This is a genomic window from Arthrobacter sp. MDT2-16, from assembly GCF_054510925.1.
Window position 1 is genome coordinate 56,477 of sequence record NZ_JBTNDP010000008.1, and the last position, 57,299, is coordinate 113,775.

The following is a 57,299-nucleotide window of genomic DNA, read 5'->3' on the forward strand; positions in this document are numbered from 1 at the left end:
CCGATGTGCACCTCGGCCGCGACCTCCGTCTGGGCCGGTCGGTGGCCATCAAGGTCCTGCGGCAGGATCTGGCACGGGATCCGCTCTTCCAGTCGCGCTTCCGCAGGGAGGCGCAGGCCGTGGCGGGGCTCAACAACCCCACCATCGTCGCCGTGTACGACACGGGCGAGGAGGAGATCCCCGACCGTCCGCAGCACGAGGTCCGGGTGCCCTTCATCGTGATGGAGTACGTCGCCGGGCGCACCCTCCGCGACCACGTCAAGTCCGGCGATCTGACGCCGGGTGACAGCATCACCTACCTCGCCGGGGTGCTGGGCGCCCTCGAATACAGCCACAAGGCCGGCATCGTCCACCGGGACATCAAACCGGCCAACGTCATGATCACACCCGACGGCGCCGTGAAGGTCATGGACTTCGGGATCGCCCGCGCGATCGCCGATTCGCAGGCCACGATGACGCAGACCCAGGCCGTGCTCGGCACGGCGCAGTACCTGTCCCCGGAACAGGCCCGCGGCGAGACGGTGGACGCGCGCAGCGACCTGTACTCGGCGGGCTGCCTGCTCTTCGAGCTGCTCACCGGCCGGCCGCCGTTCATCGGGGACAGCCCCGTCTCCGTGGCCTACCAGCACGTGCGGGAGGACCCGCCCGTCGCAAGCAGCCTCGAACCCGCGGTGACGCCGGCGCTCGACTCCGTGCTCGCCAAGGCGCTGCAGAAGAATCGCGACCACCGCTTCCAGGACGCCGCGTCCTTCCGTCGGGCGCTGCTCGACGCCGCCCACGGCATCTCCGTGGCCGGCGGAGCAGGGATGCCCACCGAAGCGCTGGATGTGCATGCACCGCGCGCACGCGGCGCCAGGACCGGAGCCACGGCCGCCGTCCCGCTCGCCGTCGTGCCGCAGACGCGTGCCATCGACAGGGTCTCGACGGAACGTCCCGTGCCGCACCACGCGGAGGACGACGACCGGCTCGACCTCCTGCGGTCGAGCGGTACGGCGGACGAGCTGCAGGACCGGCGACGGAGGTCGTCGAGGATCGCCTGGATCACCGTCTTCTTCGTGGCGGTCCTGCTCGTGCTCGCGGGAGGATACGTCCTCCTGAACAACATCTCGGACACCCGGCCCTCCCAGGAGGTGGTCACGGTCGCCGTACCCGACCTCGTCGGCATGAGCGAGGCGGACGCCACCGACGCCGTGGTGGATGCCGGACTGGTGCCCTCCACCGACGACGAGTACAACGCGACGGTGGACGCCGGTGACGTCATCGCCTCCGATCCTGCGGCAGGGACGTCGGTGGAGAGGGAATCGCGCGTCAACATCACGGTCTCGCTGGGTCCTGCCAACGTGGTGCTCCCGGACACTCTCGCCGGACTCACGGAGTCCTCCGCGCGCGACGCGCTCGAGGACCTCGGTCTGAGGGGCGGCACGATCACGGAGGAGACGAGCGCTGAGGTCACGGAAGGCAGGGTCATCACCACGAACCCACAGGCCGGCCAGACGGTGCCGGTCGGGAGCGCCGTGAACCTGGTGCTGTCCAACGGCAAGGTGACCGTCCCCCTGCTCACGGACCTGACGGTCGACCAGGCCCGGGCCTTGCTGGCCGATCCTGCGGTACGGTTGCCGTCCTCCGTCCGGGAGGTCGAGAACAGCGTCGTCACCCCGGGGATCGTCACGGCGCAGTCGGCGCCGGCACGCTCGCAGGTGGACCAGGACACGGAGATCGTCCTGACCGTCGCGAAGGCACCCCCGGCGGAGCCCGCCCCTGAGCCGGTGGAGCCCACCCCCGGGCCGTCGGAGACGTCGGGCGGTCAACCGACCGAGGGCCCGGACGAGCCGACGGAGACGCGGCCCACGGAGGGCGACGACTGACAGGCGGCGTCGGGACAGGCGGACCGCCGGTACGTGCCCTGGTGGGAAAGGGCTGCTAGCGCGCGATGAGCGGGCTGAGGCCCGCCGCCTTCGCTGCCGCGCCCTCGAGTCCCAGGGACTCCAGCCAGTTGCCCAGCATCTGGTAGCCGCCCTCGGTGAGGACCGACTCTGGATGGAACTGGACGCCGCACAGGGGAGCCGTCCTGTGTTCGAGGCCCATGATGATGCCGCTGGCCGTGCGCGCGGTGACGGTCAGATCCGCCGGGACGTCGTCGCTGACCGCAGCGAGGGAGTGGTAGCGCGTCGCAGTGACCGGGGACGGCAGGCCGGCGAAGACACTCGTCGCATCGTGTTCCACGAGGGAGGTCTTGCCGTGCATGAGTTCGGGGGCATGCGTCACGGTTCCGCCGTACGCCTCCGCCAGCGCCTGGTGTCCGAGGCAGACCCCCAGCATCGGCTTGGCGTGCTCGCCGCACCACCGGATCAGCTCCACGCAGACACCGGCTTCGGCGGGTGTGCCCGGGCCGGGGGAGATCAGCACGCCGTCTCGGGAAGCGGCCATCTCCTGCGCCTCGGCGAGGGTGACGTCGTCGTTCCTCACCACCGTGGTCTCGGCGCCCAGTTCCTGGAGGTAGCCCACCAGGGTGTAGACGAAGCTGTCGTAGTTGTCGACGACGAGGATGCGGGCGGTGTCAGCCATGAGCTAGGGGGAACCAATCGTTGAATCTGTGAGCGGGTTGAACTGGGAGACCCAGGGGAACACGGCGACCATCAGCACCGTGACCGCTGCGAGGACCAGCAGCACGGAGAGGACGATGCGCATCCAGAGCGGCCCGGGCAGGGACCGGAAGATCCATCCGTACATCGCGGCTACCCCTGTCCTGCGGCGCGTGCCACGTGCTCGGCGATCTCGGGCGGCGGGCCGGCGTCGGCGGGACGCCAGGACTCGAGCACCGAGTACGCAATGATACGCTCCTGCGCTCCGAAACGCGGATTGCAGCTGGTCAGCGTCAGGATCCTGTCCACCGGCTCGGCGGCGGGGTCGGTGGGGACCGGTGCGATCACATCCGCGCGGTCCGGCAGGACGATCTCGGTGTTCCGGAACACGTAGGTGTAGTAGCCGTCGCGTGTCTGGACGTAGAGCCGGTCCCCGGGGACGAGCGTGTGGATCTGGTCGAGTACCTGGCCGTGGGTCTGGCGGTGGCCAGCGAGCGCGAAGTTCCCCACCGCTCCTGGAGCCCCCGTGCCGGGGTAGTGACCGAGGCCGAGGTTGTCGAGGACGTCGGTGCCGACACCGGCGGTGACGGGGCGTGAGTAGTCGTCCCCGAAGCGCGGGATGTAGACCACCGCGAAGGTGCCCGCGAGGTCCCCCTGCGGCAGGACGGCAGGGTCACCGAAATCCTCGGGTGCGGGGGCGTCGGGGCCTGCGCCGGCAGGTGCGGGACCGGCCGCGGGCGGCACATCGGCGAAGAACTCCTCGAGCGCCTGCTCCTGCTTGATGCCGGAATCGATGTTGGTCCACCAGAGCTCCCAGCCGACGAAGAGCAGCAGGACCACTCCGGCGGTGATCAGGAGTTCGCCCAGGACCTGCGCTACCAGCTGGCCGGGAGTACGACGACGGCGTGCCCGATCCGGACGCCTCACCCGTGGTTCGGGTGGGGCGTCGATGGTCGACCTCGCCACTGCCGCTCCTGCCACTCGGGATGCACGGGTATCCGAACGATCTTGGCTAGAATCGTTTCCGAGAACCGGGCCGCCGGATGAAGTTCTTCCCACAGGATAACCTGCGGGCCCGAACGCACCGGCGCTGCCCTGCGAGACAACCGGCGCCGCTGATCCGCAGCGGCACCCCGTCGAGGAGAATCCGTGCCCGAGTCGAAGCCCCGCAAGAGAGCCAGCACCGCCGCGTCCGCCGTGGGGTCGTCGCAGCCCAAGCCGAACCCGGTCTGGTACAAGCCGGTGATGTTCGGGCTCATGATCATCGGTCTGCTGTGGATCATCACGTTCTACATCTCCGAGGCAACCCTGCCGGTGGCGGCCTGGGGATCCTGGAACATCCTCGCCGGCTTCGGCATCGCGATCGTGGGCTTCCTCATGACCACGCGCTGGCGGTAGCCACAGCACCCGACGCCGGGCTCGGCGTTCGCTGCAGCGCCGAGAAGGTACCAGGGCTCCGGTCCTGCCGTTCACCCCGCCCTCGACGGTGCGTGCACCGTCGGTGGTCGAGGTGGACGGGTCGACCGGCGTACTGGAGGGCAGCAGGGAATCGGGACCGAGGGGATTTCCCGCTGTACACACGCTGTGTATGAAGTTATCCACAGTTGTGCATGAGACTGTTGATCCTCCTAGGATCGGCCCGAAATTCCGGGCCACGCTTATCCACAGGTGTGGAATTACATGTGTGTAAGTTATCCCCCATGTGGATAAGGGGTGTGGAAAACTCCGAAGGGGCCGGTGCACAGTGCACCGGCCCCTTCCTGCGACGTGCTCCTAGAGCGGGAGGAGGGAGACTCCCACGAAGGTCAGGAGGGCGAGTAGCACCACGACGCCCCCCAGTCCCAGCAGCTGGGTCGTCGCCTGCCGCGCCCCACGCGGAGCGTAGGCGATCGCAGCGGCGCATGCTGCACCGGCGATCAGACCCCCGAGGTGCGCCTGCCATGCGATCCCTGCCACCACGAAGCCGATCACCGCATTGATCGCGATCAGCACCACGATCTGGCGGACATCACCGCCGCGCTTGCGCTGCACGATGAAGAGCGCCCCGAACAGCCCGAACACCGCACCGGATGCACCGACGACCGGCTGCAGCGGGTTGTCGCTGAGCAGCAGTACCCCGATCGATCCGCCGAGGGCCGAGATCAGGTACAGCGCCAGGAATCTGGCCCTGCCCATCGCCGGTTCCAGGACCTTCCCGAGGATGTACAGCGCGTACATGTTGAACGCGATGTGGAGGAAGGAACTCGGCGAGTGGAGGAAGGCCGCGGTGAGCATGCGCCAGGGCTCTGCCGGGATCACACCTCCCGCTCCCGCCGTGTACACGGGTGCATAGGCGAAGGAGCGGATGATCCCCGGCACCACGAGCTGCAGCAGGTACACCACCACACAGAGACCGATCAGGGTGTAGGTGACCACCGGGGTGTCCCCGCGGACCGCACCCCCGAACGCGTTCCGGCGAGCCGGGATACTCGCGGCCTGCTCGCGGACGCAGTCCACGCACTGGAAACCCACCGCGGCCGGACGCTGGCATTCGGGACAGGCCGGACGGCCGCACCGCTGGCACCGCACGTAGCTGACGCGGTCGGGGTGTCGCGGGCAGACCGGTGCCTCCTGGCTGCCGGCATCGGGCGCGGGGACACCATAGGACATACGGCTAGAGCTGTTCCACGGTGATGCTGTCGATGACGACGTCGTCGAGGGGCTTGTCCCTCATGTCGGTGGCGATGGCGTTCAGCTTGTCGACCACCTTGCGGGATTCCGGGTCGGTGACGTCACCGAAGATGGTGTGCTTGCCCTGGAGCCAGGTGGTGGGCACGGAGGTGATGAAGAACTGCGACCCGTTGGTGCCGCGCCCTCCCTGGAGGCCCGCATTGGCCATGGCCAGCTTGTAGGGCTCGTTGAAGGTCAGGTCCGGGTTGATCTCGTCGTCGAACTTGTAACCGGGGCCGCCGATGCCCTGGCCCAGGGGATCGCCGCCCTGGATCATGAAGTCCTTGATGATGCGGTGGAAGACGGTGCCGCTGTAGAGGGGGGCGTTGCTCTCCTCGCCGGTCTGCGGGTGGGTCCAGGTGATCTCGCCCGTGGCGAGACCGACGAAGTTCTTCACGGTCTTCGGGGCGTGATTGCCGAAGAGGTTGACCTCGATATCGCCCTGGTTGGTGTGGATGGTCGCTTTTGCTGTCGGAATAGCAGTCATTGGCCCATTCTTCCACGCGGCTCCTGACAATAAGCTGGAGTGGTCCCATTCCGCGCACAGTGAAACGCCGCCCTCCTGGCGCGGCCGGGACCCATACGGATAGCACCCCCTGCCCATGCAACGTAGGCTGATCAAAACGAACAACCACCCCTGGAGGTTTTTGTGAAGAAGAACGTACGCGACACCCACGAGCTGGAGGAAGGCGTCGCTCTCGGACTGGCAGCAGCAGCCGGACTGGCTGCAGCGCGGGATTGGGCGGCGCCCCATGTCGACGCTGCCTACGGCTGGGTGAAGCCCCGATGGGAGAAGGGCGTCGAGACCGCGACCCCGGCCCTGCAGGACACCGTCCGCAAGGCGACCGAGGGGATCGCCGGCGGAGTCGCCGCAGTCCAGGGCAGTGTCGACAAGGTCGGCCCCCGGATCACACAGGTGATCGATGGCACCACCCCGAAGATCCAGGAGACGCTCGGCAAGGCGGCTCCGGCACTGGACTCCGCCAAGGGCAGGGTTGTGGAGGAGTACCTGCCTGCGCTCTCGACCAGGCTCGGTGAGGCGGCCGAGACCGCGTCCCGTTCGCTGGCAGCCACGACCATGCCACCCGCGGTCGAGAAGGCAGTCACCCGGATCACCGGGGACAAGAAGGCTGCGAAGAACGCCCAGAAGCGGCTCGTCGTCGCGGCCATGCAGGCCTCGAAGGACCTGAAGAGGAGCAAGGCCCGCAAGTCGGGCAAGGGCTGGCTCGTCCTCGGGATCATCGCATCGGCGATCATCGCCGGTGTGGCCGCCTGGCGGGCATCCAAGCCCGTCGAGGATCCGTGGAAGACACCTGCCCCCATCAAGGCCACGGCCGGCCCTGCGTCACCCCAGAAGTCGAAGGATTCCAAGGACGCCGTCATCAGCATCAAGGAGGCAGCCGACCGTGCCGCCGCGGCGTCCGGCGAGGTTCCTGCGGCCACCGCGAACACGAACCCCGACGCAGCGCCGTCCGCTTCGGACACGGCGAAGGGCACCGACGGCGCCAAGCACGCCGCTGAGCCCACGGACGATCCCAAGGTCTGACATCCGCTCGATCTCCTGAAACAGGAAGGGACCCCGGCCTCGTGCCGGGGTCCCTTCTCGTTCCGAGACATATACCATCCAGCATATATTCCTCGGCGCGACTACTCTCCGCCGAGTACTGGCGGGGGTGTGGGCTCTCTCTCCTCCGCGAGGGATCGACGGCGTCGGCTCAGGCGTTGCTGTCCCCGGATCACGACGACGAGACCCACGATGATCAGCCCCAGTCCGCCGTACGTCCCGGCAGGCAGCGTCTCGCCGAGGAACACTGCGGCGAGGATGGCCGCCCCCGGGATCTCCAGCAGGATGATCATCGAGACCACGAGCGGGCTCATCACGGCCAGCAGGTGGTTGAACACCGAATGCCCCATGATCTGCGCCATGAGGGTCACCGCCAGGATGCCTGCCCAGGCAGCGGGGGGAAAACCGACTACCGGCTGGCCCGTGACGGCGCAGAGCACCAGGAGGATCACGGCGCAGGCACCGTAGCAGAGGGTCGTGTACGTCCCTGTCGACATGGTCCGGCGGGCCGTCGCCCCCACCATCTGATAGACACCCGCCAGCGCTCCTCCTGCCAGGGCGAGGAGATCGCCGAGCAATGCATCGCGCGAGAGCGAGAGATCGAACCCGGTGATGACGACCACGCCGAGGAACGCCACCCCCAGCCCCGCCACCGTGGCGCGAGGGGGCCGGGAGCCGAGCAGCGCATCGAACAGAGCGATCCAGGCCACCTGGAGGCAGACGAGGGCCGTTGCCGCCGCCACGGAGGTGAGCTTCAGCGCCGTGATGAAGCAGGCGAAATGCAGGGCGAGGGCTACCGCGGCGAGGGCCGTCCTCCGGTAGTCGACGGCGCGGAGCGCCATGAACTCCGATCGCTTCGACAGCGCGGCGGGCCCTCCCATGAGGAAGGCTCCGAGCAGGTTCCGCCAGAAGGCGATGGCCAGGACCGGGGCGGCGGTCGCTGCCATGATCGGCCCGGACGCCGAAACCCCGATGACGCCGAGGATCGAGAGGAAGATGGTCACGCGGCAACCCTATGGCACTCCGTACGCACCCCAGCACCACGGCCCTCAACGCAGGAAGTCCCGGTCGATGACCGGGACTTCCTTTCGGTGGAGGCACGGGGACTCGAACCCCGAACCCCCTGCTTGCAAAGCAGGTGCGCTACCAATTGCGCCATGCCCCCGAATGAACCCTGTCCGGTGTACCTTCGCCGGATCGGGCCTTTTGCTACGCTACGTCGTCCGTCGCGTTGCTCCAGACGCTCTTGCTCTTCTCTGAATCCTGCCACCGCTTGTACACGAGGACACCTGCTGCAGCCGCTGCCGCGATGAGCAACTTCTTCACAACTGTCTCCTTGCAGTCACCTGCCGGTGGTGGATCCGTGGGCGTACCAGGACTTGAACCTGGGACCTCTTCGTTATCAGCGAAGCGCTCTAACCGCCTGAGCTATACGCCCCGATACCTCTTCGGGCCGAGATACGACTTTACAGTAGTGGCTCGGCTTTCTTCAAATCGCCGTGGGGCGCCGAAGAGACCCGGTCTCCTAGTCGTCGGTGAGCGTGACGCCGATGCCGCCGACGAGGGTGGACGAGATGTTGTAGAGCACAGCCGAGAGCATGGCCAGAGCGGTCAGGAGCACCACGTTGACCACGGCGATGATCGTCGCGAAGGAGACGACCTGCGGGAGCGAGGCGAACTGACGGAGGTCGAATCCGCCGCTCTCCGATCCTGCGATCTCGCCCAAGAGCGCATTCACGCCGTCGAAGATGCCCGTGAGGTCCAGGACGGTCCAGATGACGATCGCCGCCACAACGGTGACGATGCCCAGGGCGACCGACAGCAGGAACGCCATCTTGAGGACGGACCAGGGGTCCACCTTGCTCACGAGCAGGCGGGCCTTGCGGGCTTTCGCCTTCGGGGCGGGCTTCACGAGGCCCGGCCGCTGCCCGGCCTGCCCTCCGGCCGAGGCCGGGCGCTGGGCGGGTCGCGCGGGGGCGTTCACGCGCGGAGGGGTCCCCGGCGTTCGCACTTGTCCGCTGGCGGACCGCGGGTTGGTGTTGGCCGAGCTCACTCAGTACCTCCGTGTTCCGGCGACTCAGCGTCAGGCTCAGCCGTTTCCTCTGTCGACAACCGTACTTCATCGGCTGTGAACTGCGCAGGATCGTCCTCCGGGGTGACCGTCCCGAGGACGTCCACGTCCGGGCTGGCCTCGGAGGGATCCTCGATGAGGCCCTCCTCGACGGCGACGCTGCGCTCGCTGTTGCGGGCCACCGCGATGATGCGGTCCGACTTGTCGGGCTTGGCGAAGATCACGCCCATCGTGTCGCGTCCCTTCGCGGGCACGCCGGCCACGGCGGAGCGCACCACCTTGCCGCCGCCCATGACCACGAGCACCTCGTCCTCCTCCTGCACCACGAGCGCTCCCACGAGGTCACCGCGTTCCTCGGCCAGCTTCGCGACCTTGATGCCGAGCCCGCCCCTGCCCTGGACCCGGTAGTCGTCGACCTTCGTCCGCTTCGCGAAACCACCCTCGGTCACGATGAAGACGTACGAGTCGTCCGTGACCACATTGGCTGCCAGCAGGTCGTCGTCATCACGGAACTTCATGCCGGTCACGCCCGAGGTCGCGCGTCCCATGGGCCGCAGGGCGTCGTCGTCGGCCGTGAAGCGCAGCGACTGTCCCTTGCGGGAGACGAGCATGATGTCGTCCTCGCTGGAGACGAGCTGTGCGGAGACGAGTTCGTCGTTGTCGCGGAGGTTGATAGCGATCACGCCGGCCGTCCGGTTGGTGTCGTAGTCCTCGAGCCGCGTCTTCTTGACCAGGCCGCGCTTCGTGGCGAGCACGAGGAACGGCGACTGCTGGTAGTCGCGCAGGTCCAGGACCTGCGCGATCGTCTCGTCGGGCTGGAAGGCGAGCAGGTTCGCGACGTGCTGGCCCTTGGCGTCGCGCGCCGCCTCGACCAGCTCGTACGCCTTCGCGCGGTACACCCTGCCGAGGTTCGTGAAGAACAGGAGCCAGTGGTGCGTCGTGGTCACGAAGAAGTGTTCGACGACGTCGTCGCCGCGCAGCTGCGCCCCCTTGATGCCCTTGCCACCCCGCGCCTGCTGGCGGTAGTTGTCGCTGCGGGTCCGCTTGACATATCCGCCGCGGGTGATGGTGACGACCATCTCCTCCTCGGGGATCAGGTCCTCCATGCTCATGTCGCCGTCGTAGCCCATGAGGATCTCGGTGCGGCGTTCGTCGCCGAACTTCGCGACGATGTCGGCGAGCTCGGTGCTGACGATGCCGCGCTGCACGTCCTCGGAGGCGAGGATGCGGTTGAACTCCGTGATCATGGACTCGAGTTCCGCATGGCGGTCCTGGATCTTCTGCCGCTCCAGGGCGGCGAGGCGCCGCAGCTGCATGTTCAGGATGGCCGTGGCCTGCAGCTCGTCGATGGACAGCAGCCCCATGAGCCCGTCACGGGCCTGCTCGGTCGTCGAGGACGCGCGGATCAGGGCGATCACCTCGTCCAGGGCGTCGAGGGCCTTCAGCAGACCCCGGAGGATGTGTGCCTCCTCCTCCGCCTTGCGCAGCCGGTACCGCGTCCGGCGGACGATGACCTCGAGCTGGTGGGTGACCCAGTGGCGGATGAACGCATCCAGGCTCAGCGTGCGGGGGACGTCGTCGACGATGGCCAGCATGTTCGCGCTGAAGTTGTCCTGCAGCTGCGTGTGCTTGTAGAGGTTGTTCAGCACCACCTTGGCGACGGCATCCCGCTTGAGCACGATCACGAGCCGCTGGCCCGTGCGACCGGACGTCTCGTCGCGCAGGTCGGCGATGCCGCTGATCTTGCCGTCCTTGACCAGTTCGGCGATCTTGATCGCCAGGTTGTCCGGGTTGGCCTGATAGGGCAGCTCGGTGACGACGAGGCACGTGCGGTTCTGGATCTCCTCGACGTTGACGACGGCGCGCATCGTGATGGAGCCGCGACCGGTCCGGTAGGCGTCCTCGATGCCCTTGTGTCCGAGGATCTGGGCGCCGGTCGGGAAATCGGGGCCCTTGATGCGGGCGATCAGGGCCTCGAGCAGCTCCTCCCTGGTGGCCTCGGGGTTCTCGAGGTACCACTGGACGCCGTCGGCCACCTCGCGCAGGTTGTGCGGCGGGATGTTGGTGGCCATGCCGACAGCGATGCCGGAGGACCCGTTGACGAGCAGGTTCGGGAAACGCGACGGCAGGATGGTGGGTTCCTGGTTCTTGCCGTCGTAGTTGTCCTGGAAGTCGACGGTCTCCTCGTCGATGTCCCGCACCATCTCCATGGCGAGCGGCGCCATCTTCGTCTCGGTGTACCGGGGGGCCGCCGCGCCGTCGTTGCCGGGCGAACCGAAGTTCCCCTGGCCGAGCGCGAGCGGGTAGCGCATCGTCCAGTCCTGGATCAGGCGGACCAGGGCGTCGTAGATCGCCGAATCGCCGTGCGGGTGGTACTGGCCCATGACCTCGCCGACCACGCGCGCACACTTGTTGAACGAGCGGTCGGGCCGGTAGCCGCCGTCGAACATCGCGTACAGGACACGGCGGTGGACGGGCTTCAGTCCGTCGCGGACGTCGGGCAGGGCCCGGCCGACGATCACGGCCATCGCGTAGTCCAGGTAGGACCGCTGCATCTCCGTCTGCAGGTCCACCTGCTCGACGCGGTCCGTCAGGACCTCGCCCTCGATGGGCTCGTCCGGTCCGTTGCCGGTGATGTCGTCACTCATGAATCAGTTCCGTTCGTGAAGGGTTCTCAGCCACAAGGGTGAGTCGACCGCGAGCCGGTGCCCGACATCTTGTGTAGGCGCTTTAATATTCGCGAGGAACGAGCGAATTTCGTTGCGCCGGCAAGATGCCGGGTATCGGCACTCAGATGTCGAGGAAACGCACGTCCTTGGCGTTCTGCTGGATGAAGTTGCGGCGGGACTCGACGTCCTCGCCCATGAGCACCGAGAAGACCTGGTCCGCAGCGGCGGCGTCGTCCATGGTCACCTGGAGCAGCGTGCGGTGGTCCGGATCCATGGTGGTCTCCCACAGTTCCGTGTAGTCCATCTCACCGAGGCCCTTGTAACGCTGGATCCCGTTGTCCTTGGGCAGGCGCTGGTTGTTGGCGAGGCCCATCTTGATGACCTCGTCGCGTTCGCGGTCGCTGAACACGTAATCGTGCTTGGCGTTGGACCACTTGATCCGGTACAGCGGCGGCTGCGCCAGGTAGACGAACCCGTTCTCGATCAGCGGCCGCATGTAGCGGAAGAGCAGGGTGAGCAGCAGCGTGGTGATGTGCTGGCCGTCCACGTCCGCATCGGCCATGAGCACGATCTTGTGGTATCGGGCCTTGTCCACGTTGAAGTCCTCGCCGATCCCCGCGCCGAACGCTGTGATCATGGCCTGGACCTCGCTGTTGCCGAGGGCGCGGTCGAGGCGGGCGCGCTCCACGTTCAGGATCTTCCCGCGCAGGGGGAGGATGGCCTGCGTCTCGGGATTGCGTCCCCGGACCGCCGAACCGCCGGCGGAGTCGCCCTCCACGATGTAGATCTCGGAGCGGGCGGGGTCCTTGGACTGGCAGTCCTTGAGCTTGCCGGGCATGCCGCCCGATTCCAGCAGTCCCTTGCGGCGCGTGGACTCGCGCGCCTTGCGGGCCGCGAGACGGGCCTGCGACGCCTGGATGGACTTGCGGATGACGTCGCGTGCGGGTCCGGGGTTGCGCTCGAGCCAGTCGCCGAGCTGGTCGGTGACCACGCGCTGGACGAACCCCTTCGCCTCGGAGTTGCCCAGTTTGGTCTTCGTCTGGCCCTCGAACTGCGGCTCCGACAGTTTGACCGAGATGACGGCGGTGAGGCCTTCACGGATGTCGTCACCCGTGAGGTTGTCGTCCTTCTCCTTGATGATGTTCTTCTCGCGCGCGTACTTGTTGATCAGCGTGGTCATGGCCGCACGGAAACCCTCTTCGTGGGTGCCGCCCTCGTGCGTGTTGATCGTGTTCGCGTAGGTGTGCACGCTCTCGGAGTACGCCGACGTCCACTGCAGAGCTACCTCCACGGCCATCCTGCGATCCGTGTCCTCGGTCTCGAACGCGATCACGTCCGCGTGGATGACATCCACGCGCTTGGAGGAGTTGAGGTGGTGGACGTAGTCCAGCAGTCCGTTCTCGTAGAGGTAGACCACCGACCGGTGCTTCGGTTCTCCGTCGGACTCCTGCGCACTGTCCACCTCCGCGACCTCGTCCGTCTCCACCGCGTCCGCCCGCTCGTCCGTCAGCGTGATGCGCAGTCCCTTGTTGAGGAAGGCCATCTGCTGGAAGCGCGCGCGGAGCGTCTCGAAGTCGAACTCGGTGCTCTCGAAGATGGTGTCGTCAGGGTAGAACGTCTGCGTGGTGCCCGTCTCCGAGGTCTCCTCGCCCTTCCTCAGTTCACCGAACGGCTTGCCGCCGTCCGCGAAGGACTGCCGCCAGACGTGCCCCTGGCGGCGCACCTCGGTCTCGACGCGCTTGGACAGGGCGTTGACCACGGAGATACCCACGCCGTGGAGGCCACCCGACACCGCGTAGCCACCACCGCCGAACTTGCCGCCCGCGTGCAGGATGGTCATGACCACCTCCACGGTGGGACGCCCCTCGGTGGGGTGCATGTCCACGGGGATGCCTCGGCCGTTGTCCACGACCTTGACGCCGCCGTCGGCCTGGAGCGTGATCTCGATGTGGTCGCAGTACCCGGCCAGCGCCTCGTCCACCGAGTTGTCCACGACTTCGTAGACCAGGTGGTGGAGGCCGCGCGGTCCGGTCGACCCGATGTACATGCCCGGCCGTTTCCGGACCGCTTCCAGTCCTTCGAGGACGGTGATCTCACTGGCGCCGTATGCGTGCTCGGTGGCGGCCTCCAGAATCGGGGACTCACCCTCGCCGATCAACACATCACTTGCGTTCAACTCGTTCTCGTGTGCCACAGGCGTAGAAGGCTCCTCAGCTGGATAGACCACATCAGTCTCGTCCATTCTACCCTGCGCATGGTTGCGGCAGCGCACCAACCACCCCTCACCGGCCAAGAAACCGGGGTCAGAGACAGTAGCGGGTCCTTCCATGAGGACGGATACGACGGACGGCCCTCTGATTGCGCTACAGGCCGCTCAGCGGATGCGGCCTTCCGCTCCCGGCTCACCCGTAGGTGTCGCGCGGACCGCGTCCCTTGACGGAGCGGCCGCCCTTGCGCCAGCTCGGCGCGGCGGGTCCGACGACGGACAGCCGCTTCACGACACCGGCGCCGAGCTCGGCCTCGAACCGCTGCAGCACCTGCGGGGTCATCAGCCGCAGCTGGGTGGCCCAGGTTGTCGAATCGCACCGGACGAGGACGGTGTCGGCGTCGAAACTCTCCGGGACGCAGTGTGCCGCGATGTCAGCTCCGACGATCTCGTCCCAGCGGGACAGCACCGACCCGATGGCCACGGGCGATTTCCAGCCGCGTTCCGCGAGCATCCTCGAGAAGACGTTGCCCACGCCCTCCGGATCCCGCCCGCCGTAGGTGGGTTCGGGCGAATACCGGCGCCGCGGTGCCTTGCTCTGCTGCTTCGGAGCCGGACCGCGCGGCGTCCCCCTGGCCTGGGAGGCGCTGCGAAGCCGGTTCAAGAGGGCCTGCGGGGCGTCCTGTTCCGGAGGATCGGGCGTCCGTGACGGGTCCGGTCCGCGATCGGGGATCTCTTCCCGGTCGGGGACCGCGGGAGACGCCGGATCCTCCCCGTGTCGCTCCTCAGGCATCAGGCTCTCCGGCGGAAGGGACGGCTGCGGGCTCGTCGCGGTCCTCCGCGACAGATCTGGGGCCGTCCGTGGTCTCTGCCAGTCCTCCCGGGACCACGCGGATCTGCCGGCCGAGGAGTGCCGCGGGGATGTCGTCGCTCACGGCCGCCGTGACCAGCACCTGTTCGGCCGGCGCCACGATCGCGGCGAGGCGGGTACGCCGCTGGGCGTCGAGTTCGGCGAAGACGTCGTCGAGGATCAGGACTGGATCGCCGCCCGGCGTGTGGTCCTCCTCGAGCAGCAGGTAGTAGGAGGCCAGCCGCAGGGCCAGGGCCATCGACCACGTCTCCCCGTGGGACGCGTACCCCTTCACCGGTGCCTGGCCCAGGAGGAGGCCGAGCTCGTCGCGGTGCGGACCCACGAGGGAGATGCCGCGGTCCAGTTCCTTCCTGCGGTGGCGCAGGAGGTTCTCCACGAACAGATCGGTGAGCGCCGGCAGCTCGAGGTCCCCGAGCCGCTCCCGCTCACCGTCGTGCAGGGCGTCCGCGCCGTCGTCGTCCATGGCGAGGTCCGCAGACGACGAGACGCTCGGGAGGTAGACGATGTCCGCGACCTTCGACCCGTCCGTGAGCTCCTTGTAGGCACGCTGGACGTGGGGGCGGAGGTGGTCGACGAGCAGGAGCCGTGCGGCCAGGAGTCGCGCACCGGCTTCGGCGAGGTGCTGGTCCCACACATCGAGGGTGGCTTCGTGTCCTGTCGAGAACCGTCCCGCGGCCCGGGCCGACTTCAGCAGGGCGTTGCGCTGCTTGAGCACACGCTCGTAGTCGGCACGCAGCGCCGACTGGTGCGGCAGCAGCGACACCATGACCTCGTCCAGGTACCGACGCCGTCCGGAGGGGTCGCCCTTGACGAGCGCCAGGTCCTCGGGGGCGAACAGGACGGTCTTGAGGATCCCCGCCGCATCCCGTGCCCGTACGGGGTTGGCCCTGTTGATCCGGGCACGGTTCGCCGTCTCCGCGTTGATCTCGACCTCGACGCCGGTGCGCTGCGTGCCGCGGACGAACCGGCCACGGATGATGGCGCGGTCCTGGCCGAAACTGATCAGCGGTTTGTCGCTGCTCACCCGATGCGAGGACAGGGTGGCCAGGTAACCGATCGCCTCCACGATGTTGGTCTTGCCCACGCCGTTGGGACCCACGAAGACCGTGATGCCGGGTTCGATCGCCGTGTCCAGTTGCGGGTAGCTCCGGAACCCGGTGAGCGAGAGGTGCTCGACGTACACCGGGAACTGCCTACTTCGGCTGGGCGGGCTTCACCGCATGGCCACCGAACTGGTTGCGCAGGGCGGCCACCATCTTCATGGACGGCGAGTCCTCCTGCCGGGAGGTGAACCGGGCGAACAGGGCGGCAGTGATAGCCGGCGCCGGCACGGAGTTGGCGATGGCCTCCTCCACGGTCCACCGGCCTTCACCGGAATCCTCGACGAATCCGGCGATCTGCGACAGTCCGGGATCCTCCTGCAGCGCCTTAACCAGGAGATCCAGCAGCCAGGAGCGGACCACGGTGCCCTTCTGCCAGGCGGCGAAGGTGCCGTGCACGTCCTTGACGATGTCCTTGGCCTCGAGTAGCTCGTACCCTTCGGCGTAGGACTGCATGAGTCCGTACTCGATGCCGTTGTGGACCATCTTCGCGTAGTGTCCGGCGCCCACATCGCCCACATGCACGAAGCTCTCCGCGCGTTCGCCCTCGGGCCGCAGTGCATCGAAGATCGGCATGGCGCGTTCGACGTCGTCCTCGAGGCCGCCGGCCATCAGCCCGTAGCCGTTCTCGAGACCCCATACCCCGCCCGATACACCGCAGTCGAGGAACCGGATGCCCTTCTGGGCGAGCAGGGTCGCGTGGATCTGGTCGTCCGTGAACTTCGAGTTGCCGCCGTCGATCACGAGGTCACCCTCGGACAGGACCTCGGAGAGGTCCTTGACCACGGCGTCGGTGATCTGGCCGGCGGGGACCATGACCCAGACGATCCGGGGTGCGGGAAGGGCGGACACCAGTTCGTCGAGGCTGGACACATCGGTGCGGTCGGGGTTGCGGTCGAAGCCGGTGACCTCGATGCCGTTCCTGCGAAGGCGTTCCCTCATGTTGAATCCCATTTTGCCGAGTCCGATGAGACCTATGTGCATGAGTTTCTCTTTCTGACGATGTGTCCGGCCGGTGGGCCGGTCGGGATACCTGCGGTGCTGCTACTGGTTGGGCAGCCGTACGGGCATCAGCAGGTACCTGTAGTCTTCCCTGTCCTCGCCGGAGGCGTCATCCTGCGCGGAGATCACCGCGGGTTTGGGGGGTGAGGTGAAGGAGAACCGGACGTACGGGCTGCTGAACGCGCCCAGACCCTCGCTGAGGTAGTGGGGGTTGAAGGCCACGGTGATGTCGTCGCCGTCGAGTGTCGCCTCGATGGCCTCGGACGCCTGGGCGTCCTCCCCGGTACCGGCGTCGAGGGTCACCTGGCCTTCGGTGAACGCCAGCCGCACGGGGGTGTTCCGCTCCGCGACGAGCGACACACGGCGGACGGCCTCGACGAGCACGCTCGTCTGCACCGTGGCGTGGATGGGCGTCTTGTCCGGGAAGAGCGAACGGATCTTCGGGTAGTCCCCGTCGACGAGCAGGGAGGTGGTCCGGCGTCCACCGGATTCGAAGCCGATGAGTTCGGAGTCGTCCGAGAGGGCGATGTTCAGATCGCCGGCACCTCCGAGGGTCTTGGCGACCTCGTTGAGGGTCTTCGCCTTTACGAGGGCGCTGGTGGAGATCCCGGGGGTCGACGGTTTCCAGGACACCTCCCGCAGGGCGAGGCGGTAGCGGTCGGTCGCCAGCAGCGTGATGAGGTCGTCCTCGATCTCCATGCGGACACCGGTGAGGATCGGGAGGGTGTCGTCACGACTCGCGGCGATGATCACCTGCGAGACGGCCTGGGCGAAGGCATCACCGTCGACGACGCCGCTGACCGCGGGGAGCTTGGGCAGCTCCGGGTATTCCCCTTCGGGCATAGTCGCGAGGTTGAAGCGGCTGTTCCGGCAGGTGAGGGTGACTTTCGAACCGTCGGTGGCGACCTCGACGGGTGCGGACGGCAGGCTCCTGCAGATGTCGGCGAGAAGACGGCCTGAGACGAGGATCGTGCCTTCCTCGAGGACATCGGCTGCGATCTCCAGCCGGGCCGAGATCTCGTAGTCGAAGCTCGCCAGACTCAGCGAGCCACCCTCTGCCTTGATCAGCAGGCCCGCGAGAACGGGGACGGGTGGTCTCGGTGACAGGGAGCGGGCGGTCCAGGACACGGCCTCCGCAAGTACATCCCGCTCGACTCTGAATTTCACGGAGCAGTGCCGCCTTTCGCCAGATCAAAAAAACAGCCACCGGCGAAGCACCGGCGGATGGTTGGGTCGGAGGTCGTCCGCGGAGGTCTCCGGGCACGGGAACTACAAACCCTACTGCGGAACAGCTTAGCCGGGTAGCGCTCCTGCGCAGCAGGGCGGTGCGGGCGGGGGGACGGACGGGACGTGGAGTGTTATCTGAAGAACTTTTGAAGTTTAAGGTTCGTAGTGTTAATAACTGCTGTGGATTCTGTGGATAAGTGCGCTGGTCGGGGCGCTGATGCGGATCTGCCCTGTGGATAACGTGTGTGTCCGGGCGACGGCCTCCTGCCGGCGGCTGTGGGCAGAATCCTTGTCATTCTGCGGATCCACAGGCAGGACGGGGGTTTTCCTCAGGTTGAGGGTCCCTGTGCCCATAGTTATCCACAGCTGTGTCCACACCTGTTAATTACAGGGGTGCGATTCGAGTAACCGGCCGGTCAGGCTTCGCGCTGCTTGTGCTTGATGCGGTTGGTGAGCTCGGTGACCTGATTGAAGATGGCGCGCCGCTCCGCCATGAGCTCGCGGATCTTCCGATCCGCGTGGATGACCGTCGTGTGGTCGCGGCCGCCGAGTTCCTGCCCGATCTTGGGCAGGGACATGTCCGTCAGCTCCCTGCACAGGTACATCGCGATCTGGCGCGCCGTCACCAGGGTCCTCGTGCGCGACTTGCTGCACAGCTCGTCCATGCTGATCTGGAAGTAGTCCGCGGTCTGCGCCATGATCACCGTCGAGGTGATCTCCTGGGCGCCGTCGTCGGAGATGAGATCCTTCAGCACCACCTCGGCCAGGTTCACGTCCACCGGCTGGCGGTTGAGGCTCGCGAAGGCGGTGACCCGGATCAGGGCACCTTCCAGTTCGCGGATGTTCGTCGCGATCTTCGAGGCGATGTACTCGAGGACGTCGTCCGGTGCACTCAGGCTGTCGCTGATCGCCTTCTTGCGGAGGATGGCGATGCGGGTCTCCAGCTCCGGCGGCTGGATGTCGGTCAGCAGACCCCATTCGAACCGCGACCGCATGCGCTCCTCGAACCCGATGAGCTGCTTGGGCGGCATGTCCGAGGTGATGACCACCTGCTTGTTGTGGTTGTGCAGGGCGTTGAAGGTGTGGAAGAACTCCTCCATGGTCCGGTCCTTGCCGGAGAGGAACTGGATGTCGTCGATCAGCAGGATGTCGACATTGCGGTAGGTCTGCTTGAAGCTCGACCCCTCGTCGTCGCGGATCGAGTTGATGAAGTCGTTGGTGAACTCCTCGGAGTTCACGTAGCGCACGCGGATCCCCGTGTAGAGGTGTCGGGCGTAGTGCCCGATGGCGTGCAGGAGATGGGTCTTGCCCAGGCCCGAGTCGCCGTAGATGAACAGCGGGTTGTAGGCCTTCGCCGGCGCCTCGGCCACCGCTACCGCGGCAGCGTGGGCGAAGCGGTTCGACGAGCCGATCACGAACGTGTCGAAGATGTACTTGGGATTGAGTCGGCCGAACTCGGAGGAGTTGCTGGGCGGCGTGGGTGAGGGTTTCGTCTCGCCCTTCGGCTCGGGCGAGACCCGCTCGGGTTCCTGCTCCGGGGCTTCCTCGGCCACGGGCGTCAGCTCGGGGTCGATCACGAAGGCGCACTGGATGTCCTCGCGGAACACATCGCGCAGCGCCTCGTCCAGGGCTGCCTTGAGCTGGGTCTGCAGGACTTCGCGCGTCAGCTCGTTCGGGACGGCGATGAGCATGGTGGTGCCGATGAGTCCCTGGGCCTGGGCCAGCACCATGAACCCCCGCTGGCGCGGTGTTACGCGATCGTCGTGCTCGAGGGTCCGGATGACCTTGCGCCAGGAGCTCCCGACGTCGTTGACCTCATCTGTACCCACGAAATCCTCTCTTGGCTGTGCTGTCCGCACTCGACAAGGTCCGTTCTCCACAGAGTTGTACACAGCTCGTGGATAAACGGACCAGAGCCAAGACTAGAGGATGAAAAGTGCAGAAGATAGCGGACTGGAGCGGCACCGGAGGCACTGTGAAGGGACTCACGCGGGGCTGCCGGGCCGACGTGTAGTGCGACTCCGGCAGCAGTTGTCCACAGGCTGGTGGAAAACGGGTCCACAGGCTGGTGACAGCGGGTTTGACGCCCCCGAGCCGCGTCCCCTAACGTTATGTAGTCCAACATGTCTGCATTTCGCATGCCATCACTGATGTTTCCGGGTACTAAGTGGCCTCGGGATGTGACAGCTTTTCCGCGAATGTCGGATGTACACCTTCATCGCGTCAGTCTGTTCTTCCCCCTTGTTGCAATGGGCCGGACGCATCTCAAGATCGTTCTGGAGTAACTACAGTGAGCAAGCGGACTTTTCAGCCGAATAACCGCCGTCGTGCCAAGAAGCACGGTTTCCGTCTTCGCATGCGCACCCGTGCTGGTCGTGCCATCCTGTCGGCACGCCGCGGCAAGGGCCGTACCGAACTCTCGGCATAAGCGGTTCCTCCCACGCCATGCGTCCTTCGGGTGATCGCGCGGGCACAGGGTTCCTCGCTCGGACAGAGAACAGGACCCCGTAGTGCTACCGATGATCCACAGGGTGCGGACGGCGGCGGATTTTGCACGTACCGTACGTTCCGGTGCCCGCTCAGGGCGCCGGAACGTCGTGCTATACGGCTCCAGAACCCCCGACTCCTCGCCCTCCCGCGTCGGCTTCATCGTCGGGAAGAACGTCGGGAACGCGGTCATCCGCAACCTCGTTAAGAGAAGGCTTCGTCACGTGTCGGCGGAGTGGGTCGCTCTGCACCCGCACGGGTACGACGTCGTCGTCCGTGCGCTACCAGCGGCCGCGGACAGCGATTGGCCGGCCCTGCAGAAGGACTTCTCCGGTTGCGTCGCCACGGTGGTCCGCAGGCTGGACGGCTCCGCGTCGGCGGAAAGGCAAGGCAGAGTATCGTGAGCAGGGTCGCTATCAGTGTGCTGGCCTTTGTCGTCGGGCTGCCCCGCCTGGCGGTGATCGGATTCCTGATCGCGTACCGGAAGGTCGTCTCTCCGCTGTACGGGCCGGTATGCCGGTTCTACCCGAGTTGTTCCGCCTATGCGCTCGAGGCCGTGACCGTTCACGGGTTCGTGCGCGGTGTGTGGTTCGCCTCCAGGCGGCTCGTCCGCTGCAACCCCTGGAACGACGGCGGCGTGGACCACGTGCCCGCCGGTTCCAGGGTCTTCCCGGATGGGAAGACCCCCTCGATTGTTGTGTTGAACCATCCGGTGATCCCGGCCGATGACGAAAGCCGCCCGGCGGCTTGAGGAGCTAACTGATTATGGATTTTTTCGAGACGATCCTGGCGCCGTTCAGGTGGCTCGTGTCGTGGATCATGTTCATGTTCCACGAGGGCTTCACGTTCCTCGGAATGGACCCCGCGTCCGGCTGGACCTGGGTGCTGTCGATCGTCGGGCTCGTCGTCGTCATCCGTGCCGCTTTGATCCCCGTCTTCGTGAAGCAGATCAAGGCCCAGCGAGGCATGCAGGCCCTGCAGCCGGACCTGCGGAAGCTTCAGCAGAAGTACAAGGGTAAGACGGACCAGCTCTCGCGCCAGGCGATGACGCAGGAGCAGATGGCGCTGTACAAGAAGCACGGGACCAACCCGTTCGCGGCATGCCTGCCCATCCTGATCCAGATGCCGTTCTTCTTCGCGCTCTTCACCGTGCTGAACGGCATCTCCCGCGCGAGCGAGGAGGGCACCGAGATCGGCGCCCTCTCCCCGGAATCTGTACGGCAGTTCGACGATGCGACGATCTTCGGCGCACCCCTCTCCTCCACGTTCCTGGGCAGCTTCGGCGCCAACTGGAACGCGAGCGTGGTCATCCTGTCCGTGATCATGATCATCGCGATGACAGCCTCGCAGTTCATCACGCAGAAGCAGATCATGGCGAAGAACATGTCCGAGGAGGCCATGCAGAGCCCCTTCATGCGTCAGCAGAAGATCATGCTCTACATCCTCCCGCTCGTGTTCGGTATCGGCGGCATCAACTTCCCCATCGGCGTCCTGGTGTACTGGACCACCACCAACATCTGGACCATGGCCCAGCAGTTCTACGTCATCCGCCGCATGCCCACGCCCGGTTCACCGGCGGCAAAGGCATTCGCCGAGAGGCGCGCGAAGAAGGGCCTGCCCACGGTCCAGCTCCTCGGTGAGCGGAAGACCGAGCCCGCGATCGAAGCTGTTCCGGAGCCACGGGGCCAGCGTGTGCAGCCCCGCAAGAAGAGGAAGAAGCGATGACGGTAGACAACGAAGAGCACACTCCCGATCCAGGTGGTACCGCGTCCGACGACGACGTCGCGACCGACGGTGGTACCAAGGCCTCCCGGCTCGATGAGGAGGGCGACGTGGCCGCCGACTACCTCGAGGAGCTGCTGGATATCGCCGACATCGACGGCGACATCGACATCGAGGTCCGCAGCGGCCGCACGTACATCTCCATCGTCTCCGAGGACCGGTCCGACGCCGGGCTCAGTTCGCTGGTCGGACGGGACGGGGAGGTGCTCGAGGCTCTGCAGGAGCTCACGCGCCTCAGCGTCCTGACCGCGACGGACTCCCGCTCACGCCTGGTGCTCGACGTCGACGGTTACCGCGATCGTCGTGGCCGCGAACTGGCGAAGATCGCCCAGGACGCGGTCGACACGGTGAAGGAGACGGGCGAGGACGTGGCACTCGAACCGATGTCCGCCTACGAGCGCAAGATCGTGCACGACGTCGTGGCGGATCTGGGTCTCCTCAGCGAGTCCGAAGGCGAGGGCGCTGCACGGCACATCGTCGTGTCACCCAGTGATGACTGACGCACCACAGCCGAGCACCGGGGTGTTCCCCGAGCCCTCAATGGAGGAGTCGGTAGCAGCTGAAGCGGTCTTCGGCGCACGGTTGGACACGGCCCGCGGGTTCGTCGCACACCTCGCGTCCTCCGGGATCGAGCGCGGCCTGCTGGGCCCCCGGGAGGTACCCCGTCTGTGGGGTCGGCATGTCCTGAACTGCGCGGTCGTGGCCGACCTCATGGGACAGGGTGCGTCCACGGTGGACGTCGGGAGCGGGGCGGGACTCCCGGGACTGGCGATCGCCATCGCGCGCCCGGACCTGTCGCTGCACCTCGTGGAACCCCTCGAGCGTCGGGTGACATGGCTGAACGAGGTGGTCGACGACCTCGGGCTCACCAACGTGGCGGTACATCGCGCCCGAGCGGAGCAGATGGTCGGACAGATCGCCGGTGACTACGTCACCGCGCGCGCCGTATCCGCACTGTCCACGCTCGCAGGTTGGACCATCCCCCTGGCTAAGCCGGGTGGGGAGGTCCTCGCGATCAAGGGCCGGAGTGCGTCCGAGGAGATCGAGAAGGCGCGCAAGATGATCCGGAAACTGGGCGGCGGAACCGCGGAGATCGTCACCGTCGGTAGTGGAGTCCTTCCGGAGCCGACCACGGTCGTCCGCATCCCCGTCAGGACCGCTTGATCCGTGGCACTCCCGTGGCCGCGCTGCGCCTCATGAGGTGGCGGTGAGCGGCTACCCTTGTAGATAACGACGTCTGGCATGTGAGAGTGAGTTACTGAGTGACCATCAAGGACGCCCCTACCCTGAAGTCCGAGCCCTTCTCGGTGGCTGCAACCGCGCCTGCTCTCGGTCTTCGGGAAATACAACCCGATGTGTTTGCAGACCCGGCGAATACCGGCGTGGTTCCACGTGAAACCTCCGCGTCTGCCTCGGACGCCATCGATGCGCCGGCGCCGAGGAAACAGAGCAAGGGCAGGAACGTCATGGAGGCCATGGACGAGTCCTCGCCGCTCGGTCGCGAACTGGCCAGTGAGGCCAAGCGGCGGGAGAAGCTGCTGGGCAAGGCTCTCCCCAAGCCACAGAGCACACGCATCATGACCATCAGCAACCAGAAGGGCGGGGTCGGCAAGACGACGACGACGGTCAACATCGCGGCCGCCCTCGCCTCCGCCGGCCTGCAGGTCCTGGTCATCGACATCGACCCGCAGGGCAACGCGTCGACCGCCCTCAACATCGACCATCATGCGGACGTGGACTCGATCTACGACGTATTGATCGATGACGTCCCGCTGGGTGACGTCGTCGCCAAGTGCCCGGACGTGCCGAACCTCATCTGTGCCCCCGCCACGATCCACCTAGCGGGCGCCGAGATCGAGCTCGTGTCCCTGGTGGCCCGCGAGCAGCGTCTCCGCCGCGCGATCGACGTGTATGCCAAGGAGCGTCAGGAAAAGGGCGAGCCGCGTCTGGACTTCGTCTTCATCGACTGCCCTCCGAGCCTGGGACTCCTGACCGTCAACGCGTTCGTCGCGGCCAAGGAAGTTCTGATCCCCATCCAGTGCGAGTACTACGCCCTCGAGGGACTGAGCCAGCTGCTGAAGAACATCGAGATGATCCAGAAGCACCTCAATGCCGACCTCACGGTGTCGACGATCCTGCTGACGATGTACGACGGACGGACGAACCTTGCCGCGCAGGTAGCTGCCGAGGTGCGCGAGCACTTCCCCGAGCAGGTTCTGAAGGCCGTTGTACCCCGGTCCGTCCGCATCTCCGAGGCGCCGAGCTACCAGCAGACCGTCATGACCTACGACCCATCCTCGAGCGGCGCCCTCTCCTACCAGGAAGCGGCATCGGAGATAGCCTCGCGCTCGTAGCAGGACCTCGGGCTCGTCCGTTCGACGGGTCCAACACGGAGTAGTGGTGGAGTCCTGCTCCATCGATCGGAAGGAATGACATGGCGGAAAAGCGGCGGGGACTGGGTCGAGGGCTCGGTGCCCTCATCCCCAGCGCCCCGGAAGAGGTTCCTGAGGAGGCTCCGGTCGAGGTTGCTCCGCAGCAAGAGGAATCGTCTCGTACCAGTGCAACGGAATCCTCGAAGAAGCAGGGCGGCCGTCCCGTCGATCTGTTCTTCGAGCGGGTCACCGAGGAGGACGTGGCCGAACAGCCCCGCTCCTATTCCTCTGCGCTCCGCAGCGGCATCAACAAGAATGTCTTGGAAGCACAAACGAAAAGGGTAGCGAAGTCGTCCGCGCGGAAGACCACTGCGGCCGGTAGCGGGACGAAGGGACGCGCCGAGTCGTCCGAGCAGCCCGCTCACGAGGGCAGTGCGGAGGAAGGTGCCGGCGCTCGTTCGGAGCAGCAGGAGGCGTTGAAGAAGTCGGTCACCGACGGGTCCGCGGAGGTTGTGCCCGCGCCGTCGGTCGTGTCCGCCGCGGACGCGCAGGCCTCTGCTACCGAGACAGCAGGTGCCGACGCGGAGAGGCAGGATGTCGGGAGCACGCCTCGGTCGAAAGCCGGGTCTGCGAGAACGGCGATTACTTCTCCTGCGGAGTCGAAGGATGACCGGTCCGACCTGCCCAGCGCGACGGAGTCAGGATCACGTGAGACATCGACGACCGACGAGGCGGCCCCGACGACCTCTGGGGTGAAGAGCCAGGATGGTCTGCTCCAGGTGCCCGGGGCGACGTTCGCCGAGCTCCCCCTCGACAGTATTCACCCGAACCGGAAGCAGCCCCGCGTCGAGTTCAACGAGGACGAACTCGCGGAACTGGTGCACTCCATCCGCGAGATCGGCGTGTTGCAGCCGGTGGTCGTCCGTCCCTCACAGGAGAACGGCGAGACGGGCTATGAGCTGGTCATGGGTGAACGCCGTTGGCGTGCGTCGCGGGAAGCGGGTCTGGCGGTAATCCCCGCCATCATCCGCTCCACGCTCGACGACGATCTGCTGCGGGATGCTCTCCTCGAGAACCTCCATCGAAGTGCACTGAATCCTCTTGAAGAAGCGGCTGCCTATCAGCAGCTATTGGACGACTTCGGATGCTCGCATGACGAGCTGGCGGGGCGCCTCGGCAGGTCGCGCCCGCAGATCTCGAACACGCTGAGATTGATGAAGCTCCCTCCGCTGGTACAGCGTCGGGTTGGGGCCGGCGTGCTTTCCGCCGGGCATGCTCGGGCGCTGCTCGGCCTCGCGGATGCTGCCGATATGGAGAAGCTGGCTCAGCGCATCGTAGCTGAGGGGTTGTCTGTTCGGTCGACCGAGGAGATAGTAGCCCTGAGTGGCGGACTGCGGAGGGCGAGTAAGCCTTCCACCCCCCGGGATGGAGCCCGCCATGAGCGACTCGATTACCTGGCGACTTCCCTTTCGGATCGCCTCGACACCAATGTGAAGATCACACTGGGGGCCAAGAAGGGCCGTGTGAGCATCGAGTTTGCCAGCGTTGACGACCTCAACCGCATCATCGGGGTGCTGTCGCCGGCCGCGGACTGATGTGCCAGCTGAAAAGCGAGAGGGCCTTGTTTCACGTGAAACAGGGCCCTCTCGCTTTTCTGGTGGTCGTCGTTGGTACGTCTGGTCGGCCAAGCGGCCTCTCGGCTCCGACGCCGGCGCTTCAGTCGTTTGCTGTAGCCGAAGGCGCTCGTGTGTCTTCCGCTACGGATCGATCGCGTTGGAAGTGAAGTGCTGCCATCGTTCAACGCTGGAAGTGCTCCGTACGACCGGAGGAAGGACAGTTTGTTTAAAACGCGCTGTCTCGCCTGTCCTTGTGTACGGATGGCTCGAACGGCGCGAACCTCGTTTCACGTGAAACACCCCGAAGCGCGGTTCACCAGGTCGAACGCTTCTTCGGTCGACGACCAGAGGGAGCCGTGGTCTGCCGGTCTACATGACAGATAAGGCTACAGCTGCAATAGTCGCAACATGTGCGCTGACGGATCAGCAAGTGTTTCGTGCAGCATGACCAGGCACGGCAGCGCACGTGGAAGGCAGTGGCGAGCAGGCCATACTGGAGAGCACCAGCGGTTCTGTACGAGATCCCCCCGCGTGGGTGGTGGTCCCATCTTCATGCCAGCTATAGCCATCGTTTTGCATGCCGAAGTCGGGGCTGAATCGTGCATAGCGCGGCCGCGGCCGGCCCTAGTACCGTTCCACTTACTGACCCGGCCCGTGAGGTGGCTTGGACATTATTCTCTCGCGATGCGCCCTTTGACCCTGAATCGGCAGCGGACAGGCGGACAGCGCATAAGGGACATAGCTTGCGTCGCGCTGCCCGTACTCCGCCCACAGCCCTTTGGCCTGACGGTCCAGGTGACCCGGCCCATGGTTTCACGTGAAACGTGCGAGATTGTCCCGGTCGCTGGTCGCTGGTCACCGGCCCCCGGTCGCCGGACCCCGATCCAGCGCAGCGGGGATGATGGGCGGGGTCCAGCACCGCGGGTCCTACCCTGTCTGGGTACGGCCGATTCTGCTGTTGACACGATCAAATGCTGGGTTCGCGCAATGCCAGCGCCTACCGACCGTCGATCACGCCTGACCGCCTCGCTCCAGCAGAGGCGCTTCCCTGAGCTCGCAGCGAAGAATCGTCAATGTAGCTGCTCGGGTTATGTGGAGGCGCGCGAAGACGTCCGCTGCGCCGTCAACGGACTATTTGGGCCCCTCGAGCCCTGGTCGCCCCGAGCCATCGGTGTTCGACGAGAACATCGCGAGAGGACTGGCTGCAGCTAGTCCAGGGCACTCGCAAGCGCTGGTCTGAAGATCAGGGCAACCCCAGTGCGGGCGAGAGGAGGAAGCGACGCTGCTATAGTCACGGGCGGTTTCACGTGAAACTGGATGGGAGGCACCACCCTGCGGACTACGACGTCAGTGCAAGAACGAGCGCGGAGTGTGTTTCACGTGAAACCGAACTAGCAACTTACGATGGGGAGCCTAGAATCCGCCGGCGGCACGCCCCGACGATCTTCGTTCTCCACTCGCAGCGCCAGGAACCGGCTAAGGAAGGAGCTTCGACCCTCCGCGGTCGGGCAGGTCGATGAGCTCGTCCGTGGCAGCGGTAATCGGCATTCGCTGAAAGGTTCCATCCGATTCGCCGTCCCTTGCGCAGACACGGCAAGCTTCTACGACCGATAGGACGGGAGCAAGGCTCAGGGCGCACGAGCTACCGCAGCCCCCCTGGTTGTCGACCAGCATGGCAAGGCGCCAAGGCGCCAAGGCGCCAAGGCGGCAGGGCGACTGGTCATGAACCCCTCTTGAGCGGAGGCCCGTGAAGCGTGTACGACGCGCATCCGGAGCTGCGGGTTCGGGCAGGAGCAGCGCAGCTCGCCTGACCCTGCCCACTCGGGTCATGGTGCTCTGCTCACACCGGCGCAGCCACGGGGCGGGTACCCACCCCTCCGTCCTCCACGCCACCCGACCCCAGGGCACTGCTACCCGTGTCAGCATGTCGCCCGTGGTCCCGCCGTTTTTCATGGGTCACTTCCTCGGGGAACCTTCCCGCGCGGCACCCCGCGCACCCACTGGGACGGCTTTAGCTCCGACTCGTCGTGTTTCACGTGGAACCTCATGTCGACCGGGTACTCGCCCGTCTGGCTTGGACGTGTAGGCCCCAGTGGTCGGGGCAGTGTCGAGGTTCCGCAAGACATCGATCGTCATCCCGACCGACGGGAACAATTCGGCGGAAGAGAGTAGGATCAGTTCCTTCGAGTCATGGACCTGGGCAGTACTACATATGGTCCGGGCAGAAATGGGCGTCGAAGATATTCCTACGCTTCTCGAGACGGTGTAGCATCAGCAGCCCGTCCACAGTCCGTTGTGGGAGGTTGTTATCCCTCCGATAGCGTTATGTACAGGCGCTGCAACCGGATGGCTCGTCGCCGCGGCTATCACCAGCCGCTCAGCTGACCCCAGCCACGTCATCCTTCCGCGTCGGTCATGGCCGATCTGCTTTGATCGGTGGGCCGACCCGTCGGACACCATCCGGTGTCCGCACTGCAGGAGTCGGCCAGGATGAGCCGCCGTTGATGGAGGGGCGGAGGTCGCCGGATCATCCGTTCTGTTCGCTTGAGCGCATGGTATCGGGAGCCCTGCTTGTGCGCTGCCGGTCCTCTCGACGGAATGACGCGCCGCGCGTCGATTAGGGCTCTCCGGTGTGGGCTTCACAGGTGCATCTCCCTACGACGTCATTCACCGACGAATCCGAAGAGACACCCCTTCGGGCGCCGTTTCACGTGAAACCTGTGTCCACGCCTTGGAGCGACCGGGAACGGTGTCCGCTCCGGATGGCCGGACCGGGTCGAGCCCCCCGGACGGGCGGTGGACGCACGAGCGATGGGGATCGGAGGATGCGCGGGACGGGTCGATGGACATACCCGTCGATGCGAGGGCCGGCATCACCGGGCAAGAAGAAGGGCCCGCCGGGAACCGGCGGGCCCTTCTATCAACGAAAGATCAGTTGATGAACGCTGCGAACTCCTGCTCGAGCACCTGCTTCGGCTTGGCACCGATCGAGGTCGCCGCGACCTCCCCGCCCTGGAAGACGTAGACGGCGGGAATGGAGGTGATCCCGTACTTTGCGGCGATGGCGGGGTTGTCGTCGACGTTCACCTTCACGACGTCGACCTTCTCCGCGTGCTCGGCGGCGATGTCGTCGAGGATGGGTGACAGCATGCGGCAGGGACCACACCATTCGGCCCAGAAATCGACGATGACGGGCTTGGTTGACCTCAGGACGTCGGCGTCGAATGACGCGTCAGTCACATCCTTTGCGTTGCTCATTGCGGTTCTCCTTGTGGTTGAACGATCAGAGGGAAGCTGATTCGGATACTGCTTCGGCCGGCGGGGTCGGGACCCGGGCAGCCGTCTGGGAAAGGCTGACCGTGTCGGCGAGATAGTGCTCGACGTCGAGGGCGGCGACGCAGCCACTGCCGGAAGCCGTGATGGCCTGGCGGTACGTCGGGTCGATCACGTCACCCGCCGCGAACACGCCCGCGAGAGACGTCTTGGAGGTCCGACCCTGCACCGCGATGGTTCCTTCGCTCGTGAGCTCGAGCTGATCCTTGACGAGGTCGACGCGAGGATCGTTGCCGATGGCGACGAAGATACCCGTCACGTCGAGATCGGCCGTGGAACCGTCCACGGTGCTGGCCACCTTGACCCCGGTGACCTTATCCGCCCCGTGGATGCCCACTACCTCCGAGTTCCACAGGAAGCGGATCTTCTCGTGGGCGAAGGCGCGGTCCTGCATGATCTTGGAGGCACGCAGCGTGTCGCGGCGGTGGATCACGGTCACGGAACGGGCGAACTTCGTCAGGAAGAGGGCCTCCTCCATGGCGGAGTCACCACCACCGACGACGGCGATGTCCTGGTCGCGGAAGAAGAATCCGTCGCACGTGGCACACCAGCTCACGCCATGGCCGGACAACCGCTTCTCGTCCTCGAGGCCGATCTCGCGGTATTCGGAGCCCGTGGAGATGATGACGGCACGGGCGAGGAACTCCTCGCCCGTGGCGATGGTGAGCTTCTTGACCTCGCCGGAGAGTTCGGCCGAGACGACATCCTCGAAGAGGATCTCGGTCCCGAAGCGGCGCGCCTGCTTCTCGAACTGCTCCATCAGATCGGGACCCATGACGCCGTCGGCGAAGCCGGGGAAGTTCTCCACGTCGGTGGTGTTCATGAGTTCGCCACCGGCCTTGACCGAGCTCGCGAGCATGATCGGCTTGAGATTCGCGCGTGCGGTGTACACCGCAGCGGTGTAGCCGGAGGGGCCGGATCCGACGATGATCACGTCGTGGATCTTCGAGTCGCCGCCGGAGCCGTCGGCAGTGGGCGTGTCGAGCTGGACGTCGGTTTGCGTTGTCACGATGGGTAAAGACCTTTCTGTCTTCTCATGCGCTGATACGGCCGCATCGGGCATATCCGCGGACACTCTCCTCAACGGAACCACATGCATGGATATTCCGCCGACTGGACCGTCCGAGCACGCCCGACGGCGCGGTCGGGAGGACCGCTGGTCGGGGAATCACCGTCCGGTCAGGTGACCCGGACCTCAGCGATCCGGACACCGAAGGGGAACTGTGCCTGGATATTGGAGAGCCGCGGCAGCTGGGTGAAATTGATGATCACGAATCGGGCCTTTTCAGGGCCCTCCGCACCGGCCGGGACGGGAAGGTTCACCGTCGGCGAGGTGAAGCCGCTCCGCGTGATCTGACGGGCACCGTCGAGCGTGGGTGCATCGTTCAGCGAGACCGTGAAGGTACCACCGGCGCCGTTGAGCTGGTCGATGGACACCTGCGAGACGGTCGACTCCTCCTCGAGTTCCACCACCAGCGCCATGCTCGTCGCCAGGCCGCCGAAGGTGTCGCTCGCGTAGACCTGATTTCCCCAGTACGTCGTGGGATTGCCGTCGATGATCAGCGGCAGGGTGCGGTCATTGCCCGCGTCGAGCCCGGGATTGTCCGGGACGAGTCGTGTGATGCCGGTGATGACGGGAGGAACGGCCTCGACCACCGGCTCGGCCGTCGGTGTGGCGGGCACGGTGGTGGGGTCCTCGCTCGCAGCAGCACCGGGGGTCTGCTGCGTACCGTCGGCAACAGAGTCCTGGCCGCCGACGAGCGATCCGAGTGTCGTCGCAGCGAGCACGACGGCGATCACCAGGACGATACTGAGCACCACGCCGACGAGGACGCGCGTGAACGTGCGCCCACCGCCGTCGTTGTCGTCGTCGACGTCGTCCGAACCGCCGTCGACGCCGTCCGAGCCGTCGTGGGCATCCCGATCCTCGTCGCGGTCGAACAGGGGGAAGCGCGAGGCGGCCCGCTCAGGCTGTACGGCCACGGCCGCTGCAGCTGCAGCGCCGCCGGCGACGCCCGCCGTCACCGGCGCACGGACGGGACGCGACTCACCGGTCTGCTCCTCCGGATCCTCGCGGTAGGCGGCAGGGGACGCACCGACCGGTCGGCGGCTGGGGGGCGGCGGGACGAGGTGCGCCGTGGGCCTGTGCTCAGGGACGGGATCCGCTGCGACGGGAGGGAGATCGGAGGTCTCGTCCTGCTGCTCGTCCTCCGGTTCCTGCCGGCCCCGTCGCCAGGGTAGGCCGGAGAGTCGGAACTTCCGCTGGTGCCGGGTGTCCTCGTCGTCCTCGTACTGGTCCTCGTAGTCGTAGGTCTCCGGCTCCGTGGACCGCGGGCGGCCGAAGATCTCGGACCCGAGGGTGTCCGTGAAGAACGGCTCCACGTACGGCTTGTGCTCGACCGGTGCGTCCTGCTGCACGATGAGGTCGAGCATGTCCGCCGCGGGGGCGCGATTGGTGACCAGGTAGGTACCTGTTTCGGTGATGCCGAGATCGAGGACCTGGATGCTGCCCATCCTGTCGCCGGTGGCCAGTTCCCGGGCGCTCGTGGCGACCTGGGAGGCGTTGCCGGCCGACGCGACGAGGATGCTGACAGGCCGGTTGAGCACCTGGTCCATGCCGTCGAGCACGAGGTCCTTCTCAGCAGAGGCCAGCACGTAGGCGGTCACCTTGTAGCGACCACCCAGCACTGAACCCACGTCTACTGCTTCTGGCACGAGTTCCTCCCGGCGGACCCTGGCTGATTTCTCTCCATGCTACCGGTCAGTCACACGTTTCCCGGGCTGGACGGGCGAGCGCCGCTGCGCCGGAACCGCGCGAGAAGCGGCCCTACGAACTCACTCAGTTCGGTGATCCGGAGCAGTTTCAGCATCCCCAGGTAGACCCCCGACATCACGAGCCCGCCGACCACGAGCACCACTGCGGCATTGAGCTTCGACTGCCAGAGGAAACCTGCGGCATCGTAACCTCCGAACGCCCAGCACAGCGCGGTCCCGACGACGGCGGCCACGATCCCCGCGATCGTGAGCCGCACGTGGACGTCGAAGACGTGCCCGGCACCGTAGTGGCCGATGGACCTGGTCAGGAACAGGTGGCTGACGACGACGGCGATCACGTTGCCGAGGGAGTAGGCGACAGCGAGCAACGGCACGATGAGCCGGGGGTCGAACATGCCGGCGGCGAGGGCGAACACGACGCCCACGACGGACAGGACGATCTGGATCTTGAGCGGTGTCCTCACGTCCTCGCTCGCGTAGAACACCCTGTTCAGGAAGAAGTTCGCGCTGAGGAACGGTGCTCCTACGGCGAGGATCGCGATGATCACACCGTTCAGGGCGGCGCTCTCGGCGGATTCGCTGAACAGCATGCCGAGGGGTCCGGCGAACGTGAGCAGGGCCGCCGCACCGAAGACGGTAGCAACCCCGATGATGCGCAGCCCCTGGGACAGGGTGGAGCGCACAGTCGGCAGGTCGCCGTCGGCGTGGGCGGCGGAGAGCTGGTTGAACATGACGGTGGCGAGGGACAGCGCGATCACCGCGTGCGGCAGCTGGTACACCATGGCGCCGAACTCGAGGTTCGTCGAGCCCGCGATCTGCACGGGGGGATCCTGCGCGAGGAACCGTGGCCGGGCATCGGAGGCCATCGTGGCGACCCGCAGGTTCACGAGGTAGAGCCCGTTGCCGATGAGCATGGTCACGATCGTGACGGACGCGAGCTTCCCGGTCCGTCCGAGCCCTGTCCCGCGGACACCGAATCTCGGCCGCAGGCCCAGGTTCAGGCGCTTGAGCGGGACGAACAGCACGAGCGCCTGGATGATGATGCCGAGCGTCGTCCCGCCCGCGAGCAGCAGGGTCTGCCCCGACGTCCAGGTCCCGGGACTGTGCCGTTCCACCTGCTCCGTCCCCACCACGGCGATGAAGACCACCAGGAAGGCGATCGACACGATGTTGTTGACGACCGGCGCCCACATGTACGGGCCGAACGAGCCGTTGGCATTGAGGACCTGACCGATCACCGCGTACATGCCGTAGAAGAAGATCTGCGGCAGGCACCAGTACGCGAAGGCCGTGGTGAGGGCGAGGTTGGGTCCCGTGAAACTCGTCGTCACGCTGACGATGACCGGTGCCGCGAGCGTCACGAGCACGGTGAGGACGAGCAGCGCGGCGGCCGCGAGCGTGAGGAGCCTGCTGACGTAGTCGGACCCGCGGTCGGGCTGCCGGCTCGCGCGGATGATCTGTGGCACCAGGACGGCGTTGAACACGCCCCCCGCGAGCATCAGGTAGATGAAGTTCGGCAGGTTGTTCGCCGAGGTGAAGAGATCGGACACCTGACCCGCGGCGCCGATCGCGGTGGCGAGCAGCGCCACCCGGACCAGGCCGAGGACCCGCGAGACGAGCGTCCCAGCGGCCATGATGGCGCTCGAGCGTGCTGTGGATCCGCTGCTCGGAGTCGGGGGATCATCACGGACCGGCTGTCCGGCATCCTGCAGGGGGGTCGAGGCTGTATTGGTGTCGGACATCGTTCTCCATCGTCTCATTTCTGGGAGGCGACGACGGTGTCCGGGACGTGTGCACTGCTCAGAGGTGCTCGGGCAGGACCTCACGGGCGAGATCGGCGATCCGGCGCTCGTTGGGGAAGGAGAGCCGCCGGCCGAGTTCATGCAGGGGGACCCACGCGACGTCGACGGCCTCATGGTCCGGGTCGTTCTCGATGGTGAGGTAACCGCCGGTCGCGATCAGCAGGAAGTGGTGGACGGTCTTGTGCACACGGTGGCCGCTGACCGTGAACCAGTAGTCGATGCTGCCCAGCGCCGAGACGATCCTGCCCTCGATGCCGGTCTCCTCGGCGATCTCGCGGACGGCCGCCTTCTCGCTGTTCTCCATGCCTTCCGGGTGGCCCTTCGGCAGGCACCATTCCAGCCGTCCACCACGGTTCAGGCGGGCGATGATGGCGACGTCGAGGGACTCCTTCGTGGTGTCCACGACGATCCCGCCGGCGGACACCTCCTCCACCGTGGGCAGCTGGTGCTGCACGGCAGGCATACCCGTGGTTCCCATTGACACGGTCAACGGGGTGCGCTTGGGAGCACTTGGAACGGGTCGGTCCATGCAGACCACTCTAACGATCTTTAAGAGGGGTCGATGACGGTGCGACGCGTCGCACGCGCGTTCGTACAGCATCCGCATGGGCTGTCCGAGGTGTGGGAAACCGTGACTGATCTGGCACCCTTAAGGGACTATGGCGCACCTGCTGGACACTTCGACACTCACCGCACCCCTTCCTCCCGTGGTCCTCGAGGTCGGGGAACTCTTCGGCGCTGCAGGGCACGAACTCTCGCTCGTCGGCGGGCCGGTACGGGATCTGTTCCTCGGCAGGGTGTCACCCGATCTCGACTTCACCACCGACGCCGATCCGGATCAGACCCTCGCGGTCATCGGGCGCTGGGCCGACGCCCACTGGGAGATCGGCCGGGCGTTCGGCACGATCGGGCTCCGCAAGGACGGCCACCAGATCGAGATCACCACCTACCGTGCCGAGGCCTACGATCCGGCGTCCCGGAACCCTGTGGTCGCCTTCGGCACGAGCCTCGACGACGACCTCCTCCGCCGGGACTTCACCATCAACGCCATGGCGCTGCGGCTGCCCTCCCTCGAACTCGTCGACCTCTTCGGCGGTGTGCGCGACCTCCACGCCGGAGTCCTGCGGACGCCCGGCACGCCGTCGTCGTCGTTCTCCGACGACCCGCTCCGCATGATGCGTGCCGCGCGGTTCACGTCCCAGCTGGGCGTGACGGTTGCACCCGAGGTCGCGGAGGCCATGGAATCCATGGCCGAGCGGATCTCGATCATCTCCGCCGAGCGCGTACGCGACGAGCTGGTCAAGCTCATCGAGGGCAGGGCGCCCGACGCCGGGATCGACCTGATGGTGGAGACCGGCCTCGCCGAGCACGTGCTGCCCGAGGTGTCGGCGCTGCGCCTGGAGACGGACGAGCACCACCGTCACAAGGACGTCTACCAGCACTCGCTGACCGTCCTGCGTCAGGCCTGCGCCCTCGAGACCGGCGACGACGGCGCTGTGCCGGCACCCGACGTCGTCCTGCGCCTCGCCGCGCTCCTGCACGACATCGGCAAGCCCGCCACACGGAAGTTCGAGCCGGGCGGTGCCGTGAGCTTCCGCCACCACGACGCCGTGGGCGCCAAGCTCACCGCCAAGCGCCTGCGGGCGCTGCGGTTCGACAACGACACCATCAAGGCCGTCGCCCGTCTCGTGGAACTGCACATGCGGTTCTACGGCTACGGCGAGGCCGGCTGGAGCGACTCCGCGGTGCGGCGGTACGTGAACGACGCCGGCCCTCTCCTCGAGCGGCTCCACCGCCTCACCCGTTCCGACGTCACCACCCGCAACCGCCGCAAGGCCGAGCGCCTCGCCTTCGCCTACGACGACCTCGAGGAGAGGATCGCGGCGCTCGCCGAGCAGGAGGAGCTGGACTCGATCCGCCCGGACCTCGACGGTGAACAGATCATGGCGCTCCTCGGCATCCGCCCCGGTCCGGTGGTGGGGCGTGCTTACCGGTTCCTCCTCGAGGAACGCATGGAGCACGGGCCCCAGGGCCCGGCTGAGGCCGAGACCGCGCTCCGCCGATGGTGGAGCGACCAGCCCGAATCCCAGGAGAGCACACCATGACGCCCATGACCGGCGCCGCAGCACCGGACCTCACGCCCACCGGTACGCCGCTCCCGAAGCTCTGGCTCCTGCGGCACGGGGAGACCGAGTGGTCCAGGGACGGCCGCTACACGGGCCTCACGGACCTCCCGCTCACGCAGCACGGGGAGGACCAGGCGCTCGCCGCCCGCCACCATCTCAAGGGCGTGGACTTCGACCTCGTGGTGACCTCGCCCCTGCAGCGTGCGGTCCGCACCGCCGAGCTCGCCGGCTTCCCCGACGCCGAGGTCCTGCCGTTCGCGCACGAGTGGGACTACGGCGACAACGAGGGCCTGCACAGCGCAACGGTCCGCGAGGAGAACCCGGGGTACCTCATCTGGAACGACGGCGTCCCCAACGGGGAGACGCTCGATCAGGTCTCGGAGCGGGCGGACCGCGTCATCGCCCGCGTACAGGCAGGCTGCGGCACACCCGCGGACCGCGACCCCGCAGCGACGCCGGTGGAGAATGCCCTGCTCGTCGCTCATGGTCACTTCCTGCGGATCGTCGCAGCCCGCTGGCTGCAGTTGGGCGCGATCGAGGGTCGCCACCTGGTTCTCGGTACGGCCGCGGTCTGCGCGCTCGGCTGGGACAAGCGGACGCCCGCGATCGTGCACTGGAACCTCTGACCGGCGTCCGACACGGAACCGAATTCACACCCGAAAGAACTCGACCAATTAATTCGGGCCCAGGGCTATCCTCGCGCCTATTCGGTGGGGTAGCTTAACTCATGTGCCATTGGGCGTTCCCAACCCGAACATCGGGGGAACGTCCGGGCCGTCCGACCGCGTTATCGACGAAATGGAGGTGGAGATCGTGAATACCATGCTCAGCGGAGCCTTTGCCCGCAGCACCGATCCCGCCTTCGTCCTCCGTACGCACTAGGAAGTCTGCGCACCGGCAGCTGCCGGTTCACCCCGTGTCACCTCGCATCCGTGCGCGGCTTCCTTTCGTCCACCTTTATCGGCGGCTTTCTCCTCCTGCCATTTCTGGCTCATTCCTGCCGTTCCACGCGTAGAAAGTTTTATCATGCCCAATTCACGGCTTCATCCTGCCCAATTCACGGATGAACCTGTATCGACCGCCACGACGCCCGATCCTGCTATTCCAGCGCATGGCGAATTCATCATGAGCGGGTCACTGACTCCCCTCCCGCACGGCATCACCCCTTTACAGGACCTGCGGGACCTGCCGGGAGTCCTGCCGGCACCCATGCCCGCGTTCCACACCAGGAAGGAGGTGCAGATCATGCTGAGGAGATGGCGGAACGGCCTCGAGCTGTGGGGACGGATCCTGGCTGCCCCGTCACATGGTTCCCGTGACGCCTGCCAGCGCTACCTGCTGCCCAACCACACCCTGTACATCAAGTGAACGGCACTGCACCGGAGGCACGCCCCCTTCGGCGTCCCCCGGAGTACCCACCGGAGAAGCCCGCGCTTCCGGCGCGGGCTTCTCCCTGGAAAGCACCGTCCGCCGAGGCGCCCGGATGCTCCGTTGTCGCGGGCATCCCCGGAATGCAGTGCGAGGACGCCGCGTTATAGGGTCAGAAGGGCCCGACCGGCCCTGTCCCAACCGGTCGGAGAGGAGAGGATGTGTCCGGCGTCAGGCGCGTAGCCATGCTGTCCCTGCACACCTCGCCCTTCGACCAGCCCGGGGCGGGCGACGCCGGTGGGATGAACGTCTACGTCAGGAGTACGGCGCTCGAACTGGCGGGAGTGGGGATCGACGTCGAGATCTTCACCCGGGACGCGGGAGAGGGCCGGCCCCGCCGGGAAGCCCTCGCCGACGGCGTGCTGGTCCACCACCTCGAGGCCGGGCCGCGTCGGCGCATCCCGAAGGAGACCCTGCCCGATCTCACGGAGACGCTGGCCGACGCGATCACCGACGTCGCCGACCTCCTGGCCGACGGTCACTTCGACGTACTGCACTCCCACTACTGGGTGTCGGGCACCGTGGGTCTCACCCTCAGCCGTGAGATGAACCTCCCGCTCGTCCACTCGATGCACACCATGGCGAAGGTCAAGAATCGGCACATGAGGGCCATGACCTCGCCGGAGCCCGCGGACAGGGTCGCGGGCGAACTGGACATCGTCGCCGGGGCGGCACGCCTGATCGCCAACACCACCACCGAAGCCTCCGAGCTGGTCTCGCTGTACGGCGCGTCACCGGACCGGATCGACGTCGTGGCGCCCGGCGTGGATCTGTCGACCTTCCACCCCGGTGACCGCGCCGCCGCCCGCGCCGCCCTCGCGTTCCCCGAGGACCAGTTCCACGTGCTGTTCGCCGGCAGGATCCAGAAGCTCAAGGGTCCCCAGGTCCTCGTTGCGGCGGCCGCCGAGCTGCGCCGTCGCAGGCCGGACATCCCGCTCGCCGTGAGCATCCTCGGCTCGGGCAGCGGATCCGAGGCGCTCGCACTCCAGCCCGCCATCGACCGGGCGGGCCTCACCGGCGCCGTCCGGCTCTACCCGCCGGTCACGGCGGCTCACCTGGCGCAGTGGTTCAGGGCCGCCGACGCCGTGGTCATGCCGTCCTTCAGCGAGTCCTTCGGGCTGGTGGCACTCGAGGCGCAGGCCTGCGGCACTCCCGTGGTCGCGGCGAACGTCGGCGGCCTCCCGCAGGCCATCAGTGATGGACGCAGCGGACTCCTCGTGGACGGCCACTCCGCGGGCTCCTGGGCGGACGCCCTCGAACGGCTGTACGACGACGTGCACCTCCGGGCAGCGCTCGGACGGGGGGCGGCGACCCATGCGCTCGCCTTCGGCTGGCAGCGCACGGCCCTACTCACCGCACAGACGTACCGCACCGCCGTCGACCGCTTTCCCACCGCCGCCGCGCGCTGAGGGCCCCCGCCGTCGCCCCTACGATGGAAGGGTGAATACCGCCGAGCTTGCCGACTACCTCGATTCCGTGAAGATCACCGGCGAGGTCGCCACGACCCGGCAGGACAACCTGAAGCACATGCGCCTGTTCCTCGAGGGCAACGAGCACCTGGGGTTCGGTGTGGAACTGACGCGGGAATGGTCGTTCGACGACGTCTTCGACCTCATGCACGAGCGCGTGGGCACGAGCCCCGACCGGAGCCACACCGAGGGGCAGGACACCATCGACGCGATGAAGTGCGTCGCCGCCCTCGACCGTCTCGCCGACCGCCTCGGAGCCTCGGCGCGCCGGGGTGAGCGCATCCTCTTCGCCACCGGGCACCCCGCGGGCCTGCTGCCCGTCCACGCAGCGCTCGCCCGCGCGGTCGCCGCTGCGGGCGCCGTCGTGGTGCAGGTCCCCGAGGGACGGCACTTCGGGGCAGGGGACATCCGGCAGGTGTTCGGTGTCCTCGTCTGGCACCAGCACGGCGGGCTGATGCACACCCACTTCCCCGAACCCATGCGCCTGAGCCTCGAGACCCTCACCGCGAACGGTGCGGCGATGCCGGACCTCGTGGTGGCTGATCACGGGTGGGCCGGACAGGCCGCCAGCTCTGGTATCCCCACGCTCGGGTTCGCCGACTGCAATGATCCCGGACTGTTCGTCTCCGAGGCGCAGGGCCAGGTGGAGGTGGCCGTCCCCCTCGACGACAACGTGACCCCCGGACTGTACGCCCCGCTCATCGCCTACGTCCTCGAACGTGCTGGACTGCCGGCGGCCTGACTGGTGTCCGCTGATAGGTTGGCCGCATGAGCGATCTTGAGATTGCCCGCGCCGCCGCGGTCAGACCCATCGAGGACATAGCCGCTGCTGCAGGGATCCCCCGGGATTCTCTCGAGTTCCACGGCCGCTTCAAGGCGAAGATCGACCCCGGACTCCTGCCGTCCGGCACCACTCCGGGTCGGGTGGTCCTGGTCACCGCCATGAGTCCCACACCCGCCGGCGAGGGGAAGTCCACCTGCACCGTCGGGCTCGCGGACTCTCTCGCCCGTGCCGGGAAGCGCGTGATGATCGCCCTCCGGGAGCCGTCGCTCGGTCCGGTCCTGGGCATGAAGGGTGGCGCGACCGGTGGTGGCTACTCTCAGGTGCTGCCCATGGACGAGATCAACCTGCACTTCACCGGTGACTTCCACGCCATCACCTCGGCGAACAACGCCCTCGCCGCCCTGATCGACAACCACATCCACCAGGGCAACGAACTCGGGATCGACCCGCGCCGGATCACCTTCAAACGGGTCCTGGACGTCAATGACAGGGCGCTGCGCGAGGTGGTGATCGGCCTCGGGGGTCCGGCCCAGGGAACACCCCGTCAGGACGGCTTCGACATCACCGTGGCATCCGAGATCATGGCGGTCTTCTGCCTGGCCACGGACCTCGGGGACCTCAAGCAGCGGCTCGGCGACATCACGTTCGGTTACACCTTCGACCGCAGGCCGTTGACTGTCCGCGACCTGCAGGTCGAGGGGGCCCTGGCCCTGCTGCTCCGGGACGCCCTCAAACCGAACCTCGTGCAGACCATCGCCGGGACGCCGGCCCTCGTCCATGGCGGCCCCTTCGCGAACATCGCCCACGGCTGCAACTCCGTCATCGCCACGCAGACGGCCCGGCGCCTCGCGGACATCGTGGTGACCGAGGCGGGCTTCGGCGCCGACCTCGGAGCGGAGAAGTTCATGGACATCAAGGCACGTACCGCGGACGTGGCACCGGACGCCGTCGTCGTCGTCGCGACCATCCGTGCCCTCAAGATGCACGGAGGCGTCGCGAAGACCGACCTGGCGCGAGCCGATCTGGACGCGCTCCGCGACGGCACCCCCAACCTGCTGCGCCATGTGCGCAACATCGAGAAGTTCGGCATCTCGCCCGTCGTCGCGATCAACCGGTTCGGCACCGACACACCGGAGGAGCTCGACTGGCTGATGGCATGGTGCGCGGACGAGGGCGTCGACGCAGCCGTCGCCGATGTCTGGGGTCAGGGAGGCGGCGGTCCCGGCGGCGACGACCTCGCCGCGAAGGTCCTCGCAGCCCTCGAGCGGCCCGTCGACTTCACGCACCTCTACCCTCTGGGTCTCCGCGTCGAGGACAAGATCCGGACCATCGTGCAGGAGATCTACGGGGCCGACGGCGTCGACTTCTCCGTGCCGGCGCTGAAGCGGCTGCAGGAGATCGAAGCGAACGGGTGGGCGGACCTGCCTGTGTGCATGGCGAAGACGCAGTATTCCTTCTCCGACGACGCGAGCCTGCTCGGCGCCCCCAAGGGCTTCACCGTGCACGTCCGGGACCTCATCCCCAAGACCGGGGCCGGCTTCATCGTGGCCCTCACGGGGTCCGTGATGACCATGCCGGGGCTGCCCAAGGAGCCGGCCGCACTCCGGATGGACGTCGACGGCGAGGGCAACGCCGTCGGGCTGACCTAGGGCACACCCACCCCCGCGCCCAGCTCGCGGGACCCGACGGGGCGGCGTCGCGGCCGGACCGTGAGGTAGAGGGCCGTGACGCCGGCGGCCACGAGGGCCGCGGTGAGCCACGCCGTGCCCGGATCGTCGGCGAGCAGCCTCGGGATGGAACGGGAGGGGACCGTCGCCGCGAAGAGGAAGGCGATGAGCAGTCCCAGGTAGCTGCCCGCCATGTTCATGGCATGGGCACGGATGTCGCGTCGCACCGCTGCCATGATCCCGAGGCTGACCGTGACGATGGTGAGCAGGGACAGCCCGTGGAGCCAGCTGTAGTGGCCGTCGGTCACGATCCAGAAGCTGCTGCCGCAGACGTAGTACATGGACGCCGCCCAGGTGTAGCCGAGGAGGTGGTGGGCCCGGTCGCGCCGGCGCCGCAGGATGTTGATCGGACCCACCAGGAGCGCGTACAGAGCGGCGACCACATGGGTCGCGAGGAGCGGGTTCCAGTCCATGCCAATAGGATAGTTCGACTATCCTATGTTGGGTATCCGGATAGTACGGGCCGGGTCACCTATCCGACGGCAAGAGGGAGGAGAGGCCGGTGCGACTGGCGCAACTGAGCGAGGAGTCGGGTACCAGCTCCGCGAGCATCAAGTTCTACCTGCGCACCGGGCTCCTGCAGCCCGGCGTCGCGATCAATCCGACGAGGGCCGACTACGGGGACGGGCATGTACGCAGGCTGCGCCTGATCCACGGGTTGCGGTCCACCGTGGGACTGGGCCTGGAGGACGTCCGTCGCATCGTCGAGGCCTCGGCGGGCGTCGAGACCTCCCGGTCCCGGAGGCTGGCCCTGCTCGCCACGGTGCAGTCGGTGGTCCTCCGGCTCGACGGCGATGCCGATGCAGCCTCGCCCGCGGGCGATGCGCTGGTGCAGGCTCTAGCGTGGCCGGACGAGGGGAGCGAGGCACGTTCCGCGGTGAACCGGCACCTCGCGGTCATGGACGCCGCCGGCGTCGGGGTGGACGCCGACGTCCTGGAGGCCTACGGCCGCGCGGCGGACGCGATCGCCGCCGCCCAGCTGGCCGCGACGGACCTGCGGGACACCGTGGAGGACTTCATCCTCACGGCGGCTATCGGCATGCACCTGCACAACCAGCTGATCCTGAAGATCGTCGCGCTCGCCCAGGCCAGCCAGTCCATCAGGCGCTACGGTACCGGGACAGCCCCGGACGCGACGGGGCCGGGACGGCCGTAGCGCGTCCCGGCCCGGCACCGGTCGTCCTAGCGGTCGATCTCGCCGCGGATGAAGGCTTCGACCTTCTCGTGGGCGACGTCGTCCGCGTACTGTTCCGGCGGGGACTTCATGAAGTAGCTCGACGCCGAGAGGATCGGGCCGCCGATACCGCGGTCCAGGGCGATCTTCGCGGCCCGGATCGCGTCGATGATGACGCCGGCGGAGTTCGGGGAGTCCCAGACCTCGAGCTTGTACTCCAGCGAGACGGGGGCGTCGCCGAAGTTGCGGCCCTCGAGGCGGACGAACGCCCACTTGCGGTCGTCGAGCCAGGCCACGTAGTCCGAGGGTCCGATGTGCACGTCGTCGGCGCGCAGCTCGGCCTTGACGTTGGAGGTCACGGCCTGGGTCTTGGAGATCTTCTTCGACTCCAGGCGGTCGCGCTCGAGCATGTTCTTGAAGTCCATGTTGCCGCCGACGTTGAGCTGGTAGGTGCGGTCGAGGGTGACGCCGCGGTCCTCGAACAGCTTCGCCATCACGCGGTGGGTGATGGTCGCACCGATCTGGCTCTTGATGTCGTCGCCCACGATGGGCACACCGGCCTCGGTGAACTTGTCAGCCCACTCCTTGGTACCGGCGATGAACACCGGCAGGGCGTTCACGAAAGCGACGCCGGCATCGATCGCGCACTGCGCGTAGTACTTCGCCGCGTGCTCGGACCCGACCGGGAGGTAGCACACCAGGACGTCGGCCCTGGAGTCCTTGAGCTGCGCGACGATGTCCACGGGCTCCTCGTCCGACTCCACGATGGTCTCGCGGTAGTACTTGCCCAGGCCGTCCAGGGTGTGGCCGCGCTGGACGATCACTCCGGTGGGCGGGACGTCGGCGATCTTGATCGTGTTGTTCTCGCTGGCCCCGATGGCCTCGGCGAGGTCGTGGCCCACCTTCTTGCCGTCGACGTCGAACGCCGCCACGAACTGGACGTCCCCCACGTGGTACTTCCCGAACTCGACGTGCATGAGGCCGGGAATGGTCCCCGATGCGTCAGCATCCCGGTAGTAGTGCACACCCTGCACCAGGGACGCGGCACAGTTGCCGACTCCAATGATTGCCACGCGAATGGGGTTCTGTCCCACAGTTCTCCTCGAAAGCCCGATGAATATGCCCCGGCCGTCGTCGCCCCGGCGCGGTCGGCAGGAATTGCCAGTCTACGTTCCGTTATCAACCCCTTTTTCTCCGTGCCCATTCCCGGGACCCGGCGCAATGCCGCGCCGGGCGCTCCGGAATGGCCCCCAGCAGGGGCACCGGACCATTACGCTCGGGGAATGAGGCCGGGTACGGGAGCGCGCGGACCGTACCGCATCGGTATCCCGAGCCGGGCCGATGCCGCGCTGCGGCCACTGGTGGAGGGGACCGGCGGGCCGCTGGGCAGGCACGCGGATCCGGGGCGCGTGGCACCTCTCTGGTTCACCGTGGAGCGCGTGCTCGTCCTGCTCACCGTTGCGTCGGCCGTCCTCGCCGTGATCGCCAAGAACCCGTGCCGCACCGCGGGGTGGGCCTCACCCGACTACTTCTACCGGGCGTGCTATTCGGACTGGACCGAACTCTTCCAGAGCCGGGGCCTCGGCGAAGGCGTCCGTCCGTTCATCACTCCCGGCGCACTGTTCGAGTACCCCGTCCTCCTCGGCCTTCTCGCCTCCGGTACGGCGTTCCTCGTGGATCTCGCTGCCGGTGGCGCCGACCCCGGGTCGAAGTCGCTGCTCTACTTCGATGTGAACGCGGTGCTCCTCAGCGCCGTCTGGATCCTGACCGTGCTGGCGACGCTCCGTCTCGCCGCCCGACGCCCGTGGGACGCCGCCATCGTGGCCACCGCGCCGGTCATCATCCTGTCCGGGACCATCAACTGGGACCTGTGGGCCGTGCTGCTCGCGACGGCCGGGATGCTCGCCTTCGCACGCAACCATCCGGTCCTCGCGGGCGTCCTGTGGGGACTCGGCGCGGCAGTGAAGCTGTACCCGGTCCTGCTGCTCGGCGCCGTGCTGGTCCTGGCGCTGCGGACGGGACGGTATCGGCCGTGCGTGGCGGCGTTCGCCGGTGCGGCCGCCGCGTGGCTGGCCGTGAACGTGCCTTTCATGCTGCGGGACTTCCGAAGCTGGAGCTACTTCCTCACGTTCTCCGAGACGCGCGACGCCGGGTTCTCCTCCGGGTGGTACGTGTACAACGCGCTGGCCCGCCAGACCGGCGGCGCTGTGCTGCCACCCACGGCGATCAACGCCGGAGCCGCCCTCCTCTTCCTCCTCGCCTGCGCCGGTATCGCGGTCCTCGCGCTCCGTGCGCCACGGCGCCCCCGCCTGGCCCAGCTCGCGCTGCTGATCGTCGGTGCGTTCATCCTGTGCAACAAGGTCTATTCACCGCAGTACGCCCTCTGGCTCGTACCCCTGATCGCGCTCGCCGTGCCCCGCTGGCGCGTGGTGTTCGTCTGGCAACTCGTCCAGATCCTCCACTGGGCGGCCGTCTGGCTCTATCTGGGCGGCCAGACCAGCGGCGGAGCGCCGGAGCACAATCTGGGACTCGGCACGTATGCCTGCGCAGTCATCGCCCATATTCTTGCTACTGCATACATCATGGTGGTCGTGGTGGCAGAAGTCCTCGTCCCCGAGCGGGACGTGGTGCGGCGGATCGGCATCGACGATCCGCACGCCGGGCCGTTCGACCGCGCACCCGACCGCGCACCCGACCGCGCACCCGACAGGGTGTCCCGGCGGTCCGCGGTGCGGCTGCCGGCCGGCCCCCCGGACAGGGCCGCGGCCCGCCCGGCTCCGATAGGGTTGCAGGACGGCGTGGGCGCCCAGCCTCGCCAGGACCACCTCCCGGGACCACTACCAGCGGAAGATCATCTGTGAGCGCAGCACCCCTGACCTACACCACCGTCGACCCGAGCGGGTTCGAGGCGCTCGCGGCCGCGCACCCCGAGGTGGTGATCCCCATCGAGCAGACCCCCGCCTGGGTCGACTTCGAGCGGGCGCTCGGGCGCACGCCGCTGGGCATCTGGGCGTACAGGGATGCGGGCGGATCGCTCGTGGCCACCGCGAGCTATGTGCACGTGGCCCGCCGGTCCAGGGAATCCGTGGTGGTGGTCAATGGTCCGGTCTGGTTCGCCGAGCGCACTCCGGCGGCCGAACGCCTGCTCATGGAGACCGTCCGCCGGCAGTTCCGGGACCACCCCTCCGTGGACCCGCTCTACGTGAGGATGCAGGTGGCCACGCCGCAGCCACCCGCGACCGGCCCCATCGAGCACGGATGGTACGAGCGGGAGATCGTGGTGGACCTGACGCCGTCCGAGGCGGATCTGCTCAAGAGCTTCCGTCCCAATGCACGCAACAGCATCCGGCGTGCGCAACGCAACGGCGTCGAGGTCAGACACATTCCCAGGGAGGAATGGAGGATCGTCTTCGCGGAACAGCTGTTCCCGATCATGCAGGAGACCGCGGAACGGGACGGGTTCCGGTCCTTCGACTCGGCGTACTACGAGACGCTGCTGACCGTCCTGGGTGACCACCTGCGCCTGCTCGTGGCCTACCGCGACGGCGTGGCGCTGAGCTGGCTCATGACCACGGAGTACCGCGGGTACTCCGTCTACTACTTCGCCGGCAGCACGCACGAGGCCCGTTCGACGTTCGCGCCCTACCTGCTGCTCTGGGAGGCGTTCAGGGTGCTGAAGGCTGCCGGCAATACGGCATGCGGACTCACGGGCATCGTCAGCGAGAACTACCCCGGCCTGGCGAACGTCACCACCTTCAAGCGGAACTTCTCGAAGAACGTGGTGGTGGTCCCCACCACCTACGACATCCCCCTCAACCCGGCACGGTATGCCGTCGTCGCCGCATTGCTCGCCGCCCGCCGGACGGCTCCGGCGACGGCGCGTGCAACGGCGCAGGCGGTCGGGCGGCGCGCTCCCGGACTCGTGCGGCACGCCGCCGGGGTCGTGCGGCGCTCCGGGCGGAGGGTCGGCGGGGTCACCGCGCCCGCGGCCCCTGCCGCAGCCACCGCGACCACCGAGCAGACGTAGCGCCCGGCGGGGACGGACCCCGGCGGGCAGGAGAGGAGATCCATGCCAGATGTCGTGGTTGTCGGAGCGGGCCCCAACGGGCTCGCTGCCGCCGTCGTCATGGCCCGCGCCGGACTGTCGGTCCGGGTCCACGAGTCCGCGCCGACGCTGGGAGGCGGGTCGCGGTCCATCCAGCTCATGGAGGAGGGGCACCTCCACGACTTCTGCTCCGCAGTCCATCCGATGGCCCTCGCCTCACCGTTCTTCCGGGCCTTCGAACTGAGTCGGCGCATCGGCTTCGCCGTCCCCGAGGTCTCCTTCGCGCACCCGCTGGACGGCGGGCGGGCCGGGGTCGCCCACCGCAGCCTAGAGAGGACGGTGGAGGGACTCGGCGTGGACGGCGACGCCTACCGCCGCCTGCTGCAGCCGCTCACGGAGCGGGAGCAGGGCATCCTGGCCTTCACACTCAACTCCGTGCTGCGGATCCCTTCGCGGCCGGAGGCGGCGCTGCGCTTCGGCCTCGCGGTCCTCGATCAGGGACTGCCCACCTGGAACCGCCGCTTCAGCACCGATGAGGCCCGCGCGCTCGTCACCGGCGTCATGGCGCACCCCGTGGGGACGCTGCCCGCCCTCACCGGCGCCGGCGCAGGCCTGGTGCTGAACCTGCTCGCGCACACCGTGGGCTGGCCCATCCCGGTGGGCGGCTCGCAGTCGATCGCGGACGCCCTGGCGCTGGACCTCCTCGAGCACGGCGGCGACGTGGTGACGGACAGCAGGATCGAGACCCTGGCCGAGGTGTCGGACGCGCGCGTCGTGCTCCTCGACGTCGCCCCGAAGACCTTCCAGGCGATGTCCCGCGGACGACTCCCCGCCGTCTACGACGCCGCGCTGTCGGCCTTCACCTACGGCAACGCGGCGTGCAAGGTGGACTTCATCCTGTCCGGCCCGGTGCCGTGGACGCACCCGGACCTGCATAGGGCGGGGACGGCGCACCTCGGGGGGACGCGGGAGGAGATCGCCGCCGGCGAGAAGCAGGTCAGGCAGGGCACGCATCCGGACAGCCCGTACGTCCTCGTGTCCCAGCCGTCCTCCTTCGACCCGACCCGGGCCCCCGAGGGCAGGCACACGCTGTGGACGTACTGCCATGTCCCGCGCGGTTCCACCCAGGACATGGCCGGGGCGATCACGGCGCAGATCGAGCGGTTCGCGCCCGGCTTCCGGGACGTCGTCGTGCGCAGCCATACGACGACGGCGAGCGACCTCGAGGTGTACAACGCCAACTACGTGGGCGGCGACTTCAGCAGCGGTGCCGTGAACCTGCGTCAGATCGTCGCGCGGCCCGTCCCGTCCCTGCAGCCCTGGGCCACGCCGATCAAGGGCGTCTACCTCTGCTCCCAGTCCACGCCGCCGGGACCGGGCGTCCATGGCATGGCGGGCCTGAACGCGGCCCGGCTGGCCCTCAAGCGGGAGTTCGGGCTGCCGGTGCCGCCGCTGGGTCTCTGAGCGGCCTCGACGGCGGATGATGTCGGGAGTCCCTATGCGCCCTCGGGCATCCGGACGGGAGGTCAGCTCCTCGGCCGGATGATCCGCCGGGCGGCCTCCACCGCGGAGGCCCGATGGGCGGCCAGGGGCGTCCCTGACGCATTCGCATGGGCCACCAGCGGAGCCTGCACCCACGCCTGGGCGACCCCGAACAGGAGAGGGAGGAGTTCCTCGGGCGCCCAGGACGGGTCGACGTGCCCGTGGTCCTGCGCCTCCCGCAGCGCCGCCAGCTTGCGGTCCGGGTGGGATCCTCCCGGGAGGTCGTACTCCATGCCCTCGAGCCGCGCCCAGGTCAGCATCCGCAGAATCTCCGGGTACTCGTGTGCGTGGTCGAAGGCGGCCCCCACGAACCCCGGCACATCGGCCGGATCGAGCGCCACCGCCTCATGGAACCGGGCAGCACCCGCGTCCAGCACGGCCTGGAACAGGGCGGACTTGTCGGCGAAGTGCGCGTAGAGGCGCTCCTTGCTGGCAGCGGCTGCCTTCGCGATGCGGTCGATCCGGGCGCCGGCGAGGCCGAAGGCGGCGAACTCGACCCTGGCAGCCAGCAGGATGCGGGTCCGTACGTCCGTCGTCGCTTGCATCCCTTCACTATACCCAAACGAACTAGTTCGTTTGACTGAGGGCCGAGGGCGCACCTACTCTCGATCGAGACCACTACGAGGAGATCCATGTCCGTCCCCACTCCGGGTTCATCCGGTACGTCCACCATCGACGCCGCCAGGAAAGCCCCCGCCAACCGCTGGCTCGTGCTGGCCATCGTCGCGCTCGCCCAGCTCATGGTCGTCCTCGACGGCACCATCGTGAACATCGCCCTTCCGCAGGCACAGGCGGAGCTCGGCATGTCCGACAGCGATCGCAGCTGGGTGGTCACGCTCTACGCCCTGACCTTCGGGGCGCTCCTGCTCCTCGGCGGCCGGATCGCCGATTTCTGGGGCAGGAAGCGGTCCTTCATCGTCGGCATGGCCGGTTTCGCCCTCGCGTCGGCCATCGGCGGAATAGCCACCTCGGGTGAGACGCTCCTGCTGGCCCGCGGACTCCAGGGCGTCTTCGCCGCGCTGCTGGCCCCCGCTGCGCTGGCCATCCTCTCCGTGACCTTCCCCGGCGGCAAGGACCGCGTACGGGCGTTCGCGGTCTACGGCACCATCGCCGGCGGCGGAGCCGCTGTGGGCCTCCTGCTCGGCGGTGTCCTCACCGAATACTTCAGCTGGCACTGGTGCCTGCTCGTGAACGTACCTATCGCCGTCGTCGCCATCGCCCTCGGCCTGCCCGTGCTCCGCGAGAGCCGCGCCGAGGGGAGCACACGCTACGACGTACCGGGTGCGGTCCTCGTGAGTCTCGGTCTCGCCTCCGTGGTCTACGGGTTCTCCCGCGCCGAGGCCGGCTGGGTCCGGGCCGACACGCTCGGGTTCCTCGCCCTCGGCGTCGTGCTGCTGGCCCTCTTCATCCTCGTCGAGTCCCGCTCGCAGCATCCGCTGCTGCCACTGCGTATCATCACGGACCGGGCACGGGCGGGCGCCTACCTGACCTCGATCGCCGTCGGCGCCGCGCTCCTCGGCGCACTGCTCTACCTGACGCTGTATCTGCAGATCGTCCTGGGCATGAGTCCGCTGGTCTCGGGACTCGCATCTCTGCCCATGACCGTGGCCATCATCGTCTGCGCCGGGGTGGTCTCGCGGCTCCTGCCGACGGTCGGGGCGCGCATCCTCATGACGGTAGGACCGCTGGTCGCTGCCGCCGGGTTGCTGCTGCTCAGCCGCATCACGGTCGGCGGCTCCTACGCGCTGGAGGTGCTTCCCGCGCAGATCCTCCTGGGCGTGGGACTCGCGCTCATCTTCGTCCCGCTCCAGAACGTCGCACTGCTCGGGATCGCCCCCCGCGATTCGGGCGTCGCCAGCGCTGCCGTCACCGCGACGCAGCAGATCGGCGGATCGATCGGCACGGCCGTGTTCACCGCGCTGTACACGGTGGGTGCCGGAACCGGCACGGCCGAGGGTGCCGCCGGCGGGCTGCAGGCCCTCGTGGACGGCTACTCCGTGGTGTTCCTGGCCGCCGCCGTGGTGCTGGCCCTTGCATCGCCCGTCTGCTGGTTCATGATCAGGGTCGCACGTGACGAGTTCACGGTGTCCGACGAGGCCGTGCACCTGGGCTAGGCGCCTCAGGCGCTCGCGGGCTGCTCGTGGGCGCCGCTCTGCAGCCACGCGACGGCCATGTGCCGCGAGGTGAAGAACCGGGTGGGGCAGGGTGGCGAGTTCACGCCGAGGAAGAAGTTGGCGATCATCCGGTCCACGGGCGAGGACCCGAGCAGGGCGATCCGCGACGCGGCGCACGGGGTGGCGAAGACCGCCCGGGCATCACGGGTGACCGTCCGCGTGGTCTCCATGTCGACGAGCATGGGATGCCCGTCCGCCTCGGCGAGATCGTTGACCGCGACCATGGCCGCCTGGGCGTCGTCCGCCGTGATGGTGCAGTCCTTCTCCCACTCGAGGTGCAGGATCCCGTTGGGGAGCAGGGCGAGCGTGGCCTTGCCTCCCTCGATCGGCTGTGCGGGCATGGCCTGTCTCCTCACGACGCTGAGGCTTCCGGGCCGGACGGCCCCGAGTTCCCGGTGAGACCAAGGATCAGCGAGCGCCCATCATAGCGAAGTACCCGGGGATCCTGGTGCTGGACCGGCCACCCATCGGAACGGCCTCGATGGTCACCGCACCGTCCGCGAGGACGCTCCACACGCCGTCGGGGAACGCCGCCCGACGCTCCGCCGATCCGAAGTGGCCGGGCACCGGGATGCCGCCGATGGCTCTCCGGAGCGGGGCCGGGATGCTCCCCGGCTTCGCGCCGAGACTCTGCATGTAGGACAGCGGATTGCCACGGTAGTTCGTCTCGGTCAGCAGCACCCGGCCCCGGCTGCCCACGATGTGCCGGAGGTTCTCGCCGAGGTGTTCCCGCTGGCGTGGTTTCAGAACGTGGAAGACTCCCCGTACGAAGACGTTCGCGTCGCCGTGCTCCTCCTGCAGCAGTCTGCCGGTACCCGGGGCCGTCAGGTCCATCACCCGGAAGGCGACGGCGGAGTGGTCCCGCGATTCGTGCGCGGCACGCTCCACGGCGCTGTCGGCGACGTCGACACCGAGCGCCGAGGGAAAATGCCCTGCGAGCCACCGGGTCCATCGTCCGTTGCCGCAGCCGACGTCGATGACCGGGAGGCTGCCGTCCATGTGGCTTCGGATGGCGTGCGTGTACTGCTCCGCCTCGGGGCCGATGTCCGCGTCCCAGAGCACCTCACCCCGGGTGCCGGTGGTGCGCACGCGGCTCCAGTAGCCCTCCCATGCCTCGGCCGGGTCGCGGGGCGCCCGCACGGCGAGGCGTGCCACTTCCGGCACCATCCGGAGCTGGTCGACGATTCTGAGCATAGGAAGAGGGTACCGACGGGCATGGCGTTCCCGATCCACCCGAGTGTTCCTGCAGGATCGAGGTGTCGCGGGCCGACGATCGCACCCGTTCGTCGGACGCTCGGGAAGCCCGCCCGCGCGGAACGGATAGCGGACCGGCTGGAGAAACGCCAGGCCGGAGCCGATCTGCCCGGTGGTCGTGCCGACATCTGGCAGTGTGTTACCCATGACCTCCGACCCTCAAGCGCGAGTCGCACTCATCATCGAAGACGACGCCGATGTGCGGCAACTGTTGGTGATGACCCTGGGAATGAGCGGATTCACCACCATCGAGGCCGAGAACGGCCGTCAGGGCGTGGCGCTCGTGCGAGAGCGCCACCCCGATCTGGTGACCCTCGACCTGAACCTGCCGGACATCGACGGGGTGGAGGTGTGCCGCCAGATCCGACCGCTGACCGACGCGTACGTCATCATGATCACGGCGCGACAGGACGAGATCGACCGCCTGATCGGCCTCGAGATCGGGGCCGACGACTTCATCGTCAAACCGTTCAGCCCCCGCGAGGTGGGCGCCCGCGTGAACGCCATGTTCCGCCGGCCGAGGAGCACTGTCCGCAACGTGGCGCAGCCCCTGCCCGGCGCGGAGGCGGCGGAGGAGTCGCAGTCCGCGGCGGGGGTGATCACCGCACCGCCTGCCGCCCCCGAGCAGACCGAGAACCTGCTGATCCACGGGCCCCTCGCCATCGATCCCGAGGGCCGCATCGCGATGCTCGACGGCATCGAGCTCCCGCTCACGCGGATCGAGTTCGATCTCCTGGCCACGCTCGTCTCCGGACCGCGTCGCGTGTGGCAGCGGGAGACCCTGCTGTCGCGCATCTGGGGTGAGGGCTGGGTCAACGATCAGCACCTCGTGGAGGTGCACATCCGGAACCTGCGGAAGAAGCTGGGAGAGGACACCAAGGCACCGCGATTCATCCGGACCGTCCGCGGGGTCGGTTATCGGATGATGCCGCCCAGCGCGGCCTGAAATTCCACCCCGAGGCCCTGCAGCTGCGTGATGAGCGCGGCGGCGTCGCCCGGCTCGTCCACCCGGTCCAGCGCAGCGGATGCCGCCTCCTCGAGGCGGCGGGCCCCTACCATCGAGGCACTCACGTTGAGGCTGAGCAGTGCGACGACGACGGCGTCGGTGTCGCGGTCTGCGAAGGCGTCCTCGACGGCGCCGATGCGCTGCGGGAGCATGTCGACGAACATCCCCGCGAACTGGAGGGCCCCGGCCTGGCTGGACAGTTCCACCCCGAGGTTCTCGAGGATCGCCCGGTCGAGCGCGGGAAGCTGGGACATCAGGGCCTTGTCGGTCGCGGGTCGGTGGGTGTGGAGGCTGATCGGGGCGTTCGCCGGGACGGCGGCGTCATCGGTCGGGTCGTCGGCGTCGTCCTTCGGACGTGACCAGATCATGAGGAGCAGGGAGCCCACGAGGACCGCCGGGATGCCGTAGACCAGGACGTGACTGACGGCAGGGGTGCGCAGCGCGCGGATCACGTTGCCGACCTCGGGGATGACGGCCGTGGCCTCGTAGACGGAGTCGCCGTCCAGCGTCGCGAGCCAGGGATCCACGGACTCGTTGGCGTCGCCCTTGGTGCGGACCGCCGTGCTGCCGTCGGCTCCCCGGACGACCTCGATCACGCGGTGGGTCTCCACGCGGTGGTCCTCGACGGGGATGTGGTAGCTGATGACGTCGCCCACGGCGACCTCGCCGACGGGCTGGAGAGTGGTGACGACGACGTCGCCCGGCATGATGTCGGGCGCCATGCTCCCGGTCAGCATCGTCGCGGTCTGGTAGCCGAAGAAGCGCGGGCCGATGGCGAAGAACAGGACGGCGACCACGGCGACGACCATGAGCAGGGTGCCGAGGAGGCTCGCGAGGCGCTGGAGGGGGGACGGACGCTCCACGGTCGCCACCGGTGCCCCGATCACGGCGGCCGGTTGTGCGGGTGCAGGTGTGATGGCGGGAGCGGCGTGGCGCGAGTGCCGGCGGGTCCGCGCCTCGGGGGTGATGGACGGAAGGTCGATCGTCGTCACGCCTGCTCCTCTGATGTGCCACTGATTCCTGGTGAAGCTGCCCGCCGGTTCCGGTGGACGGACCGGAACCGGCGGGAAGACGGATGGAGTGCTGGACTCCTGGGAACCACTCTGGTCGACGCCACTCAAACGCGGCGGGGTCCAAGGGCGAAAGAACACCGAAGAAAGACCGAAGCCGGGGCGTTCTGGCGGTCCGCCCCGGCGTTCCTAGGCGAGCATCTCCCTCACCATGGGGATGACCTTCGTGCCGTACAGCTCGATGCTGTGCATGAGCTTCTCGTGCGGCAGGGGCCCGGCGCTGTACTTCATGTCGAAGCGGTCGATCCCGAGCGTCCGCGCCGTCGACGCGATCTTCTTCGCGACGGTCTCCGGCGAGCCGACGTAGAGCGAGCCGAAGTCGGCCTCCTGGTCGAACTCCGCGCGCGTCGTCGGACCCCACCCGCGCTCGCGGCCGATGCGGTCGCGCATGATGCGGTTGTCCGGCCACAGCTCCTCGCGGGCCTGCTCGTCGGAGTCGGCGACGTACCCGGGGGAGTGGACGCCGATCGGCAGGGTGGGCCGGCCGAGCTGGTTGAGCGCACGGTGGTACAGGTCCACATAGGGCGCGAAGCGCGCGGGGTCCCCGCCGATGATCGCGAGCATCAGCGGCATCCCGTAACGGGCGGCCCGCACCACGGACTCCGGGCTTCCGCCGACGCCGATCCACGTCCTGAGGTGCCCGCCCTCGGTCTTGGGGTACACCTCGTGGTTCTCGAGCGGAGGGCGCGTGCTGCCGGACCAGGTGACCGGTCCCTCCTTGATCAGCTCGGAGAAGAGGTCGAGCTTCTCCTCGAAGAGCCGCTCGTAGTCGGAGAGGTCGTAGCCGAACAGGGGGAAGGACTCGGTGAAGGAGCCGCGGCCGAGGATGACCTCGGCACGGCCGTCGGACGCCGCGTCGAGGGTGGCGAAGCGCTGGTAGACGCGCACGGGATCGTCGGAGCTGAGTACGGTGACGGCCGAACCGAGCCGGATGCGTTTCGTCTGCCCGGCGATGGCGGCCAGCACGGTCTCGGGTGCGGAGACGGCGAAGTCGTCGCGGTGGTGCTCGCCGATACCGATGAAGTCGACGCCGACCTCGTCGGCGAGGACGGCCTCGGCGATGACGTTGCGGATGACCTGCGGATAGGGGAGCGCCCGGCCGTCCTCGCCGCGCGTGACGTCCCCGAAGGTATCGAGACCGAGTTCCAGTTCGCGTGCCATGACAGTACTCCCCGTGCTTGGTGATCGGGCCCGCCCTGGACCCGCTGGTAGAACGGGCGCGGCATCACGGATATTCCATGCAAACGTATGTACGCGTGATGGGCGGGCGGGTCGCACGGTGCCCGCTGGACCGGGACGGGGCGTGGCACGTGGCGCCGCACCACGAGGCGTCGCAGGACCTGATCATCCAGGCCGCCGGGAACGGTTCGAGCACGCACGTCACGAACCGGGCCTGACCGGCCGGGCCTGGCGGCCGGTCTACCGGCGACCGAGCTGGCGTGCCTCCGCCGCGCGGTCGGCCCGGTCGATGCTGGCGGGATCGAGGAGGTCGACGCCGGCGCGTGCCGCGGCCGCCCTGGCCGCCGGGCTCTTCAGGTCCGGCAGGACGAACTCCTCCGGCCGGATCCGGGAATCCTCGGCGGCGTGTACGCCCTGCTGCCGTGCGAGGGCCGGAGCCGACAGCTCGGCGGCCTGCAGCGTCTGCTGGGTGACGCCCACAGGGGTTCCCGTGAGCGACGGGCCCATCAGGGGGACGTACCCCGAGGCGTGTCCCGCCCGGTTCGGGTGGTACGAGTCCGAGACGGGGTTGGAGAGCCCGTTCACCCACTCGGATGCATCGCACACCGCATGGCCGGTGAAGGCCGCCGTCGGGTTGCGGAAGGCGAAGCCCGCCGCCGCGGCGGCTGCCGCCGTCGTCCTGTTCAGCAGGTCCGCCGTGGCGTTCAGGCGGGACTCCTCCGCGGGCGAGAACCAGGTGGCGGCGTTGCAGTCCTCGCCGTTGAAGATCCGCGGGTAGCCCGCGATCGTCACCGATGCGTATGGCGCCCGTGCGCGGATCTGCCGGTACAGCGAGGAGAGACTGCCTGGCAGCTGGTTCGTGATGACGGCCTGCGCCCTGTCGATCGACGCCGTGCAGTTGCTCATCCAGGCGGGTTGCGCGCATTCGGTCAGGACGTCCACGAAGGCGGCGTCGTTCCCGCCCACGCTGAGGGTGACGTACGACGTGGCCGGGCCGAGGGCGCCGAGCTGGGTCGCGACGACGTCGGGGACCGTGGCGCCGGAGCATGCACGGAAGTTCAGGGCGTAGCCCCTGGCGCTCGCGATGAGCGAGGGGTAGGCGTACACCGAGCGCTGGCAGGACGAGCCGTCCGCGAGGTAGGCGCGCGTGCCCGTGCCGGAGGAGTAGGAATCACCGAGCGCCACATACGAGGCCCCCGCCGCGGTGGCCGGCGGGGCGGACAGGAGGGCGGCGGCGAGCAGGACGACGACGGCGGCGGCCGAGCGGAAGCGGGGGATCATCGGTGATACTCCTGGTGCCGGAAGTGCGGGTGTTCTCACGCTAGCTGCGGCAGGCCGCGAGCGGGAGGGCTCCGCCCGCCTTTGTGCACAACCCCTTCCACGGCGCCCCGGCCTCGGGTACTGTTCCGTCGGCGCCGGGGGTGTCTTTGCCTCGTGTCCGGCCCGCGCGGTAAGCTGTGGGGCGGCTCACAGCCGCACGACCCAACTGAATACGCCATCGATCTGCAGCGGGAGAGTTCTGCCGTTGACCACACACCGGCAGGCGCCGTAGGAGCAAATCCTCCCCAGGAATCTCTCAGGCCGAAGTACCGCTGCGGATAGGCAACTCTGGAAAGCAGCCCGGACGCGGTTCGGTGCTCACCGACGGTGCAAGCAGGCGCGGAGTCCTGCGGAAACTCTCAGGTCCCACACAGAGCGGGGAGGAACTCGACCAGGCCCGCGCGCCCGCGCTCCCATCTGACGTACGGAGTTCCCATGACCGCTACACCCGACACGGCTTCCGGCACCGCCGCGACCTTCGCCGACCGCCACATCGGCCCACGCACCGCCGATGCCGGGAAGATGCTCGAGGTCCTCGGGTACCCGAGCCTCGAGAAGCTCGTGGACCTGGCCGTGCCCGCCAGCATTCGCCTGGATCGCGCACTCAGCCTGCCGGCGGCCCTCAGCGAGACCGAGGTCCTGGCGCAGCTGCGCCGGATCGCCGGCCGTAACCGGACCGCCGTGCAGATGATCGGCCAGGGCTACTTCGACACGGTCACCCCACCGGTCATCCGCCGCAACGTCCTCGAGTCGCCCGCTTGGTACACGGCGTACACGCCCTACCAGCCCGAGATCTCCCAGGGCCGCCTCGAGGCCCTCCTGAACTTCCAGAC

General features: G+C 67.7%; 53 protein-coding genes, 2 tRNA genes and 1 riboswitch (2 of these 56 running past the window's edge). Of the genes, 25 read left to right on the plus strand and 30 right to left on the minus strand.

All coding sequences use genetic code 11. The annotated features are described in order from the left end of the window. Positions 1–1,865, plus strand: the 3' portion of a protein-coding gene (gene pknB / locus ACX80N_RS14050) for a Stk1 family PASTA domain-containing Ser/Thr kinase (protein ID WP_459339894.1). It extends 67 nt beyond the left edge of the window; the window shows 1,865 of its 1,932 coding nt (coding positions 68–1,932); the start codon falls outside the window, past its left edge; it ends in the stop codon at positions 1,863–1,865. A gap of 55 nt (positions 1,866–1,920) precedes the next feature. On the opposite strand, the gene ACX80N_RS14055 is transcribed toward pknB, so the two are convergent. From ACX80N_RS14055 to ACX80N_RS14065, 3 genes are read right to left on the minus strand one after another with little or no spacing between them, the layout of a single operon-like run. Next, positions 1,921–2,565 (minus strand): aminodeoxychorismate/anthranilate synthase component II, encoded by a 645-nt coding sequence (locus tag ACX80N_RS14055; protein WP_105032236.1) that lies wholly within the window; start codon positions 2,563–2,565, stop codon positions 1,921–1,923. A 3-nt stretch (positions 2,566–2,568) separates the two neighbouring features. Further along, positions 2,569–2,730, minus strand: a complete 162-nt coding sequence (locus ACX80N_RS14060) for a hypothetical protein (protein ID WP_170068235.1) — start codon at positions 2,728–2,730, stop codon at positions 2,569–2,571. A 5-nt stretch (positions 2,731–2,735) separates the two neighbouring features. Continuing rightward, positions 2,736–3,548 (minus strand): class E sortase, encoded by an 813-nt coding sequence (locus ACX80N_RS14065; protein WP_459339895.1) that lies wholly within the window; start codon positions 3,546–3,548, stop codon positions 2,736–2,738. A 183-nt stretch (positions 3,549–3,731) separates the two neighbouring features. Here ACX80N_RS14065 and ACX80N_RS14070 point away from each other — a divergent pair, with 183 nt between their 5' ends. After that, a complete protein-coding gene (locus ACX80N_RS14070) occupies positions 3,732–3,980 on the plus strand; it encodes a cell division protein CrgA (protein ID WP_105032234.1) in 249 nt (82 codons plus the stop codon). A 375-nt stretch (positions 3,981–4,355) separates the two neighbouring features. On the opposite strand, the gene ACX80N_RS14075 is transcribed toward ACX80N_RS14070, so the two are convergent. Both ACX80N_RS14075 and ACX80N_RS14080 read right to left on the minus strand, forming a co-directional pair. Next, a complete protein-coding gene (locus ACX80N_RS14075) occupies positions 4,356–5,231 on the minus strand; it encodes a rhomboid family intramembrane serine protease (protein WP_459339896.1) in 876 nt (291 codons plus the stop codon). A gap of 4 nt (positions 5,232–5,235) precedes the next feature. Next, entirely contained in the window at positions 5,236–5,778 is a 543-nt protein-coding gene (locus tag ACX80N_RS14080; RefSeq protein WP_459339897.1) for a peptidylprolyl isomerase, read from the minus strand. Positions 5,779–5,940: 162 nt separating this feature from the next. Here ACX80N_RS14080 and ACX80N_RS14085 point away from each other — a divergent pair, with 162 nt between their 5' ends. Then, entirely contained in the window at positions 5,941–6,837 is an 897-nt protein-coding gene (locus ACX80N_RS14085; RefSeq protein WP_105032231.1) for a hypothetical protein, read from the plus strand. Between the two features lie 101 nt (positions 6,838–6,938). Here the strand turns inward: ACX80N_RS14085 and ACX80N_RS14090 are convergent, their stop codons facing one another. From ACX80N_RS14090 to dnaA, 12 genes are all read right to left on the minus strand, one after another. After that, positions 6,939–7,859, minus strand: coding sequence for a DMT family transporter (locus ACX80N_RS14090; protein ID WP_459339898.1), 921 nt, complete (start codon positions 7,857–7,859; stop codon positions 6,939–6,941). 88 nt (positions 7,860–7,947) lie between these two features. Further along, positions 7,948–8,020: transfer RNA gene (locus tag ACX80N_RS14095), tRNA-Ala, on the minus strand. 44 nt (positions 8,021–8,064) lie between these two features. Next, the gene (locus ACX80N_RS14100; protein ID WP_459339899.1) at positions 8,065–8,181 is read right to left on the minus strand and encodes a DLW-39 family protein; all 117 of its coding nucleotides are present in this window, start codon (positions 8,179–8,181) and stop codon (positions 8,065–8,067) included. Positions 8,182–8,219: 38 nt separating this feature from the next. Further along, positions 8,220–8,293 (minus strand) — tRNA-Ile (locus ACX80N_RS14105). An 87-nt stretch (positions 8,294–8,380) separates the two neighbouring features. Then, positions 8,381–8,908, minus strand: coding sequence for a DUF3566 domain-containing protein (locus ACX80N_RS14110; RefSeq protein WP_105032229.1), 528 nt, complete (start codon positions 8,906–8,908; stop codon positions 8,381–8,383). Then, positions 8,905–11,574, minus strand: a complete 2,670-nt coding sequence (gene gyrA / locus ACX80N_RS14115; RefSeq protein ID WP_459339900.1) for a DNA gyrase subunit A — start codon at positions 11,572–11,574, stop codon at positions 8,905–8,907. The genes ACX80N_RS14110 and gyrA overlap by 4 nt, the downstream gene beginning before the upstream one ends. Positions 11,575–11,716: 142 nt before the next feature. Beyond that, the gene (gyrB, locus tag ACX80N_RS14120) at positions 11,717–13,789 is read right to left on the minus strand and encodes a DNA topoisomerase (ATP-hydrolyzing) subunit B (RefSeq protein WP_240615166.1); all 2,073 of its coding nucleotides are present in this window, start codon (positions 13,787–13,789) and stop codon (positions 11,717–11,719) included. Between the two features lie 208 nt (positions 13,790–13,997). Next, positions 13,998–14,594 (minus strand): DUF721 domain-containing protein, encoded by a 597-nt coding sequence (locus ACX80N_RS14125; RefSeq protein WP_459339901.1) that lies wholly within the window; start codon positions 14,592–14,594, stop codon positions 13,998–14,000. Then, positions 14,587–15,855 carry a DNA replication/repair protein RecF gene (gene recF / locus ACX80N_RS14130; protein WP_459339902.1) on the minus strand — a complete coding sequence of 423 codons (1,269 nt, stop codon included), beginning with the start codon at positions 15,853–15,855 and terminating at the stop codon, positions 14,587–14,589. The genes ACX80N_RS14125 and recF overlap by 8 nt, the downstream gene beginning before the upstream one ends. Before the next feature lie 10 nt (positions 15,856–15,865). Next, on the minus strand, positions 15,866–16,756 hold the full coding sequence (gene gnd, locus ACX80N_RS14135) for a phosphogluconate dehydrogenase (NAD(+)-dependent, decarboxylating) (protein WP_105032225.1): 891 nt from the start codon (positions 16,754–16,756) through the stop codon (positions 15,866–15,868). Positions 16,757–16,816: 60 nt separating this feature from the next. Beyond that, the gene (dnaN, locus tag ACX80N_RS14140; RefSeq protein ID WP_105032224.1) at positions 16,817–17,941 is read right to left on the minus strand and encodes a DNA polymerase III subunit beta; all 1,125 of its coding nucleotides are present in this window, start codon (positions 17,939–17,941) and stop codon (positions 16,817–16,819) included. Positions 17,942–18,417: 476 nt separating this feature from the next. Then, the gene (dnaA, locus tag ACX80N_RS14145) at positions 18,418–19,830 is read right to left on the minus strand and encodes a chromosomal replication initiator protein DnaA (RefSeq protein ID WP_105032223.1); all 1,413 of its coding nucleotides are present in this window, start codon (positions 19,828–19,830) and stop codon (positions 18,418–18,420) included. A 461-nt stretch (positions 19,831–20,291) separates the two neighbouring features. Between dnaA and rpmH the strand changes: the two genes are divergently transcribed. The 8 genes from rpmH (at position 20,292) to ACX80N_RS14185 (ending at position 26,237) form a co-directional block, all read left to right on the plus strand. Further along, positions 20,292–20,429: a 50S ribosomal protein L34 gene (gene rpmH / locus ACX80N_RS14150; RefSeq protein WP_022892375.1), complete on the plus strand. Its 138-nt coding sequence runs from the start codon at positions 20,292–20,294 to the stop codon at positions 20,427–20,429. A 91-nt stretch (positions 20,430–20,520) separates the two neighbouring features. After that, positions 20,521–20,892 carry a ribonuclease P protein component gene (gene rnpA / locus ACX80N_RS14155; RefSeq protein ID WP_240615199.1) on the plus strand — a complete coding sequence of 124 codons (372 nt, stop codon included), beginning with the start codon at positions 20,521–20,523 and terminating at the stop codon, positions 20,890–20,892. Then, complete coding sequence (gene yidD / locus ACX80N_RS14160) at positions 20,889–21,239, plus strand: membrane protein insertion efficiency factor YidD (protein WP_459339903.1); 351 nt, start codon at positions 20,889–20,891, stop codon at positions 21,237–21,239. Before rnpA ends, yidD begins: the two co-directional genes overlap by 4 nt. A gap of 14 nt (positions 21,240–21,253) precedes the next feature. Then, positions 21,254–22,213 (plus strand): membrane protein insertase YidC, encoded by a 960-nt coding sequence (gene yidC / locus ACX80N_RS14165; RefSeq protein ID WP_105032220.1) that lies wholly within the window; start codon positions 21,254–21,256, stop codon positions 22,211–22,213. After that, positions 22,210–22,770 carry a Jag family protein gene (locus tag ACX80N_RS14170; protein WP_105032219.1) on the plus strand — a complete coding sequence of 187 codons (561 nt, stop codon included), beginning with the start codon at positions 22,210–22,212 and terminating at the stop codon, positions 22,768–22,770. The genes yidC and ACX80N_RS14170 overlap by 4 nt, the downstream gene beginning before the upstream one ends. 40 nt (positions 22,771–22,810) lie before the next feature. Further along, positions 22,811–23,434 carry a 16S rRNA (guanine(527)-N(7))-methyltransferase RsmG gene (gene rsmG, locus ACX80N_RS14175; RefSeq protein WP_459340009.1) on the plus strand — a complete coding sequence of 208 codons (624 nt, stop codon included), beginning with the start codon at positions 22,811–22,813 and terminating at the stop codon, positions 23,432–23,434. Between the two features lie 302 nt (positions 23,435–23,736). Next, positions 23,737–24,624, plus strand: a complete 888-nt coding sequence (locus ACX80N_RS14180; RefSeq protein ID WP_105032218.1) for a ParA family protein — start codon at positions 23,737–23,739, stop codon at positions 24,622–24,624. Positions 24,625–24,962: 338 nt separating this feature from the next. Next, positions 24,963–26,237 carry a ParB/RepB/Spo0J family partition protein gene (locus ACX80N_RS14185; RefSeq protein ID WP_459340010.1) on the plus strand — a complete coding sequence of 425 codons (1,275 nt, stop codon included), beginning with the start codon at positions 24,963–24,965 and terminating at the stop codon, positions 26,235–26,237. A gap of 2,952 nt (positions 26,238–29,189) precedes the next feature. Here ACX80N_RS14185 and trxA read toward each other — a convergent pair. The 5 genes from trxA to ACX80N_RS14210 all read right to left on the minus strand — a co-directional run bounded on the left by trxA (position 29,190) and on the right by ACX80N_RS14210 (position 34,697). After that, positions 29,190–29,516 (minus strand): thioredoxin, encoded by a 327-nt coding sequence (trxA, locus tag ACX80N_RS14190; RefSeq protein WP_459339904.1) that lies wholly within the window; start codon positions 29,514–29,516, stop codon positions 29,190–29,192. A 25-nt stretch (positions 29,517–29,541) separates the two neighbouring features. Next, positions 29,542–30,534: a thioredoxin-disulfide reductase gene (gene trxB, locus ACX80N_RS14195; RefSeq protein ID WP_459340011.1), complete on the minus strand. Its 993-nt coding sequence runs from the start codon at positions 30,532–30,534 to the stop codon at positions 29,542–29,544. A gap of 236 nt (positions 30,535–30,770) precedes the next feature. After that, positions 30,771–32,288 (minus strand): hypothetical protein, encoded by a 1,518-nt coding sequence (locus ACX80N_RS14200; RefSeq protein ID WP_459339905.1) that lies wholly within the window; start codon positions 32,286–32,288, stop codon positions 30,771–30,773. Positions 32,289–32,356: 68 nt separating this feature from the next. Beyond that, on the minus strand, positions 32,357–34,108 hold the full coding sequence (gene murJ, locus ACX80N_RS14205) for a murein biosynthesis integral membrane protein MurJ (protein WP_459339906.1): 1,752 nt from the start codon (positions 34,106–34,108) through the stop codon (positions 32,357–32,359). A 58-nt stretch (positions 34,109–34,166) separates the two neighbouring features. Then, positions 34,167–34,697, minus strand: coding sequence for an NUDIX hydrolase (locus tag ACX80N_RS14210; RefSeq protein WP_459339907.1), 531 nt, complete (start codon positions 34,695–34,697; stop codon positions 34,167–34,169). A 130-nt stretch (positions 34,698–34,827) separates the two neighbouring features. Between ACX80N_RS14210 and ACX80N_RS14215 the strand changes: the two genes are divergently transcribed. The 6 genes from ACX80N_RS14215 (at position 34,828) to ACX80N_RS14240 (ending at position 41,624) form a co-directional block, all read left to right on the plus strand. Further along, positions 34,828–36,273 carry a CCA tRNA nucleotidyltransferase gene (locus ACX80N_RS14215; RefSeq protein WP_459339908.1) on the plus strand — a complete coding sequence of 482 codons (1,446 nt, stop codon included), beginning with the start codon at positions 34,828–34,830 and terminating at the stop codon, positions 36,271–36,273. Beyond that, positions 36,270–36,920 (plus strand): histidine phosphatase family protein, encoded by a 651-nt coding sequence (locus ACX80N_RS14220; protein ID WP_240615162.1) that lies wholly within the window; start codon positions 36,270–36,272, stop codon positions 36,918–36,920. Before ACX80N_RS14215 ends, ACX80N_RS14220 begins: the two co-directional genes overlap by 4 nt. A 499-nt stretch (positions 36,921–37,419) precedes the next feature. Further along, positions 37,420–37,662 carry a hypothetical protein gene (locus ACX80N_RS14225; RefSeq protein ID WP_459339909.1) on the plus strand — a complete coding sequence of 81 codons (243 nt, stop codon included), beginning with the start codon at positions 37,420–37,422 and terminating at the stop codon, positions 37,660–37,662. Between the two features lie 221 nt (positions 37,663–37,883). Then, the gene (gene mshA / locus ACX80N_RS14230; RefSeq protein WP_459339910.1) at positions 37,884–39,131 is read left to right on the plus strand and encodes a D-inositol-3-phosphate glycosyltransferase; all 1,248 of its coding nucleotides are present in this window, start codon (positions 37,884–37,886) and stop codon (positions 39,129–39,131) included. Positions 39,132–39,162: 31 nt separating this feature from the next. Next, entirely contained in the window at positions 39,163–39,933 is a 771-nt protein-coding gene (locus ACX80N_RS14235; RefSeq protein WP_459339911.1) for a phosphatase, read from the plus strand. A gap of 26 nt (positions 39,934–39,959) precedes the next feature. After that, positions 39,960–41,624 (plus strand): formate--tetrahydrofolate ligase, encoded by a 1,665-nt coding sequence (locus tag ACX80N_RS14240; RefSeq protein WP_459339912.1) that lies wholly within the window; start codon positions 39,960–39,962, stop codon positions 41,622–41,624. Here ACX80N_RS14240 and ACX80N_RS14245 read toward each other — a convergent pair. Then, complete coding sequence (locus ACX80N_RS14245; protein ID WP_459339913.1) at positions 41,621–42,115, minus strand: DUF2306 domain-containing protein; 495 nt, start codon at positions 42,113–42,115, stop codon at positions 41,621–41,623. The two genes, ACX80N_RS14240 and ACX80N_RS14245, sit on opposite strands and share 4 nt — an antisense overlap. Before the next feature lie 89 nt (positions 42,116–42,204). Between ACX80N_RS14245 and ACX80N_RS14250 the strand changes: the two genes are divergently transcribed. Then, positions 42,205–42,858 (plus strand): MerR family transcriptional regulator, encoded by a 654-nt coding sequence (locus ACX80N_RS14250; RefSeq protein WP_459339914.1) that lies wholly within the window; start codon positions 42,205–42,207, stop codon positions 42,856–42,858. A 26-nt stretch (positions 42,859–42,884) separates the two neighbouring features. Here the strand turns inward: ACX80N_RS14250 and ACX80N_RS14255 are convergent, their stop codons facing one another. Next, positions 42,885–43,970, minus strand: a complete 1,086-nt coding sequence (locus ACX80N_RS14255) for an inositol-3-phosphate synthase (protein WP_105032207.1) — start codon at positions 43,968–43,970, stop codon at positions 42,885–42,887. A 189-nt stretch (positions 43,971–44,159) separates the two neighbouring features. On the opposite strand from ACX80N_RS14255, the gene ACX80N_RS14260 reads away from it, so the two are divergent. Genes ACX80N_RS14260 through ACX80N_RS14270 form a run of 3 tightly spaced genes read left to right on the plus strand, consistent with a single transcriptional unit; the run spans position 44,160 to position 48,385 of the window. After that, positions 44,160–45,737: a glycosyltransferase family 87 protein gene (locus ACX80N_RS14260; protein WP_459339915.1), complete on the plus strand. Its 1,578-nt coding sequence runs from the start codon at positions 44,160–44,162 to the stop codon at positions 45,735–45,737. Next, positions 45,734–46,903, plus strand: coding sequence for a lipid II:glycine glycyltransferase FemX (locus ACX80N_RS14265; protein WP_459339916.1), 1,170 nt, complete (start codon positions 45,734–45,736; stop codon positions 46,901–46,903). The genes ACX80N_RS14260 and ACX80N_RS14265 overlap by 4 nt, the downstream gene beginning before the upstream one ends. Positions 46,904–46,945: 42 nt before the next feature. Next, positions 46,946–48,385, plus strand: a complete 1,440-nt coding sequence (locus tag ACX80N_RS14270) for a phytoene desaturase family protein (protein WP_459339917.1) — start codon at positions 46,946–46,948, stop codon at positions 48,383–48,385. A 62-nt stretch (positions 48,386–48,447) separates the two neighbouring features. On the opposite strand, the gene ACX80N_RS14275 is transcribed toward ACX80N_RS14270, so the two are convergent. Further along, positions 48,448–49,008 (minus strand): TetR family transcriptional regulator, encoded by a 561-nt coding sequence (locus tag ACX80N_RS14275; protein ID WP_459339918.1) that lies wholly within the window; start codon positions 49,006–49,008, stop codon positions 48,448–48,450. Between the two features lie 87 nt (positions 49,009–49,095). Here ACX80N_RS14275 and ACX80N_RS14280 point away from each other — a divergent pair, with 87 nt between their 5' ends. After that, positions 49,096–50,577, plus strand: a complete 1,482-nt coding sequence (locus tag ACX80N_RS14280; protein ID WP_459339919.1) for an MFS transporter — start codon at positions 49,096–49,098, stop codon at positions 50,575–50,577. A gap of 5 nt (positions 50,578–50,582) precedes the next feature. On the opposite strand, the gene ACX80N_RS14285 is transcribed toward ACX80N_RS14280, so the two are convergent. Together ACX80N_RS14285 and ACX80N_RS14290 are read right to left on the minus strand one after the other, a co-directional pair. Beyond that, the gene (locus ACX80N_RS14285) at positions 50,583–50,978 is read right to left on the minus strand and encodes a DUF7793 family protein (protein ID WP_105032202.1); all 396 of its coding nucleotides are present in this window, start codon (positions 50,976–50,978) and stop codon (positions 50,583–50,585) included. Between the two features lie 67 nt (positions 50,979–51,045). Beyond that, positions 51,046–51,831, minus strand: coding sequence for a class I SAM-dependent methyltransferase (locus ACX80N_RS14290; RefSeq protein ID WP_105032201.1), 786 nt, complete (start codon positions 51,829–51,831; stop codon positions 51,046–51,048). Between the two features lie 205 nt (positions 51,832–52,036). On the opposite strand from ACX80N_RS14290, the gene ACX80N_RS14295 reads away from it, so the two are divergent. Then, positions 52,037–52,837, plus strand: a complete 801-nt coding sequence (locus ACX80N_RS14295) for a response regulator transcription factor (protein ID WP_459339920.1) — start codon at positions 52,037–52,039, stop codon at positions 52,835–52,837. Here the strand turns inward: ACX80N_RS14295 and ACX80N_RS14300 are convergent. Beyond that, on the minus strand, positions 52,807–53,889 hold the full coding sequence (locus ACX80N_RS14300; protein WP_459339921.1) for a signal peptidase I: 1,083 nt from the start codon (positions 53,887–53,889) through the stop codon (positions 52,807–52,809). The two genes, ACX80N_RS14295 and ACX80N_RS14300, sit on opposite strands and share 31 nt — an antisense overlap. Positions 53,890–54,096: 207 nt before the next feature. Beyond that, positions 54,097–55,128, minus strand: a complete 1,032-nt coding sequence (locus ACX80N_RS14305; RefSeq protein WP_105032199.1) for an LLM class flavin-dependent oxidoreductase — start codon at positions 55,126–55,128, stop codon at positions 54,097–54,099. A gap of 77 nt (positions 55,129–55,205) precedes the next feature. On the opposite strand from ACX80N_RS14305, the gene ACX80N_RS14310 reads away from it, so the two are divergent. Next, positions 55,206–55,364, plus strand: a complete 159-nt coding sequence (locus tag ACX80N_RS14310; protein WP_459339922.1) for a hypothetical protein — start codon at positions 55,206–55,208, stop codon at positions 55,362–55,364. 22 nt (positions 55,365–55,386) lie between these two features. Here the strand turns inward: ACX80N_RS14310 and ACX80N_RS14315 are convergent, their stop codons facing one another. Then, on the minus strand, positions 55,387–56,427 hold the full coding sequence (locus tag ACX80N_RS14315) for an SGNH/GDSL hydrolase family protein (protein WP_459339923.1): 1,041 nt from the start codon (positions 56,425–56,427) through the stop codon (positions 55,387–55,389). Between the two features lie 218 nt (positions 56,428–56,645). Next, positions 56,646–56,748: riboswitch (glycine riboswitch) on the plus strand. A gap of 153 nt (positions 56,749–56,901) precedes the next feature. Between ACX80N_RS14315 and gcvP the strand changes: the two genes are divergently transcribed. Next, on the plus strand, positions 56,902–57,299 hold the beginning of the coding sequence (gene gcvP / locus ACX80N_RS14320) for an aminomethyl-transferring glycine dehydrogenase (protein WP_459339924.1). The gene runs 2,470 nt beyond the window's last position; only the first 398 of its 2,868 coding nucleotides appear in the window; it begins with the start codon at positions 56,902–56,904; its stop codon lies beyond the right edge, outside the window.

What these genes read in the sequence shown, in the direction of transcription:
- ACX80N_RS14315 (WP_459339923.1), bottom strand. Translation starts at nt 56,427, where the DNA reads ATGATCCCCCGCTTCCGCTCGGCCGCCGCCGTCGTCGTCCTGCTCGCC.
- ACX80N_RS14240 (WP_459339912.1), top strand. Translation starts at nt 39,960, where the DNA reads ATGAGCGATCTTGAGATTGCCCGCGCCGCCGCGGTCAGACCCATCGAG.
- ACX80N_RS14285 (WP_105032202.1), bottom strand. Translation starts at nt 50,978, where the DNA reads ATGCCCGCACAGCCGATCGAGGGAGGCAAGGCCACGCTCGCCCTGCTC.
- ACX80N_RS14180 (WP_105032218.1), top strand. Translation starts at nt 23,737, where the DNA reads ATGGAGGCCATGGACGAGTCCTCGCCGCTCGGTCGCGAACTGGCCAGT.
- gyrA (WP_459339900.1), bottom strand. Translation starts at nt 11,574, where the DNA reads ATGAGTGACGACATCACCGGCAACGGACCGGACGAGCCCATCGAGGGC.
- ACX80N_RS14225 (WP_459339909.1), top strand. Translation starts at nt 37,420, where the DNA reads ATGAGCGGGTCACTGACTCCCCTCCCGCACGGCATCACCCCTTTACAG.
- ACX80N_RS14220 (WP_240615162.1), top strand. Translation starts at nt 36,270, where the DNA reads ATGACGCCCATGACCGGCGCCGCAGCACCGGACCTCACGCCCACCGGT.
- murJ (WP_459339906.1), bottom strand. Translation starts at nt 34,108, where the DNA reads ATGTCCGACACCAATACAGCCTCGACCCCCCTGCAGGATGCCGGACAG.
- ACX80N_RS14245 (WP_459339913.1), bottom strand. Translation starts at nt 42,115, where the DNA reads ATGGACTGGAACCCGCTCCTCGCGACCCATGTGGTCGCCGCTCTGTAC.
- ACX80N_RS14080 (WP_459339897.1), bottom strand. Translation starts at nt 5,778, where the DNA reads ATGACTGCTATTCCGACAGCAAAAGCGACCATCCACACCAACCAGGGC.
- ACX80N_RS14305 (WP_105032199.1), bottom strand. Translation starts at nt 55,128, where the DNA reads ATGGCACGCGAACTGGAACTCGGTCTCGATACCTTCGGGGACGTCACG.
- rsmG (WP_459340009.1), top strand. Translation starts at nt 22,811, where the DNA reads ATGGAGGAGTCGGTAGCAGCTGAAGCGGTCTTCGGCGCACGGTTGGAC.
- ACX80N_RS14055 (WP_105032236.1), bottom strand. Translation starts at nt 2,565, where the DNA reads ATGGCTGACACCGCCCGCATCCTCGTCGTCGACAACTACGACAGCTTC.
- trxA (WP_459339904.1), bottom strand. Translation starts at nt 29,516, where the DNA reads ATGAGCAACGCAAAGGATGTGACTGACGCGTCATTCGACGCCGACGTC.
- ACX80N_RS14290 (WP_105032201.1), bottom strand. Translation starts at nt 51,831, where the DNA reads ATGCTCAGAATCGTCGACCAGCTCCGGATGGTGCCGGAAGTGGCACGC.
- yidC (WP_105032220.1), top strand. Translation starts at nt 21,254, where the DNA reads ATGGATTTTTTCGAGACGATCCTGGCGCCGTTCAGGTGGCTCGTGTCG.
- ACX80N_RS14215 (WP_459339908.1), top strand. Translation starts at nt 34,828, where the DNA reads ATGGCGCACCTGCTGGACACTTCGACACTCACCGCACCCCTTCCTCCC.
- ACX80N_RS14075 (WP_459339896.1), bottom strand. Translation starts at nt 5,231, where the DNA reads ATGTCCTATGGTGTCCCCGCGCCCGATGCCGGCAGCCAGGAGGCACCG.
- ACX80N_RS14210 (WP_459339907.1), bottom strand. Translation starts at nt 34,697, where the DNA reads ATGGACCGACCCGTTCCAAGTGCTCCCAAGCGCACCCCGTTGACCGTG.
- ACX80N_RS14060 (WP_170068235.1), bottom strand. Translation starts at nt 2,730, where the DNA reads ATGTACGGATGGATCTTCCGGTCCCTGCCCGGGCCGCTCTGGATGCGC.
- ACX80N_RS14295 (WP_459339920.1), top strand. Translation starts at nt 52,037, where the DNA reads ATGACCTCCGACCCTCAAGCGCGAGTCGCACTCATCATCGAAGACGAC.
- ACX80N_RS14310 (WP_459339922.1), top strand. Translation starts at nt 55,206, where the DNA reads ATGCAAACGTATGTACGCGTGATGGGCGGGCGGGTCGCACGGTGCCCG.
- ACX80N_RS14270 (WP_459339917.1), top strand. Translation starts at nt 46,946, where the DNA reads ATGCCAGATGTCGTGGTTGTCGGAGCGGGCCCCAACGGGCTCGCTGCC.
- rnpA (WP_240615199.1), top strand. Translation starts at nt 20,521, where the DNA reads ATGATCCACAGGGTGCGGACGGCGGCGGATTTTGCACGTACCGTACGT.
- ACX80N_RS14260 (WP_459339915.1), top strand. Translation starts at nt 44,160, where the DNA reads ATGAGGCCGGGTACGGGAGCGCGCGGACCGTACCGCATCGGTATCCCG.
- ACX80N_RS14280 (WP_459339919.1), top strand. Translation starts at nt 49,096, where the DNA reads ATGTCCGTCCCCACTCCGGGTTCATCCGGTACGTCCACCATCGACGCC.
- ACX80N_RS14170 (WP_105032219.1), top strand. Translation starts at nt 22,210, where the DNA reads ATGACGGTAGACAACGAAGAGCACACTCCCGATCCAGGTGGTACCGCG.
- ACX80N_RS14275 (WP_459339918.1), bottom strand. Translation starts at nt 49,008, where the DNA reads ATGCAAGCGACGACGGACGTACGGACCCGCATCCTGCTGGCTGCCAGG.
- ACX80N_RS14125 (WP_459339901.1), bottom strand. Translation starts at nt 14,594, where the DNA reads ATGCCTGAGGAGCGACACGGGGAGGATCCGGCGTCTCCCGCGGTCCCC.
- gnd (WP_105032225.1), bottom strand. Translation starts at nt 16,756, where the DNA reads ATGCACATAGGTCTCATCGGACTCGGCAAAATGGGATTCAACATGAGG.